This window comes from Mitsuaria sp. WAJ17 (assembly GCF_014174515.1).
Lineage (GTDB): Bacteria > Pseudomonadota > Gammaproteobacteria > Burkholderiales > Burkholderiaceae_C > Roseateles_B.
Map to the genome: position 1 here is coordinate 112,170 of NZ_JACJUG010000008.1, position 55,878 is coordinate 168,047.

At 68.0% G+C, this 55,878-nt stretch carries 52 protein-coding genes, 1 pseudogene and 1 riboswitch (2 of these 54 running past the window's edge); of the genes and pseudogenes, 30 read left to right on the forward strand and 23 right to left on the reverse strand.

Annotated features, from left to right (window positions below):
- The 3 genes from H5407_RS08510 to H5407_RS08520 form a co-directional block, all read left to right on the forward strand.
- On the forward strand, window positions 1-1,315 hold the 3' portion of the coding sequence (locus H5407_RS08510; RefSeq protein ID WP_255501149.1) for an ABC transporter permease subunit. 464 nt of this gene lie to the left of the window's left edge; the window shows 1,315 of its 1,779 coding nt (coding positions 465-1,779); its start codon lies beyond the left edge, outside the window; the stop codon is at window positions 1,313-1,315.
- A 20-nt stretch (window positions 1,316-1,335) separates the two neighbouring features.
- Window positions 1,336-2,067: an ABC transporter ATP-binding protein gene (locus H5407_RS08515; RefSeq protein WP_183104019.1), complete on the forward strand. Its 732-nt coding sequence runs from the start codon at window positions 1,336-1,338 to the stop codon at window positions 2,065-2,067.
- A gap of 137 nt (window positions 2,068-2,204) precedes the next feature.
- Complete coding sequence (locus H5407_RS08520; protein WP_183104020.1) at window positions 2,205-2,753, forward strand: hypothetical protein; 549 nt, start codon at window positions 2,205-2,207, stop codon at window positions 2,751-2,753.
- A gap of 9 nt (window positions 2,754-2,762) precedes the next feature.
- Here the strand turns inward: H5407_RS08520 and H5407_RS08525 are convergent, their stop codons facing one another.
- The 6 genes from H5407_RS08525 to H5407_RS08550 form a co-directional block, all read right to left on the reverse strand.
- Entirely contained in the window at window positions 2,763-4,037 is a 1,275-nt protein-coding gene (locus H5407_RS08525; protein WP_183104021.1) for an FAD/NAD(P)-binding oxidoreductase, read from the reverse strand.
- On the reverse strand, window positions 4,034-4,279 hold the full coding sequence (locus H5407_RS08530) for a (2Fe-2S)-binding protein (protein ID WP_183104022.1): 246 nt from the start codon (window positions 4,277-4,279) through the stop codon (window positions 4,034-4,036). The genes H5407_RS08525 and H5407_RS08530 overlap by 4 nt, the downstream gene beginning before the upstream one ends.
- A complete protein-coding gene (locus H5407_RS08535; RefSeq protein ID WP_183104023.1) occupies window positions 4,276-5,406 on the reverse strand; it encodes an FAD-binding oxidoreductase in 1,131 nt (376 codons plus the stop codon). Before H5407_RS08535 ends, H5407_RS08530 begins: the two co-directional genes overlap by 4 nt.
- Before the next feature lie 10 nt (window positions 5,407-5,416).
- Window positions 5,417-6,373, reverse strand: a complete 957-nt coding sequence (locus H5407_RS08540) for a proline racemase family protein (RefSeq protein ID WP_183104024.1) — start codon at window positions 6,371-6,373, stop codon at window positions 5,417-5,419.
- A gap of 16 nt (window positions 6,374-6,389) precedes the next feature.
- Window positions 6,390-7,076, reverse strand: coding sequence for a GntR family transcriptional regulator (locus H5407_RS08545; protein WP_183104025.1), 687 nt, complete (start codon window positions 7,074-7,076; stop codon window positions 6,390-6,392).
- A 69-nt stretch (window positions 7,077-7,145) separates the two neighbouring features.
- Entirely contained in the window at window positions 7,146-8,066 is a 921-nt protein-coding gene (locus H5407_RS08550) for a dihydrodipicolinate synthase family protein (protein ID WP_183104026.1), read from the reverse strand.
- A gap of 255 nt (window positions 8,067-8,321) precedes the next feature.
- Here H5407_RS08550 and yajC point away from each other — a divergent pair, with 255 nt between their 5' ends.
- From yajC to H5407_RS08570, 4 genes are all read left to right on the forward strand, one after another.
- The gene (gene yajC / locus H5407_RS08555) at window positions 8,322-8,648 is read left to right on the forward strand and encodes a preprotein translocase subunit YajC (RefSeq protein WP_183104027.1); all 327 of its coding nucleotides are present in this window, start codon (window positions 8,322-8,324) and stop codon (window positions 8,646-8,648) included.
- Window positions 8,649-8,788: 140 nt separating this feature from the next.
- A complete protein-coding gene (secD, locus tag H5407_RS08560; RefSeq protein ID WP_183104028.1) occupies window positions 8,789-10,693 on the forward strand; it encodes a protein translocase subunit SecD in 1,905 nt (634 codons plus the stop codon).
- A gap of 20 nt (window positions 10,694-10,713) precedes the next feature.
- Window positions 10,714-11,751: a protein translocase subunit SecF gene (gene secF / locus H5407_RS08565; protein WP_183104029.1), complete on the forward strand. Its 1,038-nt coding sequence runs from the start codon at window positions 10,714-10,716 to the stop codon at window positions 11,749-11,751.
- Window positions 11,752-11,787: 36 nt separating this feature from the next.
- Window positions 11,788-14,235: a DUF1631 family protein gene (locus H5407_RS08570; protein ID WP_183104030.1), complete on the forward strand. Its 2,448-nt coding sequence runs from the start codon at window positions 11,788-11,790 to the stop codon at window positions 14,233-14,235.
- Between the two features lie 79 nt (window positions 14,236-14,314).
- Here H5407_RS08570 and H5407_RS08575 read toward each other — a convergent pair whose 3' ends face one another.
- From H5407_RS08575 to H5407_RS08585, 3 genes are all read right to left on the reverse strand, one after another.
- A complete protein-coding gene (locus tag H5407_RS08575; RefSeq protein WP_183104031.1) occupies window positions 14,315-14,767 on the reverse strand; it encodes a DUF494 domain-containing protein in 453 nt (150 codons plus the stop codon).
- A 96-nt stretch (window positions 14,768-14,863) separates the two neighbouring features.
- Entirely contained in the window at window positions 14,864-15,994 is a 1,131-nt protein-coding gene (gene dprA, locus H5407_RS08580) for a DNA-processing protein DprA (RefSeq protein WP_183104032.1), read from the reverse strand.
- A gap of 31 nt (window positions 15,995-16,025) precedes the next feature.
- A complete protein-coding gene (locus H5407_RS08585; RefSeq protein WP_255501150.1) occupies window positions 16,026-17,186 on the reverse strand; it encodes a LysM peptidoglycan-binding domain-containing protein in 1,161 nt (386 codons plus the stop codon).
- A 290-nt stretch (window positions 17,187-17,476) separates the two neighbouring features.
- Between H5407_RS08585 and def the strand changes: the two genes are divergently transcribed.
- The 11 genes from def to H5407_RS08640 all read left to right on the forward strand — a co-directional run bounded on the left by def (window position 17,477) and on the right by H5407_RS08640 (window position 30,381).
- Window positions 17,477-17,992, forward strand: coding sequence for a peptide deformylase (gene def / locus H5407_RS08590; protein WP_183104033.1), 516 nt, complete (start codon window positions 17,477-17,479; stop codon window positions 17,990-17,992).
- 5 nt (window positions 17,993-17,997) lie between these two features.
- Window positions 17,998-18,966, forward strand: coding sequence for a methionyl-tRNA formyltransferase (gene fmt / locus H5407_RS08595; RefSeq protein WP_183104086.1), 969 nt, complete (start codon window positions 17,998-18,000; stop codon window positions 18,964-18,966).
- 62 nt (window positions 18,967-19,028) lie between these two features.
- Window positions 19,029-19,877, forward strand: a complete 849-nt coding sequence (htpX, locus tag H5407_RS08600) for a zinc metalloprotease HtpX (RefSeq protein WP_183104034.1) — start codon at window positions 19,029-19,031, stop codon at window positions 19,875-19,877.
- A gap of 35 nt (window positions 19,878-19,912) precedes the next feature.
- Entirely contained in the window at window positions 19,913-20,353 is a 441-nt protein-coding gene (locus H5407_RS08605; protein WP_220800523.1) for a hypothetical protein, read from the forward strand.
- A gap of 145 nt (window positions 20,354-20,498) precedes the next feature.
- A complete protein-coding gene (locus H5407_RS08610; protein ID WP_183104035.1) occupies window positions 20,499-21,269 on the forward strand; it encodes a head GIN domain-containing protein in 771 nt (256 codons plus the stop codon).
- Window positions 21,270-21,437: 168 nt separating this feature from the next.
- Window positions 21,438-23,345: a nucleoside-diphosphate sugar epimerase/dehydratase gene (locus tag H5407_RS08615; RefSeq protein ID WP_310737632.1), complete on the forward strand. Its 1,908-nt coding sequence runs from the start codon at window positions 21,438-21,440 to the stop codon at window positions 23,343-23,345.
- Between the two features lie 78 nt (window positions 23,346-23,423).
- Window positions 23,424-23,978, forward strand: a complete 555-nt coding sequence (locus tag H5407_RS08620) for an AzlC family ABC transporter permease (protein WP_183104036.1) — start codon at window positions 23,424-23,426, stop codon at window positions 23,976-23,978.
- Between the two features lie 119 nt (window positions 23,979-24,097).
- Window positions 24,098-25,291 (forward strand): phosphoglycerate kinase, encoded by a 1,194-nt coding sequence (locus H5407_RS08625; protein WP_183104037.1) that lies wholly within the window; start codon window positions 24,098-24,100, stop codon window positions 25,289-25,291.
- A gap of 226 nt (window positions 25,292-25,517) precedes the next feature.
- Entirely contained in the window at window positions 25,518-27,845 is a 2,328-nt protein-coding gene (locus H5407_RS08630) for an NADP-dependent malic enzyme (RefSeq protein ID WP_183104038.1), read from the forward strand.
- A 227-nt stretch (window positions 27,846-28,072) separates the two neighbouring features.
- Window positions 28,073-29,503: a pyruvate kinase gene (gene pyk, locus H5407_RS08635; protein WP_183104039.1), complete on the forward strand. Its 1,431-nt coding sequence runs from the start codon at window positions 28,073-28,075 to the stop codon at window positions 29,501-29,503.
- Between the two features lie 113 nt (window positions 29,504-29,616).
- Window positions 29,617-30,381 (forward strand): ABC transporter substrate-binding protein, encoded by a 765-nt coding sequence (locus H5407_RS08640; RefSeq protein ID WP_183104040.1) that lies wholly within the window; start codon window positions 29,617-29,619, stop codon window positions 30,379-30,381.
- 13 nt (window positions 30,382-30,394) lie between these two features.
- On the opposite strand, the gene H5407_RS08645 is transcribed toward H5407_RS08640, so the two are convergent.
- Complete coding sequence (locus H5407_RS08645; protein WP_183104041.1) at window positions 30,395-31,414, reverse strand: STAS-like domain-containing protein; 1,020 nt, start codon at window positions 31,412-31,414, stop codon at window positions 30,395-30,397.
- Window positions 31,415-31,772: 358 nt separating this feature from the next.
- Between H5407_RS08645 and fba the strand changes: the two genes are divergently transcribed.
- From fba to H5407_RS08660, 3 genes are all read left to right on the forward strand, one after another.
- Window positions 31,773-32,837: a class II fructose-bisphosphate aldolase gene (gene fba / locus H5407_RS08650; protein ID WP_183104042.1), complete on the forward strand. Its 1,065-nt coding sequence runs from the start codon at window positions 31,773-31,775 to the stop codon at window positions 32,835-32,837.
- A gap of 134 nt (window positions 32,838-32,971) precedes the next feature.
- Window positions 32,972-33,868 (forward strand): phosphoribosylaminoimidazolesuccinocarboxamide synthase, encoded by an 897-nt coding sequence (locus H5407_RS08655; RefSeq protein ID WP_183104043.1) that lies wholly within the window; start codon window positions 32,972-32,974, stop codon window positions 33,866-33,868.
- Between the two features lie 123 nt (window positions 33,869-33,991).
- Window positions 33,992-35,104, forward strand: a complete 1,113-nt coding sequence (locus tag H5407_RS08660) for a hypothetical protein (protein ID WP_183104044.1) — start codon at window positions 33,992-33,994, stop codon at window positions 35,102-35,104.
- 16 nt (window positions 35,105-35,120) lie between these two features.
- Here the strand turns inward: H5407_RS08660 and H5407_RS08665 are convergent, their stop codons facing one another.
- The 3 genes from H5407_RS08665 to H5407_RS08675 form a co-directional block, all read right to left on the reverse strand.
- Window positions 35,121-35,804: a glutathione S-transferase family protein gene (locus tag H5407_RS08665; RefSeq protein ID WP_183104045.1), complete on the reverse strand. Its 684-nt coding sequence runs from the start codon at window positions 35,802-35,804 to the stop codon at window positions 35,121-35,123.
- A 150-nt stretch (window positions 35,805-35,954) separates the two neighbouring features.
- Complete coding sequence (locus H5407_RS08670) at window positions 35,955-36,908, reverse strand: complex I NDUFA9 subunit family protein (protein WP_183104046.1); 954 nt, start codon at window positions 36,906-36,908, stop codon at window positions 35,955-35,957.
- A gap of 46 nt (window positions 36,909-36,954) precedes the next feature.
- Window positions 36,955-38,952, reverse strand: coding sequence for a lytic transglycosylase domain-containing protein (locus H5407_RS08675; RefSeq protein WP_183104047.1), 1,998 nt, complete (start codon window positions 38,950-38,952; stop codon window positions 36,955-36,957).
- Window positions 38,953-39,057: 105 nt separating this feature from the next.
- Here H5407_RS08675 and H5407_RS08680 point away from each other — a divergent pair, with 105 nt between their 5' ends.
- Entirely contained in the window at window positions 39,058-39,624 is a 567-nt protein-coding gene (locus H5407_RS08680; RefSeq protein WP_183104048.1) for a 5-formyltetrahydrofolate cyclo-ligase, read from the forward strand.
- Window positions 39,625-39,627: 3 nt separating this feature from the next.
- Here H5407_RS08680 and H5407_RS08685 read toward each other — a convergent pair whose 3' ends face one another.
- Complete coding sequence (locus tag H5407_RS08685; protein WP_183104049.1) at window positions 39,628-40,620, reverse strand: LysR substrate-binding domain-containing protein; 993 nt, start codon at window positions 40,618-40,620, stop codon at window positions 39,628-39,630.
- A 132-nt stretch (window positions 40,621-40,752) separates the two neighbouring features.
- On the opposite strand from H5407_RS08685, the gene H5407_RS08690 reads away from it, so the two are divergent.
- Window positions 40,753-41,112, forward strand: a complete 360-nt coding sequence (locus tag H5407_RS08690) for a DUF2917 domain-containing protein (protein ID WP_183104050.1) — start codon at window positions 40,753-40,755, stop codon at window positions 41,110-41,112.
- A gap of 2 nt (window positions 41,113-41,114) precedes the next feature.
- The gene (locus H5407_RS08695) at window positions 41,115-41,582 is read left to right on the forward strand and encodes a cupin domain-containing protein (RefSeq protein ID WP_183104051.1); all 468 of its coding nucleotides are present in this window, start codon (window positions 41,115-41,117) and stop codon (window positions 41,580-41,582) included.
- A gap of 33 nt (window positions 41,583-41,615) precedes the next feature.
- Here the strand turns inward: H5407_RS08695 and H5407_RS08700 are convergent, their stop codons facing one another.
- Window positions 41,616-42,053 carry a TfoX/Sxy family protein gene (locus H5407_RS08700; protein ID WP_183104052.1) on the reverse strand — a complete coding sequence of 146 codons (438 nt, stop codon included), beginning with the start codon at window positions 42,051-42,053 and terminating at the stop codon, window positions 41,616-41,618.
- A gap of 97 nt (window positions 42,054-42,150) precedes the next feature.
- Here H5407_RS08700 and H5407_RS08705 point away from each other — a divergent pair, with 97 nt between their 5' ends.
- Both H5407_RS08705 and pepQ read left to right on the forward strand, forming a co-directional pair.
- Complete coding sequence (locus tag H5407_RS08705) at window positions 42,151-42,726, forward strand: 5-formyltetrahydrofolate cyclo-ligase (protein WP_255501153.1); 576 nt, start codon at window positions 42,151-42,153, stop codon at window positions 42,724-42,726.
- A 97-nt stretch (window positions 42,727-42,823) separates the two neighbouring features.
- Entirely contained in the window at window positions 42,824-44,173 is a 1,350-nt protein-coding gene (gene pepQ, locus H5407_RS08710; protein ID WP_183104054.1) for a Xaa-Pro dipeptidase, read from the forward strand.
- Between the two features lie 9 nt (window positions 44,174-44,182).
- On the opposite strand, the gene H5407_RS08715 is transcribed toward pepQ, so the two are convergent.
- The 7 genes and pseudogenes from H5407_RS08715 to H5407_RS08740 all read right to left on the reverse strand — a co-directional run bounded on the left by H5407_RS08715 (window position 44,183) and on the right by H5407_RS08740 (window position 51,843).
- Window positions 44,183-45,226: a FemAB family XrtA/PEP-CTERM system-associated protein gene (locus H5407_RS08715; RefSeq protein ID WP_183104055.1), complete on the reverse strand. Its 1,044-nt coding sequence runs from the start codon at window positions 45,224-45,226 to the stop codon at window positions 44,183-44,185.
- Between the two features lie 174 nt (window positions 45,227-45,400).
- Window positions 45,401-46,021 carry an OmpW family protein gene (locus H5407_RS08720; RefSeq protein WP_183104056.1) on the reverse strand — a complete coding sequence of 207 codons (621 nt, stop codon included), beginning with the start codon at window positions 46,019-46,021 and terminating at the stop codon, window positions 45,401-45,403.
- A gap of 149 nt (window positions 46,022-46,170) precedes the next feature.
- Complete coding sequence (metF, locus tag H5407_RS24245) at window positions 46,171-47,028, reverse strand: methylenetetrahydrofolate reductase [NAD(P)H] (RefSeq protein WP_255501157.1); 858 nt, start codon at window positions 47,026-47,028, stop codon at window positions 46,171-46,173.
- Window positions 47,029-47,082: 54 nt separating this feature from the next.
- Window positions 47,083-47,808: pseudogene (locus tag H5407_RS24250) on the reverse strand (TlyA family RNA methyltransferase); the annotation flags it as partial.
- Between the two features lie 126 nt (window positions 47,809-47,934).
- Window positions 47,935-49,356, reverse strand: coding sequence for an adenosylhomocysteinase (gene ahcY, locus H5407_RS08730; RefSeq protein WP_183104058.1), 1,422 nt, complete (start codon window positions 49,354-49,356; stop codon window positions 47,935-47,937).
- 82 nt (window positions 49,357-49,438) lie between these two features.
- Window positions 49,439-49,554, reverse strand: a riboswitch (S-adenosyl-L-homocysteine riboswitch).
- Between the two features lie 63 nt (window positions 49,555-49,617).
- Window positions 49,618-50,736, reverse strand: a complete 1,119-nt coding sequence (locus H5407_RS08735; protein WP_183104059.1) for a DNA glycosylase AlkZ-like family protein — start codon at window positions 50,734-50,736, stop codon at window positions 49,618-49,620.
- Between the two features lie 96 nt (window positions 50,737-50,832).
- On the reverse strand, window positions 50,833-51,843 hold the full coding sequence (locus H5407_RS08740) for a diguanylate cyclase domain-containing protein (protein ID WP_183104060.1): 1,011 nt from the start codon (window positions 51,841-51,843) through the stop codon (window positions 50,833-50,835).
- Window positions 51,844-52,142: 299 nt separating this feature from the next.
- Here H5407_RS08740 and H5407_RS08745 point away from each other — a divergent pair, with 299 nt between their 5' ends.
- Together H5407_RS08745 and H5407_RS08750 are read left to right on the forward strand one after the other, a co-directional pair.
- On the forward strand, window positions 52,143-53,108 hold the full coding sequence (locus tag H5407_RS08745; protein WP_183104061.1) for a chemotaxis protein CheX: 966 nt from the start codon (window positions 52,143-52,145) through the stop codon (window positions 53,106-53,108).
- A 50-nt stretch (window positions 53,109-53,158) separates the two neighbouring features.
- Window positions 53,159-53,530: a response regulator gene (locus H5407_RS08750; protein WP_183104062.1), complete on the forward strand. Its 372-nt coding sequence runs from the start codon at window positions 53,159-53,161 to the stop codon at window positions 53,528-53,530.
- Between the two features lie 78 nt (window positions 53,531-53,608).
- Here H5407_RS08750 and metK read toward each other — a convergent pair whose 3' ends face one another.
- Window positions 53,609-54,790: a methionine adenosyltransferase gene (metK, locus tag H5407_RS08755; RefSeq protein ID WP_183104063.1), complete on the reverse strand. Its 1,182-nt coding sequence runs from the start codon at window positions 54,788-54,790 to the stop codon at window positions 53,609-53,611.
- 179 nt (window positions 54,791-54,969) lie between these two features.
- Here metK and H5407_RS08760 point away from each other — a divergent pair, with 179 nt between their 5' ends.
- Window positions 54,970-55,818, forward strand: coding sequence for a lysophospholipid acyltransferase family protein (locus H5407_RS08760; protein WP_183104064.1), 849 nt, complete (start codon window positions 54,970-54,972; stop codon window positions 55,816-55,818).
- Window positions 55,815-55,878, forward strand: partial view of a lipid A biosynthesis acyltransferase gene (locus H5407_RS08765; protein WP_183104065.1) — the 5' end (the start) only. Its footprint extends 812 nt past the window's final position; the window shows 64 of its 876 coding nt (coding positions 1-64); its start codon is at window positions 55,815-55,817; its stop codon lies beyond the right edge, outside the window. Before H5407_RS08760 ends, H5407_RS08765 begins: the two co-directional genes overlap by 4 nt.

Here is a 55,878-nt window from a genome sequence, read left to right on the forward strand (position 1 = left end):
GATGTATGTGCTGATCTGGCTTTGTGCGCTGGTGGCGGCGCTGGGCGTGAAGCACCTGCTGGATTCACGCCCCGGCCGTGCCATCCGTGCCCTCAATGGGGCCACCACCATGGCCGAGGCCATGGGCGTGTCCACCTTTCGCTACAAGCTGAGCGTTTTCGTGTTGGCGGCTCTGCTGGCGTCGCTGTCGGGCTGGCTGTTCGCCCATTTCCAGCGCACGGTGAATCCCAGTCCTTTTGCGCTGAAGATGGGCATCGAGTACCTCTTCATGGCCGTGGTTGGCGGCATCGCCACCGTGCCGGGCGCCTTCGTGGGCGCTGGCGTGGTCAAGCTGCTGGAGGATCAGCTCAAGGAGCTGCTGCCGCGCCTGCTAGGCAGCAACGGGAACTTCGAGATCATCGTGCTGGGCGTGATCCTGGTGCTGATGCTCAAGTACGCGCCCAAGGGCCTGTGGCCCTTTGTACAGGCGGCCTGGCAGCGCCGCTACCCTGCGCGAGCCCGGCCCCGGGACTGGAACGGTGCAGCGGCTCTGCCGGCACGGGAAAAGCCGCAGCGCGGCGAGCTGCTGCTGGATGTGGATCGCGTCCGCAAGCAGTTCGGTGGCTTGGTGGCAGTCAATGACATCAGCTTCCAGATCCGGGCGGGCGAGATCATCGGCCTGATCGGCCCCAACGGCGCGGGCAAGTCCACCACTTTCAACCTGATCAGCGGTGTGCTGTCGGCCACCAGCGGGCGCGTGCAGTTTCGCGGGCATTCGGTGGCGGGCCTGGGGGCACGCCAGATCGCCGAGAGGGGCATGTCCCGCACCTTCCAGCACGTCAAGATGATCGCGGACATGACGGTGCTGGAGAACGTTGCCCTGGGCGGCTACCTGCGCAGCCGGGCCGGCTTGTTGCGCAGTATGCTGAGGCTCAACGCGGCCGAGGAGCGCCAGCTGTTCGCCGAGGCCGAGGCTCAGCTGCGCCGCATCGGCATGGCGGAGCAGATGCACGAGCTCGCGGGCAACCTGGCCCTGGGGCCGCAGCGCCTGATGGAGATCGCCCGCGCGCTGTGCAGCGACCCATCCCTGCTGCTTCTTGACGAGCCCGCCGCCGGCCTGCGTCACAAGGAGAAGCAGGCCCTGGCCGCCGTGCTGCGCCAGCTGCAGGACGAGGGGCTGAGCATCCTGCTGGTGGAGCACGACATGGAGTTCGTGATGGGCCTGACCGACCGCCTGGTGGTGATGGAGTTCGGTACCAAGCTGACCGAGGGCACGCCGCAGGAGGTGCAGGACAGCCCCATCGTTCGCGCCGCCTATCTGGGCACCGAGCACTGACCCCGCGCAGGAGAAAGACGATGACGCAATTGCTGCAAGTGCGCGGACTGCATGCCGGCTACGGTCGTGCCGAGGTCCTCAGCGGACTGGACCTGGATCTGGCGCAGGGTCAGGTGGTCACGGTGATCGGCCCCAACGGCGCGGGCAAGAGCACCACGCTCAACGCGCTGATGGGCGTGCTGCCCTCGCGCGGCCAGGTGGTCTTCGATGGCGATGATCTGGTGGCCAGCGGCCTGGAGGAGCGGGTGATGAAGGGCCTGGCCCTGGTCCCCGAGAAGCGGGAGCTCTTCACCACCATGAGCGTGCAGGACAACCTGGTGCTGGGCGGCTTCCGACCCATGCGCCTGGGCCAGCGCGACTGGCGCGAGGAGCTGGAGCGGGTCTACCAGATCTTTCCGCGCCTTAAGGAGCGTCGCGAACAACTGGCCGGCACGCTCTCCGGCGGCGAGCGCCAGATGCTGGCCGTGGGCCGTGCTTTGATGTCCCGCCCCAAGCTGTTGATGCTGGACGAGCCCAGCCTGGGCCTGGCGCCGCTGATCGTGAAGGAGATCTTCCGCATCGTGGCCCAGCTGCGCGACGCGGGCGTGAGCATCCTGCTGATCGAGCAGAACGCGCGCGCAGCGCTTGAGGTGGCGGACTTCGGCTATGTGCTGGAAACCGGCGAGATCGCCCTGCAGGGGCCGGCCGCCGAGCTGGCCCGCGATGCCCGCGTGATCGAGACCTATCTGGGCTCGGCGAAGAAGCCGGCCTGAGGCCATCGCCCGCTTTTCATCTGCACATCGTTCCGCTGGGGACCGCGCTCATGCAGCCTGTCGCCAGCCCCTGGCAGGCGCGTGGGGCGGCTGGCTATCCTGGACGCAAGTTTCATCATCTGTCCAGGAGATGCCCCATGAACACGCGCTTCTCGCCTTCTCTTGTCGCCGCGCTGCTGCTGTCCCTGCCTCTGCTGGTGATTGCGTCTGCCGCGCAAGCACAGACCGACAAGGCTGCGCGCACGGCCAGCTCCAACGGTTTCAGCGCCGGCATCGAGTTCAAGCAGCAGGCCTCACCCGCCGACGTGGGCCTGCCGGCTTATCCAGGCGCCCAGCCGCAGTACGACAAAAAGGATGACCTGGCCTCACTGACCATGGGCCTCTGGGGCGGCACCTTCGGTTTCAAGCTGGTGGTGACCAAGTTCTCGAGCGAGGACAGCCTGGAGACCGTCAGTCGCTTCTACAAGGACGCGCTCGCCAAGTACGGCCCGGTGCTGGACTGCAGCCAGAACACCGGCGGTGCGAGGAAGGACGACAAGGTCCTGGGCTGCGATGACGACAAACCCGAGAAGGGCGGCCTGTTGTTCAAGGCAGGCAAGCCCGAGGCCTACCGCATCGTCTCACTGCAGCAGCGCGGCAAGCAGGTGCATTTCCAGCTGGTGCGTATCGAGGCGCCCAAGCGCTGAGCGCCACGGTCAGCGTTCGTCCAGCAGGCTGCCGATCGGCAGCGGCTGAAGCGGGAAGCGCACGCCGCGCTGCGGATGCGCCTCGGGCCAGCCCAGCAACTGCTGGCTGATGGGGCCACAGATCCGGCCCTGGCAGGCGCCCATGCCGCACCGGGTCTGCAGCTTGGCCTCGCGCCAGCCGGGGTGGGCCTGGAGCTCGCGCAGGCGCACGCCCTCGCAGCGGCACACACGGACCTCGGGCGTGCAGCGTGCCCACTGGGCCGTCGTCGGACCGAAGTGCCGCGCCAGGCGCATCGAGAAGCCCAGGACTTGCGCATGCGCCCGCGCCAGGGCCCCTGGGATATCCTGGCCTAGCATGGTCCGCGCGGCCAGTTGGCCTTCGATCCAGGCCTTGCGCATGCCGCCAATGCCCGTGCACTCGCCTGCTGCGTAGACGCCCGGCCGGCTGCTGAGCAGCGTGGCATCGACCATGATTCGACCGTCCTCGCCTGTGGCACAGCCCAGCATGGCGGCGAGTTCGCTGTTGGGGATGAGGCCGAAGCCCAGGCCCAGGGCCTCGCAGGGCTCTTCCCATTCGCGGATCCCGTCACTGAGCCGCACCCCCTCGACCCGGGACTGGCCCAGCACGCGCACGACCTGTACTCCGATTCGGTAGGGCACCCGGCGCAGCTGCCAGCGCAGGGCCACGGCCTGCTGCCATTGCGACGGGTTCAGGCGGCTGGCGAAGAGGGCCAGGTCTTGCCAGGCGCGCAGCTCCATGATGCCGCGCAGTCTGGCGCCGGCCTCCTGCAGAGTCTTGGCCGTGGCCAGGAGCAGGGGGCCGCTGCCGGCGAGCATCACGCATCGGCCCTCTATCGGCCAGCCGCCCTTGACCAGGGCCTGCAGGCCGCCGGCGCCGGTGACGCCGGGCAGGTCCCAGCCTGGCACCGGCACATGCAGTTCGCGGGCACCCAGGGCCAGCAGGGTCTTGCCGCCACGCAACTGCTTGAGGCCGCCGCCGGCCATGTCCTGGGCGAGGATTTCGCCCTCTGCCGTGGCACCGACGGCCATGTGCCCGGGCAGGAAGCGAAGGCGGGGATTCGCCAGCAGCTGCGGAAGATCGATCGCCACGCGCCGCGCCTGGGCATCCTGCGCGGCCGGGCCTCCACGCCAGATCTGGCCGCCGGCCTGGGGCTGGTTGTCCAGCCACAGCACCTCGGCATCGGCCTTCAGCAGGGTCTGCACCGCAGCCAGGCCCGCGGGGCCGCTGCCGATCACGAGATGGGGCGCCTGCAGCGCGCTCATACCTGGGTCTCCACGCGCATGCCCTCGGTCACCAGGCGCATGCAGGCCAGGGCTTCGTCCTGGCCGTCGATGCGTACCCGGCAGGCCTGGCATTGGCCCATGCCGCAGAACACGTCGCGCGCGGTGCCGTAGACAGTCTGGCCGAAAAGGGTGGCATCACAGCGCCGCAGCGCGGCGGCCACGGTGATGCCGGCTGGCACGGCGCGGGCGCTGCCATTGATGTGCAGGGTGATGGTCTTCATGCTGGATGGGCGTTGCCGAATCGCGCCGGGTCGTAGGGGCGGGCATCCAGGCTGGGGGGCTGGGCCAGGCTGAGCTCAGCCAGCAGCTCTGCACTGGCCAGCGATGTCGTGATGCCCAGGCCCTCGTGCCCGCAGGCCACCCAGGTGTTGCGCAAGGAGGGATGGGCGCCGATCAGCGGCTGGCCGTCGGCGCTGGCCGGGCGGATGCCGCTCCAGCAGCGCAGCAGGCTCTGCTGAGGCAGGGCGGGCAAATAGTCCGCCGCGCAGGCCAGCATGCGGCGCAGCATGGGGAGGTCGATCTCGCGCTCCTCTCGGCCGATCTGGCGCGAGGAGCCGATCAGCCATTGGCCGGCCGGGCGGGGTTGGACATTGAAGGACACGGTGTCCTCGTCTACCAGATGCGCCTTCTTGATATAGCCCAACTCGACCAGCTGGTGGCGCAGTGTCTGCTCGCGGGCCTGCGTGATGGCCAGTTGGCCCTTCTTGGGGAGCAGGCATCCTGCGGGCAGGAAACGCCGGCTGGCCAGGCCGCCGCAGAGCACCACCATGGCAGCGCTGAAGAGGCGGCCGTCCTGCAGGCGTACGCGACCAGGGCGCAGGTCGCGAACTTCGCCGCGGATCAGCGTGGCGCGCGATTCGTCCAGCCAGCGCTGCACGACCTTGGGCGGGTAGACGCGCCCGTCTGCCGGCACGCGCAGCGCGCCGACCAGGCGGGGATGCAGCAGAGGCTCGAGCCGGCGCAGGGCCTGGGCATCCAGCAGCTCGGCGCCCATGCCCTGGGACTGCAGCCAGCGCGCCTTGCGTTGGGCAAGCAGCCATTCCTCGTCATCCGCCGCCAGCCACAGCGTGCCGCAGCGCTGGAACTCAGACGCATGCTCGTGCTCGCCCGACTCCGCCAACCACTGGCCCCACAGCTGCATGGAGCGGCGCGAGAGCTGGTACTCGTGGTCGTCGCTGGCGCCCTCGGCATCGACCACCAGCAGATGGCCCATGGATGCCGCCGTGGCACCGCCGCCCGGGGCTGACTGCTCGACCACGGCAACGGACAGCCCGCGCCGCGCGAACTCGCGTGCGCAGGCAGCGCCGACTATGCCGGCGCCGATGATCAGCACATCGGCCTTCAGCATGGCGGGCGGCTCAGCGGGGGATGCCCCAGGCGAAGGGATCGCCGGGCTGGATGATCAGTTGAGCGTCCAGGTTGACATATGCCCGCCCGGTGATGGTGGGCAGGATTCGCGCGCCAGCGCCATCGGGCGCGGGCTGGTAGCGGCCCTCGAAGACGCTGCCGATCACGCTTTCCTGGCGCCACAGCGCGCCGGGCGCCAGCTTGCCTTCAGCGGCCAGGCAGGCCAGCTTGGCGCTGGTCCCGGTGCCGCAGGGCGAGCGGTCATAGGCGCTGCCCGGGCACAGCACGAAGTTGCGGCTGTTGTTGCCGGGATCGGCCGCCGGACCGATCAGCTCGATGTGGTCGATCTCGGCGCCGTCGGCTCCGGTGATGCCCTGGGCCTGCAGGGCCAGGCGGATTTGCTCGGAGAAGGCCGTGAGCATCAGGGCCCGGCCTGGGGTCAGGTCTTGCCCGTGGTCGTCGCAAAGGAAGAACCAGTTGCCGCCCCAGGCGACGTCGCCATGCAGGCGCTGGCTGCCGACCAGTACCGGCACCTGCCTGGCCAGACGATAGGCCGGCACGTTGGCGATGCTCACGCGGCCGTCCTCGTGCAGGGTGGCGGTGATCTGGCCCACAGGGGTCTCAATGCGGTGAGCGCCCGGCTGGATGCGGCCCAGATAGGCCAGGGTGGCGATCAGGCCGATGCTGCCGTGGCCGCACATGCCCAGATAGCCCACGTTGTTGAAGAAGATCACGCCGGCGGTGCAGGCCGGGTCCACGGGCTCGCAGAGCAGGGCACCGACCAGCACGTCCGAGCCGCGCGGCTCGTTCATCAGGGCACGGCGCCAGCCGTCGTGTTCGTCGCGCAGGCGCTGCAGGCGCTCGGCCATGGAGCCGCGGCCGAGGTCCGGGCCGCCGCTGACGATGGTGCGGGTGGGCTCTCCGCCGGTGTGGGAGTCGATGATGCGGGTCGGCGTGATCGGGTTCATGTAGGGGGAGGGAGGCTCAGGCGATCACCTGCTGCGCGAACTGCCGCAGGTAATCCATCAATTGGTCCGCCGCAGCCGCTGCCGCCTCGCTCTGCCCCTGGGCGATGGCCTCGGCCAGCAGTTGGTGGCAGCGCGCGCCTTCGCTCATGTCGCCCTGGTGCTGGTAGGCGGTCCAGAAGCGCCGGCACTGGATCACCATGGGGATCACCGCAGCGACGGCAGCCTGGTTGCGGCAGGCGGCGTGGTTGACATGGTCCAGGGCCTGGTCTGCCTGCAGATAGGCGCTCAGGTCCCCGGCGGCGGCGGCAGTGGTCATTTCGACGGCACAGGCGAGCAGGGCCTCGCGCTGCGGGGGCGTTGCGCGCCGGGCGCTGGTGCTGGCGATCAGCCGCTCCAGCGCCCGGCGCGCCTCCAGCAGGTCCAGGTGCTGGGCCAGCTGAATGTCGCTGACCAGCAGGCCACGGCGCGGCAACTGCACGATCAGGCCGTTGGCGACCAGGCGCATCAGGGCCTCGCGGGTGGGCGTGCGGCCCAGGCCGATGCGTTCGATCAGCTCGGCCTCGACAATGGGCGCCCCGGGCTTCAGGGCCAGCGTGGCGATGAGGTTCTCGATAGCGTCGTAGGCCTGGTCGGCCACGCGGCGCTTATCGACGGCATCGTCGCCCGCCTCGTGCGGGATGGGGGAGGACGTTGTTGCGTTCATGCCCGCATCTTCGCAGCAGATGCCCGTCTGGCTATGCCTGATTACGCGAAATGGTCACAGCTACGGGGCTCAGAAGAATTGGCGCAGGTCCGGGCGGGTGTCCAGGCCCTTCTGGATGATGGCCTGCACGCGCTCGCGCTCGGCGCCCACCAGGGGCAGGCGGGGGCGGCGCACGTGCTCGGTGCCCACGCCCACCATGGCTTCCACCAGCTTGATGTTCTGGACTAGCTTGGTCGAGACGTCCAGGTGCAGCAGGGGGGTGAACCACTGGTAGAGTTTCAGGGCTTCGTCATAGCGCTTGGCCTGCATCAGGCGGTACAGCGCCACGGTCTCGGCCGGGAAGGCCACGCACAGACCGGCCAGCAGGCCGTCGCAGCCCAGGGCCAGGCCCTCGAAGCTGAGGTCGTCCACACCGATGAAGAGCTGGTAGCGCGTGCCCAGGGCATTGCGCAGGTCGGTCAGTCGGCGGATGTTGTCGGTCGATTCCTTGATGGCGACCAGCCATTCGCAGTCAGCCAGCTCGACGAAATTGTCGGGCGTCAGGTCCACGCGGTAGGCCACCGGGTTGTTGTAGACCATGGTGGGCAGCTGGGCGGCGTTGGCGATGGTGCGCACATTGGCCATGGCTTCGCCGGCATCGGCCACGTAGATCACTGCGGGCATGAGCATCAGGCCCTGCACGCCGATCTTGTTGGCGCCGTCCACGTAGCGCAGCGCCTCGCGGGTGCTGGTCTCCGAGACATTGGCCAGCACCGGCACACGGCCGGCGGACACCTTCACGGCGATCTCGGCCACCTGCAGCTTCTCCTCCAGCGTCAGCGTGCTGGCCTCGCCCAGGGAGCCGCCGGTCACGAGCCCGTCAATGCCATTGGCGATGAGGTACTCGAAGTGGCGCTCCATGGCGGGAACGTCCAGATTCTCGTTGGCGTCGAACTTGGTCGTCACGGCGGGGAAGATGCCGCGCCATTGAGGCAGGGTGCGGGAACTCATCGAGCAATCTCCTGTTGAAATATATTTGCAGAATATTCGTTGAGAATCGCCCTGTCAACCCCAGATGGGTGGCGGGGCTGTCCTGGTGGTGGCTCCAGCACCCGATGGGCCTGGGGGGCCCCGCCCGGCTTTTGCCGCCGCAGCGGCAGGGAGGGGCTGGCCCCGAGGCTGGCAGCGCAGGCTGCCGCATACAATCCGCGATCCGTCCATGATGGCGCTGCTGCGCCCATGGGCCATTCCTAGAGGGTTCAGACCGTGTTCATTTCTACTGCTTTTGCCCAGACTGCCGCTCCGGCAAGCCAAGGTCCCGAGTCCAGCCTCATGGGCATGTTGCCCTTGGTGCTGATGTTCGTCGTGCTGTATTTCGTGATGATTCGTCCCCAGATGAAGCGTCAGAAGGAGCACAAGGCCATGATCGAGGCGCTGGCCAAGGGCGATGACGTGGTCACCAGCGGCGGCCTGCTGGGCAAGGTAGCCAAGCTGGACGAGAACTTTGTGAACCTGGAAGTCGCCAGCGGCGTCGAGATCAAGGTGCAGCGCTCGGCCGTGGTCCAGGTCCTGCCCAAGGGCTCGGTCAAGTAAGGTCAAGTAAGACAAGCTCGGCCGCCCTGAAGTCCAGGGGCTGCCCATCACTCATCGAGCCCGGGCCGCAGCCCTGCGGTGCCGGGCCTCATTTCAGGGCAAGAGCCCAGGTCTGGTCCAGACCTCCTGAGGATGCCTCCATGAACCGTTATCCCTTGTGGAAGTACGCGCTGCTGATCGTGGCGCTGCTGATCGGTCTGATCTACACCCTGCCCAATTTCTTCGGCGAAGCGCCCGCGGTGCAGGTCTCCAGTGGCAAGGCCACGGTCAAGCTGGACGCCGCCATGGTGGCCCGCGTCGAGGCGGCCATCCAGGCAGCCGGCGTCAAGGCGAGCACGGTGGCCTTCGAGGGCAATTCCGTCCGTGCCCGCTTCAACGACACCGACACCCAGCTCAAGGCCAAGGACGCCATCAACAAGGCGATCAATGCCGATCTGGCCGACCCATCCTACATCGTGGCGCTGAACCTGGTCTCGCGCTCGCCGGAGTGGCTCAAGAGCCTGCATGCCTTCCCCATGTACCTGGGCCTGGACCTGCGCGGCGGCGTGCACTTCCTAATGCAGGTGGATATGAAGGCGGCCATCGCCAAGAAGGTCGAGTCCCTGGTCGGTGACGCCCGCAGCATGCTGCGCGAGAAGAGCCTGCGCCATGCCGGCATCAGCAAGGATGGCAACGACCTCGTCATCGCCTTCCGCGACGCCGAGACCCGCACGGCCGCACTGGCCCTGCTGTCCGACAAGCTGCCCGACATTCAGTGGCTGGCCCAGGGTGAGGGCAGCGAACTGAGCTTGCGCGGCAGCTTCAAGCCGCAATCCCTGGTCGCGGTGCAGGAAGCCGCGCTCAAGCAGAACATCACCACCCTGCAGAACCGGGTTAACGAGCTGGGCGTGGCCGAGCCCGTGATTCAGCAGCAGGGCCTGGACCGCGTCATCGTGCAGTTGCCTGGTGTGCAGGACACGGCCAAGGCCAAGGACATCATTGGCCGCACGGCCAACCTGGAGTTCCGTTTGGCCGACATGTCGGCCGAGGCCCAGGCCGCGCTGGCAGGCACCGGCCCTGTGCCCTTCGGTCGCGAGCGCTTCGGCGTGGGCCGTGGCGCCCCGGTGATCGTGTACAAGGAGGCCATCGTCACCGGCGACATGCTGACCGATGCCCAGCCCCGCCAGGACGAAAACCACCAGCCCGCCGTGTCCGTCCGACTGGATGCCAAGGGCGGCCGCCAGATGAAGGAGATGTCGCGCGCCAACGTGGGCAACTACATGGCCGCCATCCTGTTCGAGAAGGGCAAGGGCGAGGTGCTCACCGTGGCCCGTATCAACAGTGAGCTGAGCGCCGACTTCCAGATCACTGGCATGGGCTCCACTGAGAACGCCACCGACCTGGCCCTGCTGCTGCGCGCCGGCGGCCTGGCCGCGCCGATGGAAGTCATCGAGGAGCGCACCATCGGCCCGACGCTGGGTGCCGAGAATATCGCCAAGGGCATGCACAGCGTGGCCTGGGGCTTTGCAGCGGTGGCGCTGTTCATGTGCCTCTACTACATGCTCTTCGGCGTGTTCTCCACGCTGGCGCTGGGCTTCAACCTGTTGATGCTGGTGGCCGTGCTGTCCATGCTGCAGGCCACGCTTTCGCTGCCGGGCATGGCCGCCATCGCCCTGGTCTTGGGCATGGCCATCGACTCCAACGTGCTCATCAACGAGCGCGTCCGCGAGGAGCTGCGCAGCGGCGCCTCGCCACAGGCGGCCATTTTCGCGGGCTATGAGCGCGCCTGGGCCACCATTCTGGACTCCAACGTCACCACCCTGATCGCCGGCCTGGCCCTGCTGGCCTTCGGCTCGGGCGCCGTGCGCGGCTTTGCCGTGGTGCACTGCCTGGGCATCATGACCTCCATGTTCTCCTCGGTGATGTTCTCTCGCGCCCTGGTCAACCTCTGGTATGGCCGTCAGAAGAAGCTGAAGTCCCTCTCCGTGGGCCAGGTGTGGAAGCCGGCTGCCGAACCCGGCAGCGTCTCCGCCGATGGTGCCGAAGTGACCGAAGGCAAGGCCTGACCCCCTGACAGGAATCCGACATGGAACTCTTCCGAATCAAGCGGGACATCCCGTTCATGAAGCACGCGTTGGTCTTCAACGCGATCTCCTTTCTCACCTTCGCAGCCGCCGTCTTCTTCCTGATCACACGGGGCCTGCATTACTCCATCGAGTTCACCGGCGGCACCGTCGTCGAGGTCGCGTACGCCCAGAGCGCCGACATCGAGAAAACCCGGACCACGGTCGAGCACATGGGCTTCGGCGAGGTGACGGTGCAGAAGTTCGGCACCTCGCATGACGTGATGATCAAGATGCCGCCCCACAAGGCGATCAAGCAGGACAAGGTCGTCGAGAAGGTCTTCGCCGAGCTCTGCGCCGCAGAACAGGGTCAGGTCTCCAAGCGCCAGACGGTCTCCGACAAGGGGGAGGCCATCGAGAAGGACGTCTGCACCACAGCCGCCAATGCAGAGCCGGTCAAGCTCTCGCGCAGTGAGGTCGTGGGCCCCTCGGTGGGTGCCGAGTTGGCCGCGGATGCGGGCAAGGCCCTGGCCATGACCGTCGTCGGCATCATGGTCTACCTGGCCTTCCGCTTCGAGTGGAAGTTTGCCGTGGCCGGCATCATCGCCAACCTGCACGACGTGGTCATCATCCTGGGCTTCTTCGCCTTCTTCCAGTGGGAGTTCTCGCTCTCCGTGCTGGCCGCCGTGCTGGCAGTGCTGGGCTATTCGGTGAACGAGTCGGTGGTGATCTTCGACCGGGTGCGCGAGGCCTTCCGCAAGTACCGCAAGCTGACGACGCACGAGGTGATCGACCACGCCATCACCTCCACCATGAGCCGCACCTTCATCACCCACGGCTGCACGCAGCTGATGGTGCTGTCTATGCTGCTGTTCGGCGGCCCCACGCTGAAGTACTTTGCGGTGGCGCTGACCATCGGCATCTGCTTCGGTATCTATTCCTCCGTGTTCGTGGCCGCGGCCATCGCCATGTGGCTGGGCGTGAAGCGCGAGGATCTTGTCAAGGTCGGTTCCTCGACCAAGGAAGACCCGGACGATCCGAACGCCGGAGCGGTGGTGTAGAGTCGTCCGCATGGTCGACTCCCTGTTCCCTGGCCCATGAGCGGCACTGATCCGCGCCGGCAAGCCCAGGCGGCCCAGGCACGGCGCGTCTTCAGCGAGGCCGTGGTGCGCGGCATTGCCGCGGCCGGGGCCGCGCTCCATGAGGCGGGCGCTCAGTTGCTGCTGCTGCCGGCGGAACATGCGGTGAGCGTGTCCCGCCGCGACTGCGTGGGCCTCTGGCAGCGCCGCGGCGTGGTCTGGCTGAGCATGCTGCGCGACGCCGTGCGATCGGCCTCGACACAGGGGGTCCCGGATCACGTAACGGTCAGCGGCAGTGCCAGCCTGAGCCTGGTCGATGACGACACCATCGAGCGCCAGATCACCGCCTCCCGCCTGGCCCTGGCCATGATGGACAAGGCCACCTGGGAATTCAACGACCTGCGCACCCGCATGCTCCTGCTCGAGGGGCATGAGGATCTCGCGACGAATGATTTGCTGCGCGCACAGGCACTGGCCCGGCTTGTCCTTGATTGTTGGTACGCCAGTGGCCTCACGCGAACGGAATGGCAGCTATTCCTCTCCAACTTGCACGAGGAGATGTCGCACCTGCTGCTGGAGGCCTACCACGAGACCAATGACTGGCTGATGCAGCAGGGCGTCCTGCCGGAAGTCGATCTGCGGCCTTACATCCGCCGCACGCCTGGCAGCCGCAGCGCGGTTCCCCCTGTGGACGCCTCACAGGATCCCGCCTTTGCCCCGACCACCCTGTATGCCCGAGGCATGGGCGCCATGCCCGAGGGCCTGCCTCTCCCTGGGGGGGGCGCTGCACTGCGCGATGCCCAGGCACCGCCGGCCGGTGGTGCTGGCGCAGGCATGGTGAAGTCTGCCGTGCGCAACTCGGCCGAGCAGGTGATGGCCCAGCTGCAGCGGGTGCTCAATCGCCAGGTGCCGGGCATGGCGTCAGCGGGTGCGGGACCGCAAGGGGGGCAGGGCGCATCACCGCCCCAGCCGCTTGATCCGCGCGGCGAGCGCGCCGGCCCTGTCACCCTGACCGGCCGCCTGCATGCGGCCATCAACCACGCCCAGGAGATGCTGCGCCATCGCGCGCAGCCCCAGGGGGGGGCCGCCGGCATGGGCAGTGCGGGTGGCACGGCCAGCGTGTCGCCCAGCATGGGGGCCTCGGTGCGCGAGGTGCCGCCGCCCCAGCAACTGGAAGAGCTCAAGGCCCGCAACCTGGCCGTCAAGCAGGTGCTCAAGCAGGCCGCGGACACGCCGGCCGAGCGCGCCACCATTGAGGTCGTGGCCCTGCTGTTCCAGTCCATTCTCACCGAGGAGCGCATCCCTGCGACGGTGCGCGTGTGGTTTGCCCGGCTGCAGATGCCGGTGCTGCGCGTGGCCATCAGCGAACCCGACTTCTTTGCCACGACCGACCATCCCGCGCGGCGCTTGATCGATCGCATGGGGGCGTGCGTGATGGGCTTCAACACCTCGTCCGGCGGCGATGTCAGCGAGGCGGTGGAGCGAGAGATCAAGCGCGTGGTGCAGGTGGTGGAGGCCTATCCCGACACCGGTCGCCGCGTTTTCCAGACGGTGCTGACCGAGTTTGAGAAGTTCCTGGCGCACTACTTCGAGCAGGAGAACAGCGCCAGCATCAAGGGCGTTTCCCTGGCTCAGCAGGTGGAGCAGCGGGAGACCCTGGCCATCCAATACACCATCGAGCTTCGCAAGATGCTCAACCAGGTGCCCGTTCAGGACGGCGTTCGGGACTTCCTGTTCCAGACCTGGGCCGATGTACTGGCGGTGACTGCGGTGCGGGCCGGCGCGCAGGCCGAGGTGACCAGGCAGATGAAGCGTGCCGCAGCCGACCTCATCTGGTCCGCTACGGCCAAGGTGTCCCGCGAGGAGCGCGCCGAAGTCATCCGCCGTCTTCCGCCGCTGCTGAAGGTGTTGCGAGAGGGTATGGGCCATGCCGGGCTGTCCACCATGAAGCAGGACGAACAGATCCGGGCCCTCAACAACTCCCTGGCCGCGGCTTTCACCGCCAAGACGGCCACCATCCCGCCGGACAGGCTGGAAGAGCTGATGAGCCAGCTGGAGACGCTGGAGGCCATGCTGCCCGACACCGCGAGCGGGGAGCTGGACGAGACGCTGATGCGCGATCTTTCCTCCCACGAATCCGAAGATCTGGAAGTGGTGGCCGAAGGTGGTACGCCGCCCTCGGCGGCCATGCTGGCGTGGGCGAAGGAGCTACAGGTGGGGTCCTGGTACATGCTGGACTACCGTGGCCGCAACGAGCCAGTGCAACTGGCCTGGCGCGGCCTGCGGCACCACCTGATCCTCTTTGTCACGTCCAAGGGGCGTGGGGTGCTGTTCCAGCAGAGCCGTCTGGCGGCCTTCTTGCAGGCCGGCCTGCTGCTGCCGGCCCAGGACGAGGCGCTGACCGTCAAGGCAACCCGCAATGCGCTGGCCAAGCTGGACGCCGATCCCGAGCGCTTGCTGAGCTAAGCCCTCCGACGCGGCGAATGCTGCCGGTGCCGCTTGCGGCCGCCTGCCGCCATGATGGGCGCGCCGGCCTCGGGCCGCTTCAGTGGATCAGGCGATCCTCGGGGGCGACGAAAAGTTCGTCCAGGATCAGGGCATCAGGCTCTTCGCCCAGGCTCCAGAACACCATCAGCACGATGATCTTGAGGTCTTCCAGGTCCAGCGGCGCACCGGGGATGGCCATGGCGCGGTCCACCACCATCTCGCGCATGGGGGGCGGCAGCACGCCGGCCGACTCGAGGAAGCTGATGAAGCCGACGGACGCCTCGCCCAGGTGCTCCAGTTCGTCCTTGGAGTAGATGCGCAGGCTGAGCGCACCTTGCTCGCCATGGTGGGACTGCGCAGCCACCGCCAAGCCGTCCAGCCAGGACAGGGCTTCCTGGATTTCGTCAGTCTCGAACCCTACGGCCGACAGCTTGCGTGTCAGCTGGGCGTGATCCGGACAGGCATCCGGCCGCCAGTAGGTCTCATAGAGATAGACGAGGACGTCAAACATGGACTGACTATACCCCAGCCGTCCGACGCACCGATGTGCGGAAACGGCGGTGCCTGGCAGGGCTTTTACCGGGCTGCCGGGTGGGGGACTCGGGCCTCAGCCGCGCATTCGGCGTTGTAGCAGGCCGCCCGGGAGGCGGGCGACGAGGCCGTCCAGTTCCAGATCGAGCAGCAGGGCCTGGAGCTGCTCCGTGGGCCAGCCGCCCCGGGCCTGCAGCGCATCCAGGCTGACGGGCTCCTGCGCCATGACAGCGAGCAGACGCTGATGCTCGCTGGCGCCGGCGAGATCCGGCAGGGCGGTGTCTGCGGCGGGCTCGTCGCGAGGCATGCTGCTGTGGCGGGGCAGCTCCTCGATCACGTCGCTGGGAGACTCGACCAGCTTGGCGCCCTGGCGGATGAGCGCGTGGCAGCCCCGACTCAGGGGGGAGTGGATGGAGCCAGGGATGGCAAACACCTCGCGCCCGGCCTCGCCGGCCAGGCGGGCAGTGATCAGCGAGCCGCTCTGCAGCGCGGCCTCGACCACGAGGCAGCCCTCCGAGAGCCCGGCGATGATGCGGTTGCGCACGGGGAAATGCGGCGCCAGGGCGGGGGTGTCCAGGGCGTACTCGCTCATCAGGAGGCCGTGCTCGACGATGCGCATGGCCAGGCCGGCATTGCGCCGGGGATAGAGTTGGTTGAGCCCGGTGCCAAGCACCGCGAGGGTGCCGCCCGCCGCTGAGAGCGCTCCCTCATGGGCGGCCGCATCGATGCCCAGGGCCAGGCCCGAGACCACGCAGTAAGCGCTTTCGCTGAAGCTGCGCGAAAAGGTGAGGGCATTGTCCAGGCCCTGGGGCGAGGCGTTGCGGCTGCCAACGATGGCCAGCATGGGGCGGCGCAGCAGCTCGCGCTGACCCCAGAGATACATCAGCAGCGGTGGGTCGGCAGTCTCGAGGAGGGCGGGTGGGTAATCGGGGTCGCCCAACAGCAGCAGGCTGCGGCGGCGATCTTCCTTGAGCCACAGCCGGGTGCGCTCCAGCAGGGCCTCCAGGTGCTCGGGTGGGCGCCCGAGGGCCAGGGCACCCTGCGTGCCCACCACCTGGGACCAGTCAGCCGGCGAGCGTTGGAAGATGGCCCGGGGCTCGCCGAAAGCGGTCAGCAGACGTCGCAGCGAGGAGCGGCCCAGCCCGGGCGTTTCGACCAGGCGCAACCAGGCCGACAGCTCACCGGGGTCGCGAGGAGGCGCTGGCATGCCGGAAGGCCCGGGCCCTGGACGGACGGCCTCAGGGCTGGCTGAAGCGATCGCCGGCGCTGACAGGTTGCTGCACAGAAAGGATCAGCGCGTAGGACACGCGGCGATAGGCCTGGAACACCAGCAGGCGGCCATGACGCTCATCCGGCAGGCGGATGGTTTCCGGGCGGCCCTGCATGGTGGTGTCGCGGGCTTCCTGGCCGGTGCGCCACAGCGCCAGCACATGGCCGCGCTCCACGCCGTCCTGCGTGCCTTTGTTGATGGAGACGATCTGGTTCTGGCCCGCGTTCAGCGCCTCGCCGTAAATCGCGATCACCCGACCATCGAGCGGCTGCTTCGGGGCATGTGGCACGAAGCTGTCGAAGTTGCGCGGTGGGACCGGTGCCAGGCGGTCGCCGGCGTTGACTTCCTGGCGCGCCTGCTTGACCTGGAAGGTGGCGGGCACCTCCAGGGTCTTGCCATCCGAAGGGGTGCCGGGACGCAGGAACTCGACGGTGCCCACATAGGCGGCCTCGTAGCCCAGCACTTCCTTGGTGATCGGATCACGCAGTGGCTTGGCGCTACGGAACACCCGGTAGTCACCCCGGTTGGGCAGCGCGCCGCGCACATAGGCCAGGTCACCGCGGCTCAGCAGCACGCGCCCTTCCTGTGCGGCTGCCACGCGTGGCGCGCTCGCCAGGCTGTCCTGGTCCAGCACAACGGCCTCGTTGAGGAACGGCTCAATCAGGCTCATGGAGATGGCAGGGATGCCGTCATCACCGGCGGGCTGGATGCGAGCGCGCGGGCTGAGCTTGGCGGTGCCGTCCGGCCCGACGACACGCTGCGCCAGCTCCAGGCGGGCGCGGCCATCGACCTTGACCAGCACCAGATGCTGGCCCGGGTAGATCAGGTGGGGATTGCTGATCTGATCCTGATTCATGCCCCAGAGCTCGGGCCAGCGCCAGGGGCTCTTGAGGAATAGGGTGGAAATGGCCCAGAGCGTGTCGCCCTTCTTGACGGTGTAGCTGTCAGGGGCGTCCGGCGCCAGCTCGGACAGGGGTACGCCACCCTGTGCGACCTTCTGCGCGGTGTCCCGCTGGGACTGGGTGACCGGAAAATCGGTGGCCAGAGCTGGTGTTGCGCCGATGAGGGCGGCCGCAGCCCACAGGGCGGTGGCGAGAGGGGCGGGGCGCAGCATGGGCCATGAAGTCATCGGTCGTTCTCCTGCGGAGTGCCGGGCCGTCTTGCGAGGCGCCGGAGCCGCCATTTATTTGCCTGTCAGTGGTACCTGAGAGAGTGCCTGGGAAGGGCGCCAGCTCGAAGGGCGATCGGCCTGGACGCTGAAGTCCTGCAGCAGATCGGCGAAAATCCCCTCAGCTTGCGATGATTCTGCCCCTAAAGAGGGTGGGTGTTGCAATGATTCCCGCTGGAGCGTCCTCGCTCTTGCAGGCACTTACAAAGCCGCGTTGTGCATTGTCCACAGCACGGCATTGGAATCCCGAGATGGCCAAACTGAATATCCTGCGTTACCCCGACCCGCGACTGCATACTGTGGCCCAGCCCGTGGCCCTTGTGGACGATCGTATCCGCCAGCTGGTGGACGATATGCTCGAGACCATGTACGCCGCCGAAGGCGTGGGCCTGGCGGCGACCCAGGTGGACGTGCACGAGCGCGTGGTGGTGATCGACACCTCGGAGGAGCGCAACGAGCCCCGGGTGCTGATCAACCCCGAGATCATCGAGACCAGTGGCGCCCTGCGCGACGGCGAGGAAGGCTGCCTCAGCGTCCCGACCATCTATGACAAGGTCCCCCGCCACGAGCGCGTGAAGGTCCGAGCCCTGGGGCGTGACGGCCAGCCTTATGAATTCGAGGCCGAGGGCCTGCTCTCGGTGTGCGTGCAGCACGAGCTGGACCACCTGAAGGGCAAGGTCTTCGTCGAGTACCTTAGCTCGCTCAAGCGCGACCGAATCAAGACCAAGCTGGCCAAGAAGGCCCGCGAAGACCAGCAGCGCCGATGATGGGACTGCGCGTCGCCTTCGCCGGTACGCCGGAATTCGCCGCCGTCGCGCTGCAGGCCCTGCTTCAGGCCGGCTTCGAGGTGCCCCTGGTGCTGACCCAGCCGGATCGCCCTGCCGGGCGTGGCATGAAGCTGCAGGCCTCGGCAGTCAAGCAGCTGGCCCAGCAGCACGGCATCGCGCTGAGCCAGCCGATGAGCCTGCGACTGGACGGTCGCTACCCCGACGAGGCTGCCGCGGCGCGCGAGGCCCTGCTGGCCGCCAGGCCCGACCTCATGGTGGTGGCAGCCTATGGACTGATCCTGCCCCAGTGGGTGCTGGACCTGCCGCGCCTGGGCTGCCTCAACATCCACGCCTCCTTGCTGCCGCGCTGGCGTGGCGCGGCCCCCATTCATCGCGCCATCGAGGCCGGCGACGCCGAGACTGGCGTCACCATCATGCAGATGGACGCGGGCCTGGACACCGGCGACATGCTGCTGATCGAGCGCTTGCCGATCGCGGCCGATGACACCACCGCCACCTTGCATGACAAACTGGCCAAGCTGGGCGGGCGGCTGATCGTCGAGGCCCTGGAACTGGCCGCCTGCGGGGGCTTCCATCCCGAGCGCCAGCCCGAGGCAGGCATCTGCTATGCCCACAAGATCGAGAAGTCCGAGAGCGAGATCGACTGGACCCTGCCGGCTGCCACCCTCGAGCGGCGCCTGCGGGCTTTCGACCCCTTTCCTGGCGGTCTCAGTCAGCTGGACGGCGAACCGCTCAAGATCTGGAAATCCCGGCTTGCCGAGGGGCAGGGGCGGCCCGGCGAGGTGCTGGCTGCCAATGCCGACGGCTTGCTCGTGGCCTGTGGCGAGGGGGCCCTGCGCCTGACCGAGCTGCAGCGTGCCGGCGGCAAGCGCCTGCCGGCCGCAGCCTTTCTGCAGTCGTGGCCCGTGGCGACGGGCACGGTCTTGAAACCCGCCGCAACCAACCCCAACTGAGCGGGAGCGGCCCTGTCGAGCCGCGCCCTGCGTGTCTGCCCTTTTCCACCAAGGAGTGAGCGATGTTCAACATGATGAAGACAGCCATCCTGATGGCCGCCATCACCGCGCTGTTCATGGCGATCGGCTCGGTACTGGGTGGGCGCCAGGGCATGATGCTGGCCCTGGTGATCGCGCTGGGCATGAACTTCTTCAGCTACTGGTTCTCGGACAAGATGGTCCTGCGCATGTACAACGCGCAGGAGGTTGACGAGAGCAGTGCGCCACAGTTCTACCGCATGGTGCGCGAGCTGGCTCAGCGGGCGAGCCTGCCCATGCCGCGCGTCTACCTGATCGACGAAGACGCCCCCAACGCCTTCGCCACCGGGCGCAATCCCGAGCATGCAGCTGTGGCTGCGACCACGGGCATCCTGCGCGTGCTCTCCGAACGCGAGCTGCGCGGCGTGATGGCGCACGAGTTGGCACATGTGCAGCACCGGGACATCCTCATCTCCACCATCAGCGCCACCATGGCCGGCGCGATCGGCATGCTGGGCAACTTCGCCATGCTTTTCGGCGGCCGTGACAGCGAGGGCCGCCAGACCAATCCGCTGGTCGGCCTGATCGTGATGATCCTGGCGCCCATCGCGGCCAGCCTGATCCAGATGGCCATCAGCCGCGCACGCGAGTTTGAGGCCGACCGCGGCGGTGCAGAGATCTCCGGCGACCCGGCCGCGCTGGCGTCCGCGCTGGACAAAATCCATCGCTACGCCCAAGGCATGCCCCTTGAGGCCGCGGAGCGCCACCCCGAGACGGCTCAGATGATGATCATGAACCCGCTGTCCGGAGGCGGCATCAAGAGCCTGTTCTCCACCCATCCGCCCACTGAGGAACGCATCGCGCGCCTGATGGAGCTGGCGCGCCAGCGTTGACTCAAGACCGCCGCCGATTGGCCGATATGCCAGGCATGACGCGCATATCTTCTACCCTGCGCTGGCGCCTGGCTGTCGGTCTGCTGCTCCTGCCGCTGGCCGGCTGCGAGTGGCTGGGCATCGACGACCCGGCCAAGCTGGCGGCCGCCAAGGAGGCCGAAGGCAAGGCCGTGGGCAGTGCCTGCCGCCATGCGCAGCGCGCCATCGAGGACTGCTACACGCTCAACCCCAAGGCTCAGAAGGCGGCTGTCTTCGCGGGCTGGAAGGAGATGGACGAGTACATGCGCGAGAACAAGCTGGAAGGCATCGCGCCGGTGGTGCCGCGGCCAGGAACGGCCAAGCCTGCCGAGGAAGAGGCTGCTGTAGACGCCAAGCCCGCCGAGAAGGGGGCGGACAAGTCGGCCGACAAGAGCACCAAGTCCGACAAGCCAGCGGACAAGGCCGCCGACAAGGCGGGCGGCAAAGCCAGCCACTGAGTTCCGCTCCGGGCCTCGGGGCGTGGCGCCCGCTGGCTTGCATCTGGTGCCGCCTTTCCTGCATTTCGTCATCGCCTGCTCGCCAGGGCGCGGCCGGCTTTGCATCATGCATCCATCGTCAACGCATGAGACAAGGATTCCCGCCATGAACAGCAACACGCGCCGCTTCTTCGCCGCCTCTGTCCTCGGAGTCGCCGCCCTGCTCGGCACAGGGGCCGCCCAGGCCTGGTCCTGGCACTGGGGCAGCGGCGAACGCGTCAACGGTGAGGGTGAGGTGACCAGCGAGCGCCGCGATGTCGGTGGTTACGATGCCGTGGCCCTGGAAAACGGCTTCAAGGTGCTGATCCGCCAGGGCAGCGGCCACAAAATGGAAGTGCGCGCCGAGCGCAACCTGTTGCCCTATATCGAGACCCGCGTGGTCGAGGGCAGCAAGGGGCGCACCCTGGACATCCAGACCAAGCGCGGCTACTACCTCAGCACCAAGCAGACGCCAGTCATCGAGATCGAGATGCCGACCCTGCGCGGCGTGTCCATCGCCGGCTCGGGCAGCATCAAGGTGGACTCGATGAGCACGCAGGAGCTCAAGGCCAGCATCAGCGGCTCCGGCGAGATCACGCTGAACGGCGTGAAGAGCGAGCGCATGGCCATGAGCATCTCGGGCAGCGGTGACATCATCGCCAGTGGCAGCGCGAGCACCCTGAGCGTGTCGGTGGCAGGCTCGGGAGACATCAAGGCCCGCGAACTGCAGACCGAGGAAGCCAAGGTCAGCATCGCCGGCAGCGGCGATGTGATGCTGGCGGCCAGCAAGCAGCTCAAGGTCTCCATTGCCGGCTCGGGCGACGTGGCCTACGTGGGCAACCCGGAACTGAGTCTCTCCACCGCCGGCAGCGGCAAGGTGCGCAAGCTCAACAACTAAGCCAGCCCCGTCGCCTTCCTCCGAGCAGAGGGCCGGACCCCAGGGTGCCGGCCCTCTGTGCTGTCCGCGCCTCCCTCGGGATCGACACGCCCGTCGCTCCTTAGAATCACGCCCAGTCCCGGGGCCTGAACGCAGGCTGCCGGCAGCAACAGTCACACGGGGAACGGCTTGGGCCAGGTCAGCCAGGGGAAGGCAGCAAGGAGCGAGGCACGCGGCCTGGGACGCCTGGTGGGCCTGCCGCCCTGGGCCAAGACTGCGCTGCTGGTGGCGGGCGATGCACTCTTCCTGCCGCTGTGCATGTTCACCTCGGTGGTGCTGCGACTGGGCACCCTCGACGAAGCGCTGCAGACCGCCCTGCCGGCCCAGATCCTCTTTGCCTGGCTGGCCATCCCGGTGCTGGCGGCTGCGGGGCTGTACCGCTCCGTCGTCCGCTATCTGGACCTGCGCGTGCTGGCCCGCTGCAGCGCGGCGCTGGCCGTCGAGGTCCTGCTCGTCTACAGCCTGGCCCAACTGGCCGACCTGCGCATGCTGCCGCGCTCGTCCATGCTGATCTTCTGGTTCATCACCTTCGCCTACGTGCTGATCTCGCGCTTCCTGGCGCGGGCCCTGCTGTGGGGGGCCCTGCAGCGGCACGGGCGGCCTCTGGTGCGCACCCTGATCTACGGCGCGGGCGCCGCCGGCGCGCAGTTGGCGCAGAGCATGCAGTTCAGCCCTGAGTACCGCGCCGTCGGCTTTGTCGATGACGACGACTCCCTGCATGGCAAGAAGGTGGCGGGCCTGGACGTACTGCCCGCCGCACGCCTGCGCAGCGTGGCCGACAAACTGGCCGTTGACCTCATCGTGGTGGCCGTGCCGTCCGCGAGTCCGACGGTGCGCCGTCGCATCATCGAGCTCTCCGAGGGAACGGGCCGGCCGGTCAAGACCCTGCCCGGCCTGGTGAATTTGGTGCAGGGGGATGTGCGCGTCTCCGACATCCGCGAGGTCGCGCTGCCGGACCTGCTGGGCCGCGAGGTCGTGCCGCCCGATGCCAGCCTGTTCAGCCGCAACATTCGTGGCAAGGCCGTGCTGGTGACGGGCGCCGGCGGCTCCATCGGCAGCGAGCTGTGCCGCCAGATCATCAGCCAGCGACCCGCCGCGCTGGTGCTGCTGGACCACTCCGAGTTCGCGCTCTACAGCATCGAGCAGGAGCTCCGGCCGCAGGCGCAAGACCTGACCCTCGAGGCCGTGCTGGGCAGCGTGCTGGACGAGGACCTGCTGCTGCAGCTGATGCGTCAGCACCGGGTCGATACCGTCTACCACGCCGCCGCCTACAAGCACGTGCCCCTGGTGGAAGCCAATGTGCTGCGCGGCATCAGCAACAACGTCTTCGGGTCCTTGGCCGTGGCGCGCTGCGCGGCCCGGGCCGGCGTGGCCACCTGCGTGCTGGTGTCCACCGACAAGGCCGTGCGCCCCACCAACATCATGGGCAGCACCAAGCGGGCTGCGGAGCTGATCTTCCAGGCTGCCGCGCAGGAGACCTCCCATCGCACCACTTTTGCGATGGTGCGCTTTGGCAATGTGCTGGGCTCCTCGGGATCCGTGGTGCCGCTGTTCAAGCGGCAGATCCAGGATGGCGGCCCCATCACCATCACCCATCCTGACATCATCCGCTACTTCATGCTGATTCCCGAGGCAGCCCAACTGGTGATCCAGGCCGGCGCCATGGCGAAGGGCGGCGAAGTCTTTGTGCTGGACATGGGTGAGCCCGTGCGCATCGTGGACCTGGCGCGCACACTGATCCGGCTGTCGGGCCTTACCGAGCGCACCGAGCGCCAGCCCGACGGCGACATCGCCATCGAGTTCGTGGGCCTGCGCCCGGGCGAGAAGCTCTACGAGGAGCTGCTGATCGGCGATGGCGTCACCCCCAGCGTCCACCCACGCATCATGTGCGCCCATGAGCGATTGCTCGAGCCGGCGGTGCTGGAGGCGCTGCTGGCCCAGCTGCGCGAGGCCTGCCAGGCCGGCGACCCCGAGGGCGCCGTCACCCGACTGCGCCTGCTGGTGCCGGAATACCAGCCCGCCGCACAGCAGCCTTGAGCTGCCGAGAAGGGCGCGCTGCGGGCTTGCGTGGCCCGAGTGCCAGCGCTGTGAAAGCCGGCTGGCGACATTGCGCGCATGAGCAGTACCTTGCCGGCGTTGCGGCGCCATCCTGATTTCCGCCAGGGCGCCCGCGACATGCTGGGCATCACCCTGGGCATCTCGGCCTGGGACCAGGTCACCGGCGTGGCCATGATCCAGAGCGGCCTGCCGCTCCCCCTGGTCCTGATGACGAACCTCACCGTCTTTGCCGGCAGCTCGCGGCTGGCAGCGCTGCCCCTGCTGGCCGCAGACGCGCCGCTGTGGGTGCTGTGGCTGCTGTGGGCCACGGCTTTCTGCCTGAACCTGCGCTTCGTGATCTTCATCTGGGGCGGCGTGGCACTCAACTGGCGCGCCCGGCAACTCCCGTCCATCGCCGGCATCCTGCTGGCTGCCCGCGTGCTGACCGAATGGGGGCTGCGCGATGCGCCCCTGGCCGCGCGGGTTGTCGTCGTGCTGCCGCTGATCGTGATGACGCCTGATGGCCAGTTGCTGCGCAGCAGGCTGGACGCGCGCCTCTACGCGGCAGCCGTGGGCACCATCCTGAGCGGCACGGCGGTGATGCTCGCGCTGCGCATCGGCCTCGGTTGGTAAGCCCTCTGTCCTCGGGTACGTGCCCGGTACGAAAGGGCCCGCGGAAGGCGGCTTGGTAAGCTAGAGGGCTTGCGCTGCGCTTGGGCAGCCCCGAATTCCAATCAAACTCCGAGAGACTCATGAACGTCCTGCGTTTTTCCGACCTCGTGGCCGCCGGCAAGGTGGCTGGCCAGCGTGTCTTCATCCGTGCCGACCTGAACGTCCCGCAGGATGATGCCGGCAACATCACGGAAGACACCCGCATCCGCGCCTCCATCCCCGCCATCGAGATGGCATTGAAGGCCGGCGCCGCCGTGATGGTGACCTCCCACCTGGGGCGCCCCACCGAGGGCGAGTTCAAGCCCGAGGACTCGCTCGCTCCCATCGCCCGCCGCATGGGCGAGCTCATGGGGCGTGAAGTGGCCGTGGTGGCCAACTGGGTGGATGGCGTGAGCGTCGCCCCGGGCCAGCTGGTGCTGCTGGAGAACTGCCGCGTCAACAAGGGCGAGAAGAAGAATAACGAAGAGCTGGCGCGGAAGATGGCCGCCCTGTGCGACATCTACGTCAACGACGCCTTCGGCACCGCCCACCGCGCTGAGGGCACAACCTACGGCATCGCTCAGTTCGCCAAGATCGCCTGCGCCGGCCCGCTGCTGGCCGCCGAGATCGACGCCATCACGAAGGCTCTGGCCAGCCCGAAGCGCCCGCTGGTGGCCATCGTGGCGGGCTCCAAGGTCTCGACCAAGCTGACCATCCTGCAGTCGCTGTCAAAGAACGTGGACGGGCTGGTGGTGGGGGGCGGCATTGCCAACACCTTCATGCTGGCCGCCGGCCTGAAGATCGGCAAGTCCCTGGCCGAACCCGATCTGGTGGGTGAAGCCACCGCGGTGATCGAGTCCATGAAGGCCCGCGGCGCCGCCGTGCCCATCCCCGTGGACGTGGTAACGGCCAAGACCTTCGCCGCCGACGCCCCGGCCACCGTGAAGGCCGCCACCGATGTGGCGGATGATGATCTGATCCTGGACATCGGCCCCAAGACCGCTGCGATGCTGGCCCAGCAGCTCAAGGCCGCCGGCACCGTCGTCTGGAACGGCCCGGTGGGCGTGTTCGAGTTCGACGCCTTTGCGCACGGCACCGAGACCATCGCCCGCGCCATCGCCGACAGCAGCGCCTTCAGCATTGCCGGCGGTGGCGACACCCTGGCCGCGATCGCCAAGTACGGCATCGAGAAGGACGTGGGCTACATCTCCACCGGCGGCGGCGCCTTCCTGGAGGTGCTGGAAGGCAAGACCCTGCCGGCCTTCGAGATCCTGGCCAAGCGCGCCAACGGCTGATCGCCGGCCTCGCTGCTGAGAAAGCCCGGCTTGTCCGGGCTTTTTCTTTCCCTGCGCCGCACGTCCACGGAAGCTGGCTTGCCGCGTCACGAAGCCCGTCAGCCCAGTGTTTGCGATTTGTGCATGAGGGGCAAAGGACTCGGCATCAGCGGCGCATGAAACCGTCATGTACCCGGGAGTAAGCTGGCCGGCCCTGCAGTCCATACAGCTACAAGAGGAGACCCGGATGGCTGAGAAAGAGCACTTGTCGCCCGCCGAGCGCGCCCTGCGCGACGCCGCGCTGGAATACCACCGCGCGCCGACCCGCGGCAAGATCGCCGTCACGCCTACCAAGGCCCTGTCCAACCAGCGCGACCTCTCGCTGGCCTACTCGCCCGGTGTCGCCTATGCCTGCCTGGCCATCGAGGAGGATCCTAGCCTGGCTGCCGAGTACACCTCGCGTGCCAACCTCGTCGGCGTGATCACCAATGGCACGGCCGTGCTGGGTCTCGGGGACATCGGTCCCCTGGCCGGCAAGCCGGTGATGGAGGGCAAGGGCTGCCTGTTCAAGAAGTTCGCAGGCGTCGATGTCTTCGATATCGAACTGGCCGAGCGCGACCCCGACAAGCTGGTGGACATCATCGCCGCGATGGAACCCACGCTGGGCGGCGTGAACCTCGAGGACATCAAGGCGCCCGAGTGCTTCTACATCGAGAAGAAGCTGTCGGAGCGCATGAACATTCCCGTCTTCCACGATGACCAGCACGGCACGGCCATCATCAGCAGCGCCGCGCTGCTCAATGGCCTGGAGCTGGTGGGCAAGGACATCGGGCAGGTGAAGCTGGCCGTCTCCGGTGCGGGGGCCGCGGCCATCGCCTGCCTGGATGTCATGGTGGGCCTGGGCGTGAAGCGCGAGAACGTCTTCGTCTGCGATTCCAAGGGCCTGATCCAGAGCGAGCGCGCCGATGCGCAGGCTGGCAAGCTGGACGAGTCCAAGCAGCGCTACTGCCAGCTCACGAAGGCCCGCACCCTGGCCGACGTGGTGGCCGGTGCTGACGTGTTCCTCGGTTGCTCGGCCGCCGGCGTGCTGACGCAGGAGATGGTGGCCTCCATGGCTGACAAGCCCATCATCCTGGCCCTGGCCAACCCTGAGCCCGAAATCCGTCCGGAGCTGGCCAAGGCCGTGCGCCCGGACTGCATCATCGCCACCGGCCGCTCGGACTATGCGAACCAGGTCAACAACGTCCTGTGCTTCCCCTATATCTTCCGCGGCGCCCTGGATTGCGGTGCGACTAAGATCACCGAGGCCATGAAGCTGGCCTGCGTGCGCGAGATCGCCGCCCTGGCCAAGGCCGAAATGAGCGACGAGGTTGCGGCGGCCTATGCCGGCCAGGAGCTGGCCTTCGGCCCGGACTACCTGATCCCCAAGCCCTTCGACGCCCGCCTGATCCTGCGCATCGCACCGGCCGTGGCTGAAGCCGCGGCGGCGTCGGGCGTGGCCACGCGCCCCATCGGCGACCTGGCGGCCTACCGCGAGCAGCTCTCGCGTTTTGTCTACCAGACCGGCATGTTCATGCGCCCGGTCTTTGCCGCCGCCAAGGCCGAGTACCTGGAAGGCCGGGCCCGCGTGATCTACGCCGAGGGCGAGGATGAGCGCGTGCTGCGCGCCGTGCAGGTGGCCCTCGACGAGAAGCTCACCCGCCCCACGCTGATCGGCCGCCCCGAGGTCATCGGTATGCGCATCCAGCGTGCCGGCCTGCGCATGAAGCTGGGCGAGGACGTGCAGGTCATCGATCCGGACAACGACGCCCGCTTCCGCCACTACTGGGAGCGCTACCACCAGGTCATGGGCCGCCGTGGCGTGACGCCGGAGATGGCCAAGGCTGCGGTCCGCCGCTCGGCCACCACCATCGGCGCCCTGGCCATCGAGCTGGGCGACGCGGACGCCATGATCTGCGGCATGGTGGGGCGTTTCGACTCGCACCTGGAGCATGTGTCCGACCTCATCGGGCTCAAGGCCGGCGTGCAGAACTTTGCAACGCTCAACGCGCTGATGCTGGAGCAGCACACGCTCTTCATCACGGACACCTTCGTCAACGAGGATCCTAGCGCCGAGCAACTGGCTGAGATCGCCGCCATGGCCTCGGAGGAAATGCGCCGCTTCGGCTTGCCGCCCAAGGTGGCCTTCCTCTCGCACTCGATGTTCGGCTCCAGCAAGCGCGCTTCGGCCCAGAAGATGCGCCGCGCGCGCGAGCTCTTCGTCCAGCACGCACCGGACGTGGAATGCGATGGCGAGATGCATGGCGACGCTGCATTGAGCGAATCCGTGCGCGCCACTTTTCTCCCGGACAGCACGCTCAGGGGCGCGGCCAACTTGCTGGTGCTGCCCAGCCTGGATTCGGCCAACATCCTCTTCAACGTGCTGAAGATCACCAGCGGGCAGGGCGTCACTGTCGGGCCCATGCTGCTGGGCGCAGCCAAGCCCGTGCACATCCTGACGCCTTCGGCGACGGTGCGTCGCATCGTCAACATGACCGCGCTCGCCGTGGCCGAGGTCAGGGCCGGAAAGGCTTGACCACCCCCTGCCGGCTTCGCGCTGGCGCTCGGGGCGAAGCCCGCCGGGGTGTCCCGGCGGGTTTCTTCTTTTTGGGACGAGCTTCGCCGCTGCCGGAGTCAGGATGCTGGAAGCTCCTCGCGGTCGATGCCTTCGTCCCACGCTGCTTGGTAACCTCATGAAATCGACTTCCCGCTCTAAATGCGGCACATAATCGATTCCTGTAACTTAATTTCAGCGAGCTGCCCATGACCCGCGCCACCAAGATCGTTGCCACCCTCGGTCCCGCTTCCTCCACCCCTGAGGTGCTGGAGCGCATGATCCGGGCCGGGGTGGACGTGGTGCGGCTGAATTTCTCCCATGGCAAGGCACAGGACCACATCGACCGCGCCCGCATGGTGCGCGAGGTCGCCGCGTCGGTGGGCAAGGAGGTCGCCATCATGGCCGACCTCCAGGGCCCCAAGATTCGCGTGGGCAAGTTCGAGAACGGCAAGATCGAGCTGGTCAATGGCACCCGCTTCATCCTCGATGCCAACCGCACCGAACTGGGCAATGAAGAGATCGTGGGGCTGGACTACAAGGAGCTGCCGCGCGACGTGAAGCCTGGTGACACCCTCTTGCTCAACGACGGCCTGCTGGTGCTGACGGTCGAGGCGGTGCGAGGCGCGCAGGTGCACACCATCGTCAAGCTGGGCGGTGAGCTGTCCAACAACAAGGGCATCAACAAGCAAGGCGGTGGCCTTACCGCCCCGGCCCTGACGGCCAAGGACATGGAGGACATCAAGACCGCCATGGCCTTCCAGTGTGAGTACCTGGCCGTGAGCTTCCCCAAGAACGCCACCGACATGGAGATGGCGCGCCAACTGGCCAACGTCGCTGGCGAGCCCTGGCGCCACAAGCCCGGCATGATCGCCAAGATCGAGCGCAGCGAGGCCATCCCCCAATTGGAAGCCATCCTGAAGGCCTCCGACGGCATCATGGTCGCCCGCGGTGACCTCGCCGTGGAGGTGGGCAATGCCGCCGTGCCCGCCCTGCAAAAGCGCATGATCCGCATGGCCCGCGAGATGGACAAGGTGGCCATCACCGCGACCCAGATGATGGAGTCCATGATCGTCAACCCGGTGCCCACCCGCGCCGAGGTATCGGATGTGGCCAACGCCGTGCTGGACGGCACCGACGCCGTGATGCTCTCTGCCGAGACCGCCGCCGGCAAGTTCCCCGTCGAGACCATCGAGCAGATGGCCGCCATCGCCCTGGAGGCCGAGGCCGCCGAGTTCGTCACCATCGACACCGACTTCGCCAACCGCCAGTTCGGCCGCATCGACCAGTCCATCGCCATGGGCGCGCTGTTCACCGCCCACCACCTGGGCTGCAAGGCCATTCTCGCGCTGACCGAGTCCGGCTCGACCGCACTGTGGATGAGCCGCCACCGCATCCACGTGCCCATCTTCGGCCTGACCACCACGCCGCAGTCGCAGCGCAAGATGGCGCTGTACCGCAATGTGCGCCCCCTGCTGATGCCTGTGTACGAGGACCGCGACGTGGCCCTCAAGGCCGCCGAGCAACTGCTCGTCGAGCGCGGTGTGCTGATGCCCGGCGACACCTACGCCATCACCTGCGGCGAGCCCATGGGCTACCCCGGCGGCACCAATATGCTGAAGGTCTGCCGCGTCGAATAAAGCCCACGGATGAGGCCCACGGCACCCGGTAGGGCCAGAGCCCGGGCTGTCCACGACTGCACTATGCTTGGACGCAGGAGGCCGGTGTCCCGGCCGCTCGAGGCGCTGCCGGCATGAACCAAACTCAGGAGGCCCCGCTTCCCGATCCGCAGCGCCGCCGCCTGCTGGGCGTCTGCGCGGGCATGGGTCTGGATGGCGCCCCCGCGGTGAGCGATGCCGCTGCGCTGCACATCCCCCTGGCCGTGGGCGAGCACGTGAACCGCGCCTTCGTGGTGCCCCTGCTGCAGGTGCTGGAGCAGGGGGGCGGCTGGACCTGGGACCTGCAGTTCGCGCCCATGGGCCGTGTGCTGGCGCTCGCCGAGCGTGGGCAGAGCCTTGCCTTCGGACTCGGGCGCACGGCGGCCCGCGAGGCGGTGATGGGTTTCAGCGATCCGCTGTTCAGCTCCCGCATCTGGCCGGTCATGCGGCGCGACCGGGGCCTGCGCCTGAGCAGCGTCGAGGACCTCCGCGGGCTGACCGTCTGCCTGGCTCGCTCCATGAGCTACGGGGCTGCCTTGGATGCGGCGAAGGGCCGGGACTTCCAGGTCGAGTATGCCGATGGTGATCCCATGATCCGGCTGCGCATGCTTGCCGCCCAGCGCTGCGACGTGGCGCTGATGAGCCATCGCAGCGCCGACCCCTGGCTGCTGGAGCGACGGCTGCGAACCGCGGCCGGCTATACGTCTCTGATCGAGGTGGGCGCCGTGCCCTTGATCACCGAACCCGTGCACGTGGCCGGCGCCCTGGGCAGCCCGCTGCTGCGGTACCTGCCCCAGATCAACGCGGCGTTGCGGCGCCAGCACCTGGCCATCCAGGCGCTGGTCGATAGCGAGCTGTGAGCCGGCAAACGGCTCAGGACTTCTGCGCGCTGCGTACCAGCGCCTCGATGCGGGGTGTCATGTGGGTGGGCACCAGCTCCACCTCCTGGTGGGCCCGGGCGAAGACGCGGAAGAGTTCGTCCGTAAAGCCATGCCCGACGTCCTCCACGCCCTCGAAGCTCACTTCTGCGCGCTTGAACTGCGGTAGCCGTGCGGCCACGCGCCGGGCCTGGGCGCGCGAGTCTAGGGCCTGGCCCGGCCCGGCCACCAGGCGCAGGTAGATCTTGGTCTGGTCGAACTCGATGCCCGTGCCGTCCGTACTCCAGGCCTCAAGGACCTGGTCCAGGGTGCGGGTGCTGTCCAGCGCGATGGACATGTAAATGGAGCTGCCCTGGCGCGGCAGCGGCCTGCCGGGCTGCCAGCCGGTGGACTCCCAAGCGCGGCGCTGGAAGGCCGTGCCATTGGCATGGATGTCGAACACGTCGGCCAGCTGCGAGCTGAAGAACAGCCCGCGGCCGGTGTGCATCTGCGGCTGGCTGGTCAGGCGGCCCTTGGACAGTTCCAGCATCGCATGTTGCGGATCGGCGATGTCGAATGACTCGCAGATCCGGTTGAAGACGCCGCAGCCGTCGTCCGAGACCAGCAGCTGCACATGGCTGGGCGTCTGGCGCAGCGAGACCGTGACACTGCTGCCGCCGCTGTGGTCTACGGCGTTGTTGACCAGCTCGGTGAACCCGTGCTGGACCATGCGCGCCACGTGCCTGGGCAGGCTGAAGTTGGGCGCGAAGTCGCGCTGCCAGGGCAGGTCTTCCTGAAGGCCGTGCAGGCTGTAGGTACGCACGACCTGACGCAGCACGCCGGGGCCATACACCGGCCGGCGCATGCTGCCCTCGCGCGTGAGCCACTGGGCATCGACCAGGCGGCGCAGGGCCGACAGCACGGCGCGGTGGCTGGCGCCTGTGCGCTCCTCCACGTGCGCGGGCAGGTCCAGCGAATGCTCCCGGGCGGCAGCGGTGATCCACAGCGTCAGGTGGTCGATGGACAGTCGGGTCATGAACGCTCCATGAGGGGGCTGCCAGTGTCGCCGCAAGCGCCCGCCGGGCAGCGGCGCAACAGCGCGGGGAAGGCGGTCCAGCCCGACGCATGGGGTGGGTGCAACACACCAATGGCGGACCAGTTGCGAGCCTAGCCGCAGCCCGGCCCCCCTGCAAGCGACCCAACCCGGGCCTGCTGCACCCGAATCGCGGGGGCGGGTGCCCAGCTTGCCGGAGCGGCTTGCCGGTTTTCGGCCCCCCCACCGCTAGAATCCCGGGCAGTTACGGCGCGGTTACGGAGGTGGACTCGGGGGGCAAGCCCGCGAGGCTGGCTGTCCGCCGCGCCCTCAGGATTCTTCACTTCCTCGGAGCTTCATCATGGCCCTCGTTTCCATGCGCCAGCTGCTGGACCATGCCGCCGAGCACGGCTACGGCATCCCGGCCTTCAACGTCAACAACCTGGAGCAGGTGCAGGCCGTCATGGCCGCGGCTGACGAGGTCGGCGCGCCCGTGATCCTGCAGGCCAGCGCAGGTGCCCGCAAGTACGCTGGCGAGAGCTTCATCAAGCACCTGATCCAGGCCGCCGTCGAAGCCTACCCTCACATTCCCCTTGTGATGCACCAGGACCACGGCACCAGCCCCAAGGTCTGCGCCGGCGCCATCGATCTGGGCTTTGGCTCCGTGATGATGGACGGCTCGCTGATGGAGGACGGCAAGACGCCCTCGTCCTTCGACTACAACGTGGACGTCACCCGCAAGGTCGTCGAGATGGCCCACAAGGTCGGCGTAACCGTGGAAGGCGAGCTGGGCTGCCTGGGTAATCTGGAGACCGGCGATGCCGGTGAGGAGGACGGCATCGGTGCCGCCGGCAAGCTGGACCACAGCCAGATGCTGACCGATCCTGAAGAGGCCGCCACCTTCGTGAAGGCCACGCAGCTGGATGCCCTGGCCATTGCCATTGGCACCAGCCACGGCGCCTACAAGTTCTCGCGCAAGCCCACGGGCGACATCCTGGCCATCAGCCGCGTCAAGGAAATTCACAAGCGCATCCCCAACACCCACCTCGTGATGCACGGCTCCTCCTCGGTGCCTGCCGAGCTGCTGGCCATCATCAACCAGTACGGCGGCAAGATGAAGGAAACCTACGGCGTGCCCGTCGAGGAGATCCAGGAAGCCATCAAGCATGGCGTGCGCAAGATCAACATCGACACCGACATTCGCCTGGCCATGACCGGCGCGGTGCGCAAGTTCCTGTTCGAGAACCCGGACAAGTTCGATGCCCGCGAATGGCTCAAGCCCGCCCGCGAAGCTGCCAAGCTGGTCTGCAAGGCCCGCTACCTGGAGTTCGGCTGCGAAGGCCAGGCCGGCAAGATCAAGCCCCTGAGCCTGGTCCAGGTGGCCGAGGCCTATGCCCGCGGCGAGCTGGCGCAAGTCGTGCAGTGACGAAGGGGTGACGCCGGGCCGAATCAGCAGCTGCGCCCGGTACTCCCGCCACAGACCCGCAGGTCCTCTGGCCCGCGGGTCTTTTTTTGCCTTGGGCAACCGTAAAATCGGCGCCTCTTCGACGGATGCCCATCATGACCGCTGCCCTGCTGAATTCTTCTCTTACCTCGCTCCCCCTCCTGGCCCGTGGCAAGGTGCGCGAGAACTATGCAGTCGGTGAAGACCGCATCCTGATGATCGCCAGCGACCGCATCTCGGCCTATGACGTGATCATGGGCGAGCCCATCCCGGGCAAGGGCGCGCTGCTGACGAAGATGGCGCTGTTCTGGTTCGACAAGCTGCAGGGCATCGTGCCCAACCACCTGACGGGCGAGGACCCGCTGTCGGTCGTCACCGAGGCCGAGCGCGAGCAGGTGCGGGACCGCGCCATGCTGGTCAAGCGCCTGAAGCCTCTGCCCATCGAGGCCGTGGTGCGCGGCTACCTGGCAGGCAGCGGCTGGGCCGAGTACAAGGACAGCGGCAAGGTCTGTGGCGTCGAGCTGCCGGCGGGCTTGCAGAACGCCTCCAAGCTGCCCCAGCCCATTTTCACGCCCGCCACCAAGGCCGAGATGGGCGACCACGACGAGAACATCGACTTCGAGCGCTGCGCCGCCATCATCGGTCGCGAGATGGCCGAGAAGGTGCGTGACATCGCCATCCAGCTCTACCAGCGCGCCGCCGACTATGCCCTTACCAAGGGCATCATCATTGCCGACACCAAGTTCGAGTTCGGTCTGGACGCAGACGGCACCCTGACCCTCATGGACGAGGTGCTGACTCCCGACTCCTCCCGCTACTGGCCCGCCGAAAGCTATGCCGTGGGCAGCAACCCGCCCAGCTACGACAAGCAGTTCCTGCGCGACTGGCTGGAGCAGGCCCTGGTGGACGGCAAGCCCTGGGGCAAGGTTGCCCCCGCGCCTCGGCTGCCTGCCGAGGTGATCGAAAAGACCGCCGCCAAGTACCAGGAAGCCCTGGAACGCCTGACGCGCTGAGTTTGATCCAGGCTGGGCCCTGGCCGGCCCATCGTCTGGCAAGCTGTACCCTGATGGAATCAACCGGCGGACCCAGGGGTGCGCCAGGCGCCCTGATGGCGCGCCGAAGCGAGGGAGTCTTGCATGGAGATCAAGTCGCGCCTGCTCAAGCAGCTTGACAAGGACATCGCGGCGGCGAAGAGCCCGGTATCGGCGGCCTGCCTCAGGGCCCGGCGCGCCATCCTGCTGGCCCGCCACGGGGCCCTCAACGAGGCCCGCGAGCAGCTGACCGTGCTTCACCAACTGGCCTTCCAGCATCCGCACCCTGAGGTGGGGGCCTGGCTGCATCTGGCCGAAGGGCTGATGAGCTACTACACCGACTTCGGCAGCAGCGCCCAGGAGAAAATCCAGCGCGCGCTGAGCATCTCCCGCAGCATCGGGCAGACCGAGGTCGAGGCCCTGGCCCATGCCTGGCTCACGCAGCTGGCCTATGTGCGGCACGACCTGCCGGCGGTGCTCAGTCATGCGGCCGAATGCCTGCGCGTGGCCGCACCGGAGCATCGCGTGGCCCGCGGTCGCGTGCACATGGTCATGGGCGTGTGCTGGCAGTACGCCGGCCAACTGGAGCAGGCGCTGCCCTGGTTCCAGCGCGCGCGTGCCTATGCGGCGGCCGACGGCGATGACGCCACCATCTCGGCCCTCATGTACAACATGGCGGTGATGCGCACGGCCCAGGTGCGCTGGAAGGCGTTGTCCAGCACAGCCGCCCAGGCGCCCGAGCTGCTGCTTGGGGTGGACTCGGTCAAGCACTACGACACCGCCGTCGGTGCCGCGGTGCTGGCCGAGCTGACGCCGTTGCTGCGGGCGCAGATCCTCGCCATCCAGGGCGAGTTCCAGCAGGCCAAGGCGCTTTACGAGGAGCACCTGCCCTTGGCCATCTCGCGCGGCCTGGCCCGTCTGGGCAGCAGCCTGCTGTCCGACCTGGCCTGGTGTCGCCTGAACTGCGATGAAACCGAGGCGGCGATCCAGCAGGCCCGCGAGGCCGCCGTCGAGCTGGACCCCTTGTGCGATGTCGATGATCGTGCCGCTACTCACACCCGCCTGGCGCAGATCTTTGCCGCCGTGGGCGAAACGGCCACGGCGGCCCATCACCAGGAATGCGCGACCGCCGAATGGGCGGAGTTTGCGCGCCAGCAAGGCCAATGGGGCGCGGCGCTTGCCGCCTCGGGGCTCACGGCGGATCCACTGCGGCGCTGAGCCTCGGCGGCGGGGCTCACGCCCGTGCCGTGCGGTAGGGTTCGTCGTCCGCAATGAAGTCGTGTTCGGCCAGGGCGTCGGCGATCCATTCGCGCACGCCGGGTGCCGCTGCCAGCCGGTCGATGTAGGCGCCCACCGCCTGCGGCACCGGTAGCCCGTAGCTGCGGATGCGCATGGCCACCGGGGCATAGAAGGCGTCGGCGGCGCAGAAGCTCCCGAAGAGGAAGGGGCCGCCGCTCTCGGCCAGCGCGTTTTCCAGCAGCTCGCAGACGCGGGCGAGGTCCTTGCGCAGACCGGCCTCACCGGCCAGCAGCTCGGCGCCCTTGGTCTGAAGGTCGGCCTCGATGTTCATGGGGCAGTGCGAACGCAGCTGGCCGAAGCCGGAGTGCATCTCGGCGCAGAGGCTGCGGGCCCGCGCGCGCTGGCGGGCGTCACGGGGCCATACACCGGCCTCAGGGTGCCGCTCAGCCAGGTACTCCGCGATGGCCAGGGTGTCCCAAACGGCGAAGCCATCGTCCTCCACCACCACGGGCACCTTGCCGGCGGGCGTGTGCCTGGCCAGGGCCTGGTAGAAAGGCGAGCCGGCGCTGAAGTCGAAGCGCAGCTTGACCTCCTCGAAGGGAATGCCCAGGCCCTTGGCCAGCACCCACGGCCGCATGGACCAGGACGAGTAGTTCTTGTTGCCGATGACCAGCTTCATGGGAGGGCTCCTCAGTGTTCAGGGGTTCAGGGAATCAGGACGCCGAAGCTTAGCGGCATGCCCTGCGCGGCACTGCTGAGAAATCGGCATGGGATTGATGCGCGCAGCGTATGGGCGGGGCCGGTCGGCGGCTGGCGCGAGCAGGCAGGATCAGCCCCGCACGCGCCGGCGCCAGTCGTCCAGGCGCAGTGCCCGCGGCTGGACGTCCAGCACGCCGGCCACACTGCGCGGCTGGATGCCCAGCGCCTTCAACCCCGGCAGCCGGCCGCCGGCGATGTTGGGCACCTGCATCGAGGCCAGGTTGTCGCGAGACATCAATGGCTCGCCCGGCAGGCATTCCATGAACAGGGCCTGCAGCCAGGCCAGCGCCGCCGGCAGCGGCACGACGGGGCGCTCACGGCTCAGCAGCCGCCCGGAAAGCTGCACCAGCTCGCGCAGGCTCAGCACCTGCGGGCCGGTCGCCTCGAAGACCTGGCCCGCCGCGCCTGGCGCCTCGATCAGGCGGCACAGGGCCGTGGCCACGTCCTCCACCCAGACGGGCTGGAACTGCGCCTTCGCTCCGGCCAGGGGCAGGACCGGAAAACTCTGCTGCAGTTCGGCGAAGAGGTTCAGGAAGCGGTCCTCGGCGCCGAAGATCACCGAGGGTCGCAGCAGCCGCCAGTCCAGGCCGCTGGCGCGGATCACCGCTTCCCCGCGAGCCTTGGAACGCAGGTAGCGCGAGGGCGCATCCTCGGCCACGCCCAGTGCGCTGACATGGACCAGGCGTCGCCCGCCCGCGGCCTCGCAGGCCTGCACCAGGCGCCGAGGCCAGTGCACATGGGCGGCCTCGAAGGCGGTCTCGCTGCCCTGGAGGATGGCGATCAGGTTCAGCACGACATCGGCCTGCGACACGAGCGTCCGCAGGCCGGCGTCGTCCTGGATGGAGGCTTCCAGCACCGTGACGCCGGGCAGCACGTTCAGGGCTCGGGCGTGGGCGCGGCGGCGCGTGGGAACGATGATGCGATCAAAGCCCGCGGCCACCAGCTGGCGGCACAGGGCGCGGCCGACGAAGCCGCTGCCTCCGAAGATGAGCAGGCGGGTGTCCGGGTCTGGCGTGGTCTTCATGGCGGGGCAGGTATCGGTTGTGGGTCGATGGGCCTTCGCGCGATCGTCAGGGCAGCTCCTGGTTGGCCTGCGGGGCCGTGGCATCGCGCGGGCCAATGGTGGCGCCCAGGCGCTCGCGCAGCGTGCTGCGGGGCGAGCCCATCAACCGCGCATAGACGGTGGCATTGGCCAGCACCTTCTTGACGTAGTCACGGGTCTCGTTGAAGGGGACGTTCTCAGTCCACAGCGATGCATCCAGCACCTGGCCCTCGCGCCAGCGGCGCGGGCGGTTGGGGCCGGCGTTGTAGGCCGCGGCCGCCAGGGGCATGGCACCGCCGAAGTCGTCCAGCACCAGCTTGAGGTAGCCGGTGCCGATGCGCAGGTTGAAGTCGCGGTCCGTCAGGAATTCGGGGCGGTAGTCCACCCCGAGCTTCTTCGCCGTCCACTTGGCCGTGGCGGGCATCACCTGCATCAGGCCGCTGGCGCCCACATGCGAGCGCGCGTCCTGGATGAAGCGGGATTCCTGCCGGATGAGACCGTAGACATAGGGCAGGTCCAGGCCGGCCTCGGCCGCCTTGGTGCCGAGCTCCTTGAAGAGGGGCTGGGGGAAGCGCTGGGTGAGGTCGATCTCGGTGCGGGTGCGCTCGCTGCTGTTGATGCAGCGGTCCCAGACCTCGCGATCGCAGGCCAGTTGGGCCGCGGCCAGCAGCTCGCGATCGCCCATGCCGCGCAGGCTGAAGTTCCATTCCCTGACGCCTTCGTTGCGCAACCCCAGGCCGATGAGGGCCAAGGCGCGGTTCAGACCGCCGTGGGCGAAGGCGATGCCGCGCTCATGCGGGCTGAGCGGCGCCGGAGCCGGTGGCAGTGGGAGTGTCAGGCCCAGGTCTTCGGCGGCCAACTGGCCGTAGAAATGCAGGGGATTGGCGATGGCCTGCAGGGCTGCGCGCGCCTGCTGGCGCTGCGCCTCGCCGGCGGGGCCGGCGGGGGCCTGGCTCAGCTGCAGGCGGGCACGCCAGTAGGCCCAGACGGGCTCCTTGGCCTCGAAGGCCTGCAGGGCCTCATGAGCCGGGTTGAAGAGGGCAGGGCGGCCACGGCCCTGGTCGGCGCGCAGGGCGGCACGGGCGATCCAGGCCCAGCAGTCCTCGCTCCAGTCGCGGGCCGGGTTGCGCCCCTGCAGCTTGAGCGCCTGCTCGGCGTGGTCGGCCGCCTCCGGCTGGAGGCGAAAGGCCGATTGCTTGGCGACCTGCGCCCAGGCCCAGGCGGCCAGCTCGGGCGGCAGGGCCTGGGCCCAGCGCTGCTGCAGGGCCTCGGCGGCTTGGGCCGGGTCGTTGCCAGCCAGCTTGATCAGGCCCAGCGTGGCCAGCTCGGCCTGCGGCCGGCCCAGACCGGACACCTTGCGGGCCATGAAGCGGGCATTGTTCTCCAGCGCGTCCTGGATGCCTTGCTGGACGGGCTTGGGCAGCAGCTCCGTGGCCTGGCGGATGGCGCGCGGGCGGGCGTACTCGACCGACAGGCGCAGCTTGGTCCAGACATCGGCCACGCTGAACTTGCGGGCTTCGAACAGGGCGCCGGCCAGGGCCGCGCAGCCATCGTCGCCATCCTTCTGCGCGAGCCAGGCTGCACGGGCGCGCTCGCGGACGTCGCGGCCCTGGGCATGCTCGGCCAGCAGGCCATAGCAGACCACCTCGCGGTCGTCCGCCATCTTGAAGCGGGGCTGCTCGCGCTGGAAGTTGGGCCAGTCGCGGCGGCGCCCCAGCTCCAGCAGCCAGTCGTTGCGCAGCCGGTCCTCCACGTAGGTGCCGGGGAAGCGGGCGTAGAAGTCCTCGAGATCGGCCTGGTTGAGTTCGCCCAGGCGCAGGCCGTAGTCCCAGTAGGCCATCCAGGAGGCCAGGGGATGCTGGCTGGCATAGGCCTGCTGCGCGGCAGCCTGCAGGCGCTTTCTGTCCCGGGCCTTGAGGGCTTCGCGGGCTTCGCTGAGCAGCTCGGCCTGCGGCCCGCCCAGGGGCAGGGGGATGGCTTGCGTGCGTGCCTCTGCGCCGGCCAGGGCCAGCAGGCCGGCAAGCATCCATGAAACCAGGCGGCCGGTGCCCTTGCCTTGGCCCCTGCGCGCCGGCGCGGTGCCGGGCGCTCCATATACTGCGTTCAACGTGTGTCCTTGATGGGGTGTCCTGTGACGACCAGTTCCGCGCCCGATCGGGCAAGCCTGCGCAAAGAGCTGCTGCGGCAGCGCCGCGAATTCGTCGCCTCGCCGGCTCATGCCGGCGCCCAGGCTCAGCTGGGCCGGAGCCTGCTGCGCCTGCTGGCGCAGCTGGAGCCGCAGTGCCTGGGGCTTTACTGGCCTCTCGAAGGCGAATTTAACGCAGCCGCGCTGCTCGGGGCGGCAGATGGCCTTGGGGACTGCTCCCTGGCCCTGCCTTTTGCGCGCAAGGCGAACCGCCAGATGGACTTCCGCCACTGGGACGGTCAGGCGCCGGCCGTCAAGGACGAATGCGGCATCCCCAGCAGCGACGGCCCCGTCGTGCTGCCGGATGTGCTGCTGGTGCCCTGCGTGGGCTTCAGCCCGGCCGGCTACCGCCTGGGCTATGGCGGCGGCTACTACGACCGCTGGCTGGCCGCGCATCCGGGCGTGACCACCGTGGGTCTGGCCTGGCAGCTGGGCGAGATCGAGCTGGACGTTCAGCCTCATGACCAGGCGCTGACCGTCATCCTGACTGAGTCGGCGCTGCTGGCGCCCTGAGCCTCAGTCGCCGCCCAGGCCTTCCTCTGTCTCGTCCACCGGAACGTCGCCGATGGCCTGGCGGGTGAGGGCGGCCTGCTCCTGGATCCATCGCGCAAACTCCAGCGCTTCGGGCCGCTGCCGGCCCTGGCGGGACATCACCAGCCAATAGGCCGAGGGGGCGTCGATCCGGGCCGTGGGGCCGAAGGGCTCCACCAGCTCCTTGCGTTGCAGGGACTCGCTCACCAGGGCCAGCCGCGCCAGCGCCACGGCCTGGCCGGACAGCGCCGCCTGCACCTGCTGGTAGGTGAAGTTGAGGTACATCCAGCGTCTCGGCTGGAGGTCCTTCTGCCCTTGCTGCGCCAGCCAGCGGCGCCAGCTGACGTAGACGCCGGAGGGGCGCTGGTCGTCCTCCTCGGCCAGGGTGTGCAGGGCCAGGTCGCTGGCCTGGCGCAGGGGCGGCAGTTGCCCTTGCTGTGCCTGCTGCAGCAGCCAGGGGCTGACCACGGGGGTCAGGATCTCGCCAAAGAGGCGCTGGGCATCGACGGGCATCTCGCTGGTGGTGTCGTAGCGCAGCGCCAGGTCCATCTCGCTGTCGTCGAGCTCGATGATCTGGTCATGGGCCGAGACCCGGATGTCCATGTCCGGATGCAGCCGGTGGAAGGCCTCCAGGCGCGGCAGCAGCCACAGCGAGGCGAAAGAGGCGAAGGTGGTGACGTTGACCACCTTGCGGCCCTGGCTCTGGCGGATCTGCCGCACCGTCGTGTCCAGCCGGTCCAGCACCCCACGCACCGTGCCCAGCAGCAGCGAGCCGTGGCTGCTCAGCTCCACATGCCGGGTGCCGCGCAGCAGCAGCTGGCAGCCGACCTCCTCTTCCAGCGAGCGGATCTGCCGGCTGATGGCGGATTGCGTCAGGTGCAGCTCCTCGGCCGCAGCGCGGAAGCTCAGATGGCGCGCAACCGCCTCGAAGGCTCGAAGCGGGCCGATGGCAAGGGGGCGTTGGCGACTTGGATTCATGACTGAAACGCATCAATATGGCGCAATGATCTCATTGGACGCTGATCGGTGGAGACCCTAGTATCCCTCCACGTTCCCGATTTTTAAGGCCCTCAAGCAAGCGACGGGCCTGCGGGAGCAAAGGGAAGAAACATGTTCAGCCGTATCACTGCCGCAGAATCCGCATCAATCCATCGCGCCGCCGACCACGGCGCGGACTGGCGCCTGGTCCAGGGCGAAGCCCTGACGTTGCCCATCGGTCCGGGCCCGCGCGAGCTGCAGGTGTTGGAAGGCCGGGTCTGGCTGACCCGAGACGGCCGCCTGAACCGCCCGGCCCTGGACGTTTGGCTGGAAGCCGGGGACAGCCTGACCGTGCCCTCGGGCGCCGAGCTGGTTCTGGAGGCCTGGCCGCAGGCCCGCTTCCAGCTGCTGGTGCCGCCCCTGGCCTGCCCGGAAGTGCAGCGGCGCCCGGTGGCAGTCAGCCAGCGCAGCCACGGCCTGGTGATTGCGTGAGCATGAAAGGGCCACGCGCACTGCTGAGCCGCGCGGCCATCGAGGCCCTGCCGGTGCAGGACAAGGCGCACCTGTTGGATCCCAATGCCGTGCGCCAGGCCCGATTCCTGTCTGAGGTCACCGGCATGCAGCAGCTGGGCTGCCAGCTGATGAGCCTGGCACCCGGCCGCGCCTCGGCCGAGTACCACCGCCATCTCTACGAGGAGCAGTGCTTCTACGTGCTCAGCGGCGAGGGCCGCGTGCTGATCGAGGACCGCTGGCACCCGCTGCGCGCCGGCGACTTCCTGGGCTTCTCGGCCCGGGGTGAGGCGCACAGCATCTACAACAGCGGCAGCGAGCCGCTGCTGATGTTCGCCGCCCGCGTCAACCTGGAGCAGGATGTCTGCGACTACCCACACCAGGGCAAGCGCCTCTACATGAATGGCGAGGAAGAGGTGCTGGTGGATCTGGCCGAGGTACGGCGCGCCTAGGGGCGGCGCCGTTGACCGCCATCGCCACGCAGCTCATCGTTTGCGGCTGGCCGTGGAGGTCTTGGCGGGCGCAGCCGTGCCGCCCTTGGGCTTCGCCTGGGCGGGCTTCACCTTGGCGGATGTTGGTGCCTTGCGGGACGCAGGCTTGAGCCGCGCCCGCAGCGCCGCCTCCAATGCCAACTGCGCCCAGGGCCGCATGAGGGCCGGTGACTCCATGGCATCCTCGGGCGGGCTGAAATAGCGCAGGCCTGCCATCTTGCCCTCACGCTCGTACTCGAACCGCCGGCAGCCGGCTGCCTCGAAACGTGGGAGGGTCAGGTCGTCAGCCTTCAGGAAGAGCTGGTCGAAGGCGATGATGGCGATGAAGAGATCGTCCGCATAGATACCGAAGCCGCCGAACATGCGCCGGCTGCGCAGGGCTCCCACCGGGGCCAGAAGCTCCAGGGCATGGTCAAGCAGTTCCTTGGACATCGGCCCATGATAGGCGCAAGTGCAGCAGCCCTGACGCAGAGGCTGGCAGCAAGGCCTGACCCCGGCTAGGATGCAGGCTTCCCGCTATGCAAGGGTCTTGCCTGTGGATTTGTACGACAAGGTCGCGCTGCGCCGCAAGCTCATCCAGGACCGCCTGGACCTGCCCCAACGCCTCGAGCTCGCCGCGGATCTGCAGGAGGTTCTGCGGGTCTGGCTGGTGACGCGTCGTGAGCAGACCATCGGCGCCTATTGGCCCATCAAGGGAGAGTTCGATCCCTTGCCGGCGCTCTACCGCTGGAGCGAGGCCCACGACGACCGCCGCATCGGCCTGCCGGTGGTGGACAAGGAACATGGCACCCTGCGCTTCCATGTCTGGTACCCGGGCTGTCCCATGGAAGAGGACGCCTACGGCATCCCCAAGCCCAAGGACACCGAGGTCTTCGAGCCCCAGTTGCTGGTGGTGCCCTGCGTGGGTTTCGGACCCTGCGGCCTGCGCCTGGGCTATGGCGGCGGCTTCATGGACCGCACGCTCGCGGCCCTGCAGCCGCGCCCTGCCACGGTGGGCGTGGGCTATGCCCATGGCTTCTTGCCCCTGCTGAAGGCCGAACCGCACGACGTGCCCTTGCAGGCCATGATCACCGAGGAAGGTGTGGTCTGGGACGAGCGAGGCTGAAGCGCTCGCGCCCTCGGGCATGACCGGGGTCAAGCGGGCGCCTCCTGACCGAGAATGGGGGCTTCACACGATCGCCACCGCGCCTCTTCCTGTCGCCATGAGCCACGCCGCCCAAGACCCCCGCATCGCCTCGCTCTACGCCGAGCACATCCAGACCTGCCAGGCCCGCGCCGAGCGTGCGCTGAGCCTCAGCGGCCACGAGGCCCTGCTGATCGCTTCGGGCGTCGAGAAGTACGCCTTCCTGGACGACCGCCCCTACCTCTTCCAGCCCAATCCGCACTTCAAGGCCTGGCTGCCCCTGGTCGCCCATCCCTACAGCTGGCTGCTGGTGCGCCCCGGCGCGAAACCTTTGCTGGTGTACTACCAGCCGGACGACTACTGGCACGTGCCACCCGCGCCGCCTGCCGGCCACTGGGTGGACCAGGTCGAGCTGCGCGTGATCAGTGAGCCTGAGCAGGCGCTGCAGCACCTCCCGACGGACCTCAGCCGCCTGGCCATCGTTGGCGAGCCTGATGCCGCCCTGCAGCACCTGGTGCCCAACAATCCCGAGGCCCTCGTCCACAGCTTGCACTGGGCCCGCGCCTGCAAGACGCCTTATGAGCTGCAGTGCCTTCGCGAGGCCTCGCGCCATGGCGCCCGCGCACATCTGGCTGCGCGCGACGCCTTCCTAGCGGGCGGCTCCGAGGCCGAGATCCACCGCGCCTATCTGATCGCCGCAGGCCACACCGACCGCGACCTGCCCTACAGCAATATCGTGGCCCTCAATGAGCATGCCGCCGTGCTGCACTACCAGTATCAGGACACCGCTCGCCCCGCGAAGCATCGCTCTCTGCTGGTGGATGCGGGCGCGCAGGTGGCGGGTTATGCCTCGGACATCACTCGAACCTGGACCCTCGGCGATGCCGACAGCGCCGAGTTCGACGCCCTGCTGGCGGCCATGGAGTCGGCACAGCTGGCCCTGGTCGATGGGGTCCGACAGGGCGTGGACTACCGCGACATCCACCTCAGCACCCACCGCCACATCGCCCGCATCCTGCGCGAGCAGCAGCTGGTGTCCATGAGCGAGGAAGCGATGCTGGCCGAGCGCGTGACCAGCATCTTCTTCCCGCATGGCATCGGCCACTTCCTGGGACTGCAGGTGCATGACGTGGGCGGCTTCATGGCGAGCGAGGCGGGTGGTACGCGCAGCAAGCCCGAGGGGCATCCCTATCTGCGACTGACCCGCGACCTGGCCGCCGGCATGTGCGTGACCATCGAGCCGGGCCTCTACTTCATCCCCACGCTGCTGAACCAGCTGCGAGGCGCGCCGGCCGCCCAGGCCGTGGATTGGGCGAAGGTGGAGCGTCTGGCCCGCTTCGGCGGCATCCGCATCGAGGACGACGTGGTGTGCCGCGCCGACGGTGCGCCGGAGAACCTCACGCGCGACGCCTTCGCCGCGCTGGCCTGAATCCGGTCGTCAGGGAATGCCGCGAACGATGTGCGGCCCCAGCAGGCTGCTGAACCACACGGGCAGCTTCTGCCAGGCCCGCACCAGCAGGGCGAACTTGCCGTTGCTGGGGCGGGCGTCGCCCACGGAGCCCTTGAAGGAGTGGTACTGCCAGAAGGCCGGATGGGCCACGGCGCCCCATTGCTGCTTGAACTTGTAGGTGCCGCTGTCCACGGTGCTGCGGCCGAAGTCGAACAGGGGCTGGCCGCGCTGGATGCTGCGTTCCAGCACGCGCCAGTACATCAGCACATTGACACTGAGGTGGTTGTACTCGCGTAGCGCGCTGGCACTGGGGATCAGGGTGCAGCCCGGTGCATGCAGCAGGAAGCCCGCCGCCACCGCGCGACCCTCGTGGCGCAGTACAGCGACCTCGGCCTCTGCGGGGAACTGGGCCAGCATGTGCGCGAAGAGGGCGCGGCCGTAGGGCGGCGTGCCCAGGTCGCGCATATTGCGCGCGAAGACCCGGTAGAACTCGTCCAGCAGATCCTCGCGGCCGAAGGCCACGCTGAAGCGTGCATCGGACAGTGGCTTGCGGATCTGGCTGCGCAGCTTGGACTTGATGCCCTTCTCCCACAGTAGCTCCGGCGTGGCAGGCAGGGGCAGGCGCATGTGGACCTTCTCGGTCACCAGGGCATTGAAGGCCGGGTGCTGGAGCTGGCGCTCATGGCGCAGCTCCAGGTGCTTGACGTCCAGGCGCTTCGCCAGCTCGACGGCCGCCTCGACCAGCCTTGCCTCGTCTTGCGGGCGGTCGGCCAGCACGCCTCCCGTGTTGAGGTAGGGTTGACTCACCAGGTAGCGGCCGAAGATGGGGCCGCTGACCAGCTGCAGGGGCAAGGCACCGACGATGGCCTCGCCGCGGGTCAGCCACAGGAAGTGCGGCTCGTGGCGCAGTGCGCGCTGCAGGACTGTCGACCACTCTTGGCGCAGGTGGAAACCGTCATAGCCGAAACGCTGCAGGTATGCGTTCCAGCCGGCGGGCGGCTGCTGGGCCTGGTGCAGGGTCGTGTCGGGCATGCGTGTGGGGGCGGCGGGTGCGGTGAATGGCCCCGCATCCTATGCGATCGCCCCCCTGCGCTGCACCGCCCGACTCAGTGTCTGCGGTGTGCAGACGTAAAAAGGCCGCCGGGCCCAGCCGGGCACGGCGGCACAAAACAAAGAGGATTGCTCAGAACAAGGCGGGGGACTCGCTCAGAAGCGGAAGCCCAGGCCCACGCCCACCAGCAGCGGATCAACCTTGAACTTGCCGACTTCGGTACCCTTGGCGTAGACCTTGGTGCCGATCTGCACCTTCTTGACGTCCACGTTCAGGTACAGGTTCTTGCTGATCTCGTAGTCGAAACCGAGCTGGAAGGACAGGCCCAGGCTGGTGTGCTTGACGCTGGGCGACAGGGCGGTGTCCACGGCCGGGGCGAATTCCACGTTCGAGAAGATCGTGTAGTTCAGGCCGGCGCCCACGTAGGGGCGGAAAGTGGCGTTGGGGGCGAAGTGGTACTGCAGGCTCAGGGTGGGCGGCAGGTGCTTCAGGGTGCCGATCTCCTTGCCGCCGGCTGACAGGGTGTGCTTCTGCGGATAGGTCAGGATCAGCTCAGCGGCCAGGTTGGGGCTGAAGAAGTAGCTGAAGTCGACTTCGGGGATGACCTTGTTGTTGACACTCAGGTCCAGGCCGGTCGTGTCCTTGTTGGCCGAGTCGAGGTTCACGGCACGCACGCGCATCATCCACGGGCTTTCAGCGCCCGGGGCGGCCTGGGCGGCAAAGGCGCCAGCGGCCAGGGTGGTGGCGATCAGGGTGCGTGCAACAAGCTTGCTCATCTCAATAGCTCCTTCAATGAATGGGAACGTTTCCCGATGAAGCTATTGGAGAGGTGGCGCCAGGGTTATCCCTTGATGTGACACAAATGCGAGGGCGCCATGCCCCCGCGATTCATGTGGACTCTAGGGCGACTTGATCCGCCGCAAGGTCATGCGCCCAGACCGAGGCGTTTGCACAACTCCAGCACCAGGGCGCTCTGGTTGAGCGTATAGAAGTGGATGCCCGGTGCGCCGCCGGCGATCAGGCGTTCGCACACACGGGTGACCACGTCCAGGCCGAAGGCGCGGATGGAGGCCGTATCGTCCATGAAGCCTTCCATCTTCAGCGCGACCCAGCGGGGGATCTCGATGCCGTCGCGAGCCGCGAACTGCGCGATGCGGCCGTAGTTGTGGAAGGGCATGATGCCCGGCACGATGGGCGCCGTGACGCCCAGCTTGCGGGCCTCGTCCACGAAGTGGAAGTAGGCGTCCGGATTGAAGAAGAACTGTGTGATGGCTCCGCTGGCGCCGGCCTTCATCTTGTCGGCGAAGTGCTGCAGGTCGCGGGCGGCATACCGCTGCTGTGGGTGGTATTCGGGGTAGGCGGCGACCTCGATCTGCCAGTCGGCGCCCTGCGTCTCGCGGATGAACTGCACCAATTCCGCGGCATAGCGGAATTCACCGGCGGTGGCCGTGCCGCTGGGCAGGTCGCCGCGCAGGGCGACGACACGGCGGATGTCCTGCGCCCGGTACGTGGCCAGGATCTCGGCGATGTTCTCGCGGGTCGAGCCTACGCAGGAGAGGTGTGGCGCGGCCTCGTGGCCGGCGGCGGCGATCTCGCTCACGGTGGCCAGGGTCTTCTCGCGCGTGGAGCCGCCGGCGCCGTAGGTGACGCTGAAGTAGTGCGGACGCACGGCACTCAGTTCCTGCACGACGGTGCGCAGCTTTTCGGTGCCCACGGGCGTGTTGGGGGGGAAGAACTCGAAGCTGACCGGCGGCCTGGCCGCGGGGATGTTTGCTTGGCTCATGGCGATGCCTTTCCTGTGGCTGCGGGGGGGGCCGCTGGTCTTGCGGGCCCACAGAAAGAATTCCGTGTTGCCATCACCGCCGGTGATGGCGCTGCTGAAGTAGCCCTGCACGTGCCAGCCCAATCCTTGAGCGGTCGTGCGGACCTGTTGTTCCAGTTGAGGGAATAGGGCCGGGTCCTTGACCAGGCCGCCCCTGGAGAGGGCCTTGGGGCCCAACTCGAACTGCGGCTTGATCAGGAGCAAGACCTGACCCTCCGGGGCCAGCCAGGGGTCTAGCTGGGCGAAGGCGCCGATCATGGAGATGAAGCTCAGGTCCCCCACGATCAGCGGGAAGCCGCCCGGCGGCGCGTGGGCAGGCAGGGCGGATCCGGCCAGCTCGCGCACATGCAGGCCTTCGAGCGCGGTGACGCGCACATCGGCCTGCAAGGCGGCATGCAGCTGCCCATGCCCCACGTCCACGCCCACGATGCGGGCGGCGCCGTGCTTGAGGAGGCAGTCGGTGAAGCCGCCGGTGCTCTGGCCCATGTCCAGCACCGTGAGGCCTTGCACCGCGATGCCGCTGGCCTGCAGCGCGCCTTCCAGCTTCAAGCCCCCGCGCGAGACATAGCGCAGCTCCGCGTCGTCCGTCACTGCCAGCACCTCGTGCTCGCCCACGTCCTCGCCCGCTTTCCTCACCTTCGCTCCGGATGCCCGCAGCACAGCGCCCCGCTCGATCAGCCGCTGGGCGGCCGAGCGCGTGGGCGCGAGTTGCAGGGTCATGAGGCGTTGATCGGCGCGCATCGAGAAAGTGCGGGGCTTGGGGTGTCGTCAGAGGGCTCGGTGGTGCCGGGCGTAGCGAGCGGACTTCAGACTAGGCGCGGGAGGACCCGCAACGACGCATGAAGTTCGCGCAGTAGCCCGCAGAGATCAGTAGCGGTAGGTGTCGGGTTTATAGGGGCCCTGCTTGGGCACGCCGATGTACGCCGCCTGCTCCTCGGTCAGCTCGGTCAGCTGCGCATTCAGCGTGGTCAGCTGCAGGCGCGCGACCTTCTCGTCCAGGTGCTTGGGCAGCACATAGACCTTGCCGATGTCGTAGGCGTCGCGGTGGGCGAAGAGCTCGATCTGGGCAATGGTCTGGTTGGCGAAGGAGGAGCTCATCACATAGCTCGGGTGGCCCGTGCCGCAGCCCAGGTTCACCAGGCGGCCCTTGGCCAGCAGGATGATGCGCTTGCCGTCCGGGAAGATCACGTGGTCCACCTGCGGCTTGATCTCCTCCCACTGGTATTGCTCCAGCGAGGCAACGTCGATCTCGTTGTCGAAGTGGCCGATGTTGCAGACGATGGCGTTGTTCTTCATCGCTGCCATGTGCTCATGGCGGATCACGCTCTTGTTGCCGGTGGTGGTCACGAAGATGTCGGCCTTGTCGGCGGCGTACTCCATGGTCACCACGCGGTAGCCTTCCATCGCGGCCTGCAGGGCGCAGATGGGGTCGATTTCGGTCACCCAGACCTGCGCCGACAGCGCGCGCAGTGCCTGGGCCGAACCCTTGCCCACGTCGCCATAGCCGGCCACCACGGCGATCTTGCCGGCTACCATCACGTCAGTCGCGCGCTTGATGCCATCCACCAGGGACTCGCGGCAGCCGTAGAGGTTGTCGAACTTGCTCTTGGTGACGGAGTCGTTGACGTTGATGGCGCGGAACAGCAACGTGCCCTTGGCGCTCATTTCCTTCAGGCGGTGCACGCCGGTGGTCGTCTCCTCGGTCACGCCGATGATCTCGGCGCTCTTGCGGGTGTACCAGGTGGGGTCCTGGGCGACCTTGGCCCTGATGGCGGCGAAGAGGATGCGCTCTTCCTCGCTGCCCGGGTTGGCCAGCACGGAGAGGTCCTTCTCGGCCTTCTGGCCCAGGTGCATCAGCAGGGTGGCGTCGCCGCCATCGTCCAGGATCATGTTGGGGCCTTCGCCCGCTTCACCCTTGGCACCGAATTCGAAGATGCGGTGCGTGTAGTCCCAGTAGTCCTCCAGGGTCTCGCCCTTGTAGGCGAAGACGGGCGTGCCGCGGGCCGCCAGTGCGGCGGCGGCGTGGTCCTGCGTGGAGAAGATGTTGCAGGATGCCCAGCGCACTTCGGCGCCCAGGGCTTGCAGGGTCTCGACCAGCACGCCGGTCTGGATGGTCATGTGCAGCGAGCCGGCGATGCGTGCGCCCTTGAGGGGCTGGCTGGCGGCGTATTCCTTGCGGATGGCCATCAGCGCGGGCATCTCGTGCTCGGCGATATTGAGTTCCTTGCGACCCCAGTCAGCGAGGGACAGGTCAGCAATCTTGTAGTTGTCAGTGGCAGCGGCGTTCATGGGCAGGCTCCTTCATGGTCTGAAGCCGCGGACGCCAGGGGAGGGGAGTCGACGAGGACACGATCACCCCAGGCCTGACGGCAGCGGGTGAGCGCGGTTGCAAGGGGTCAGCTCCAGGGTGTGGAGCTTCGACCGGTTCCGAGCCTGGCCTTCTGCCGCCCATTGCAGGCGATGAAGGTTGCAACGCTCCTCGGATCAGCGCGGATTGTAGAGGCTGCGCGCGGTGAGGTGCGTGAATTTGGGCCAGGACGATGCGGTAATTCAGCCTTCGCCCGCGCCGTCTTCCAGGCCCAGGAAGCGCGACAGATGCGTCAGGGCCTCGCCCAACGCCTCCTCGAAGCGCGCATCGCGCGGGCGTTCGCCGATGAAGCCGGTCTCGCACTGCAGCCGGCCATCAAGCACCTTGAGGTTGGCCCAGCCGGGGATCTCCTCGCCCCAGAGAAGGGGCAGGGCGTAGTGCCCCATCTTGCGCCGGGCGGCCGGCGTGTACGCCTCGAAGCGGTAGGGCCAGCCCCAGAACAGCTCGAAGCGGTGGCGGTCCCACACGACCGGGTCGAAGGGGGCCAGCAGTCGCAGCGACGCATGGGGCCGGTGGCGGCGCGAACGGGGGTCTTCGTCGGCCGGCCAGAACCAGATCTGCCCCTGGACCTCGGCATGCGGAAAGCGCTGCCGGGCCATCTTGAGCAGGTGGCGGATCTCGGGCTGCAGCTGTGGGGCTCCGTAGCGCAGCAGGGTGCCCAGGTAGCCGAAGCTGCGCGCGGGCAGCGGGGCGTAGAGCTTCAGCACCATGTCCAGCAGCGTATCGGCACGGGCGAGGCGGGCGCTGGGGCTGTCGTCTTGGGGCGGGTGCTGCACGGCCTCGTAGACACGCGTGCCGCTGTCGCGCCGGTGCACGCGCAGCATGCCGCGGTAGTGCATGCCGTCCAGCAGGTGGGTCACGGCATTGGACTGGCCGCCCCAGTAGCCGCGCACCTGGCCGTGGTCGAACACCGCCTGGACCTGGGCCGGATGCTGCGGCCCGGCCTCGGCGATATGGGCCAGCAGCTCCCCGGCGCGCGCCTGCGTCGGGCGGTCCCAGGGCTTGCGAGCCGTGCGGGGGTGCATCAGCGCCAGGTGCTCGCGGGGCAGGAAACCATAGTTGACGAAGCAGTCCTCCTCGATGCCCAGACGGCGGTAGCGGGCCTCGAGTTCGCCGGCACGGTAGTCCTTGACCCGCCAGGCGAGGATCAGGTCCTGGGCCCGCGCAGGCGCTCGCATGGGGTCAGCCTGCACAAAGCCCAGGCGGCGAATGGCCTGGGGCAGCGTGGTGGGCGTGAAGAGGCTGCGCGCGATGGCGTAACGGCGGAGCTGCTCAAGGCTGGGCGGTCGGGTACGGCTCACGATGGGCGTCGGTCAGGATGCCGCGCAGCTTGCCTGGCGGCTGTGGTTTTGTACAGTGCTATTTCCCCGGCTTGCCCGATCCGCGGCGGCCCGGACTCAGCGGCCGCCGCGCAGGGTCTGGCGCTGCTCGTCGGTGTCCATCTGCATCTCGTAGCTGAAGAAGCGGTTCCTGCCGTAGGCCTTGGCGTTGTACAGCGCGTCGTCGGCGCGCATCAGCAGGCCTTCGGCCGTGGTGGTCTCGTCGGGGATGCAGGTGGTGATGCCGCCAGAGAGCGTGATGTGGCTGGCAATCGGCGAGTCCGGATGCGGCAGATGGCCCTGCGCCAGGGTGCGCAGCAGGGCGCGGGCGTAGGTCATGGCGCCGGAGCGCGGGGTGTTGGGCAGCAGCAGGGCGAACTCCTCGCCGCCATAGCGGGCCGCGCAGTCGGCAGGGCGGCGGCAGAGGTCCTTCAGCAGCCGGGCCACATGGCGCAGGCACTGGTCGCCCTCGACATGGCCGAGGGCATCGTTGTAGCGCTTGAAATGATCGACATCGCACAGCATGAGCGTGAGCGGTTGGCCACTGCGCCGGGCGGCTGCAAGCTCCTGCTGCAGCCGGGCGTCGAGGCCGCGGCGGTTCATCAGGCCCGTCAGCGAATCGACCTGGCTGAGCTCGTGCAGCTGGGCATTGGCCTGGCGCAGCTCCTCGGAGACCGACACCAGGCGCTGGCGCATGTGCGAAAGCCGCTGCATTGCCCGCAGCTTGGCGTGCAGGATCATGGGCGTGACGGGCTTGACGAGGTAGTCGTCCCCGCCGGCCTCGATGCCCTTCCAGACGTCGGCGTCCTGGCTGCGCTGCGAGAGGAAGATGATGGGCGTCCAGCCGCCGGGTTCGGCGCCACGCATGGCGCGGGCGGCCCAGTAGCCGTCCTTATCGGGCATCTCCACGTCCAGCAGGACCAGGTCCGGCCGGTAGCGCTCGAAGAGCTGCAAGCCCCAGTCGGCACTGTCGGCTTCCAGGACACGGTGCCCGGCACGGTCCAGCTCCGCGGCCAGGGCGACCCGGGTGGCGTTCTGGTCATCGACGATCAGGACGGTCAGAGGGGCGGCTTGGAAGTGCGTGCTCATGGGGCAAGTGCCGGCGAAAGGCAGGCGTGTAGGGTAGCGTCAGTGTGACCCAGCATCCATGGGGTGCCGGCAAGGCAGTTGCAGTCGCCGCGAAGGGCGGACCAAAGCCGTGAATCCTGCACGAGGCAGCCCCTGTTCATTCGCCGCTGCAGGCGTAGCATGGGCCGAGGTCCGTGGGGCGCCTGCCGGCGCCGCTCGGGCCCCGGGCATGCCCCTGGCTGCACCAGGCCGGCATGCCCGCCGTACAAGCCCGATCGCCCCGGCGGTCTTTGCGGACAGGGCCCGACCCTGCTGAGCCCATGACGGAAACAACGCAACTGGAAGCCAAGGTGCTGCTGCTGGAGCATGAGCCTGAGCAGTACCGGCGGCTGTCCGACTTCTGTGCCCAGGTGGGTCTGGTCGCCCTGCCTCGCTCCGCAGGGGATGCGTTGCCGACGCTGTCCCAGCACAAGGACCTCGGCGGCGTGCTGCTGGCCGAGAACCTGCCCTGCGAGGGACCTGACGGACTGACCCTGGCCCGCGCCATCCACAAGCTGCGGCCCGAGCTGCCCATCTTCCTGCGCCGCACCAGCGAGCGCCCGCTGAGCCCTGAGGAGCAGGCCACGCTGCGCCACGAATGGCGCTCCGGCGAGATGGAGCCGCTGCGCGAGGCCGTGGAACGCGCCATCTTCAGCCTGCGCTACCCGACCAGCCTGGTCAACGGCATCGTGCAGCTGACCTGCTCGGCGCTGGGCTCCATGTTTCCCAATGCGCTGGTGATGGCGGAATCGCCCTACGTGGTGCATGACCGCATCATCCATGGCGAGGTGTCCACGCTGATCGCCATCGAGAGCACCTGGTGCCGCGGCTACATGATGCTGCAGACCGAGGAGAGCGCCCTTCGCCAGGGCCTGATCCAGGGCTTCGGCTACGAGGGCGTGGGCGGTGACCTGAACTTCCGCGAGCTCAACAACATGCTGGGCGAGACCACCAACCTGATCTGGGGCGCTTTCAAGAACCGCTACATCCCGCCCAAGGCCTTTGCCAACCAGCAGACGCAGGTGCCTATCGTGATCAACCACGAGCACAAGTACATCTCGTTTGGCTCGCAGGATCCGCAGCTGTGCATCCGCTACCAGCTCTCCGACCCCAAGCGGCCGGGCCTGCCGCCCCTGATGATCGTGCAGCGCTTCATCTTCAACCTGCACTGGTCTCCCGAGGAGTTTGCCGAGTTCGACAGCGCGCCGCCCGATGTGGCGCCGACAGGCGAGCTGGAACTCTTCTGAAGACCCTTCCCAACACGCGACTGAACGAAGTTCCCGAGGAGATCCGCGATATGGCCCATATTCTCGTGGTGGACGATTCCAGCACCATGCGAGAGATCGTCGCCAGCTTCCTGAGCAAGAACGGCTTCGAGGTGGCTGTGGCTACGGACGGCCGCGATGGCCTGCACCAGCTGCAGAAGGACCCCGGCATCAAGCTGGTGGTCAGCGACGTCAACATGCCCAATATGGATGGCCTGACCATGGCCGAGAAGATACGCACCGAGCTGGGCAACAAGCAGGTCCGCATCGTGATGCTGACCACGGAAGACAACCAGAACATGCGCGAACGCGGCAAGGCCATCGGCGTGACCGGCTGGATCGTCAAGCCCTTCAAGGGCGAGGCGGTGCTGGGGCCGTTCAGGAAGCTGTGCGGGATGGCGTGAGGGCGCTTCCCGCCCACGAAAAAAGCCGCCAGAGGGCGGCTTTGTCTTTGGTCGATGCCTCGCTGAATCGGGGCGGGCTTACAGCCCGGCTGCAGCGCGAAGTGCTGCGGCCTTATCGGTCCGCTCCCAGGTGAACTCGGGTTCCTCGCGGCCGAAGTGGCCGTAGGCCGCGGTCTTGGAGTAGATCGGGCGCAGCAGGTCCAGCATCTGGATGATGCCCTTGGGGCGCAGGTCGAAGTGGTCCTGCACCAGCTTGGCGATCTGCTCGTCGGGGATGACGCCGGTGCCTTCGGTGTAGACCGTCACGTTCATCGGGCGGGCCACGCCGATGGCATAGGCGACCTGGATCTGGCATTGGCGGGCCAGGCCGGCGGCCACGATGTTTTTGGCCACGTAGCGGGCGGCGTAAGCGGCCGAGCGGTCCACCTTCGTCGGATCCTTGCCCGAGAAGGCGCCACCGCCGTGCGGGCAGGCGCCGCCGTAGGTATCGACGATGATCTTGCGGCCGGTGAGGCCGCAGTCACCCTGCGGGCCACCGATGACGAAGCGGCCGGTCGGGTTGACCAGGTACTTGGTGTCCTGCAGCCACTCCTTGGGCAGCACGGGCTTGATGATCTCCTCGATGACGGCCTCGTAGAACTCGGGCTTCATCTTGTCGCCCAGGCTCATCTCGGGGGCATGTTGTGTGGAGAGCACCACGGTGTCGATGCTGTGGGGCTTGCCGTCCACGTAGCGCATGGTGACCTGGCTCTTGGCGTCCGGGCGCAGGAAGGGCAGGCGGCCGTCCTTGCGCAGCTGGGCCTGACGCTCCACGAGGCGGTGGGCGTAGTAGATGGGCGCGGGCATCAGCTCGGGCGTCTCGTCGCAGGCGTAGCCGAACATGAGGCCCTGGTCACCTGCACCGGTGTTCAGGTGATCGTCGCTGGCGTGGTCCACGCCCTGGGCGATGTCGTTGGACTGCTTGTCGTAGGCGACCAGCACGGCGCAACCCTTGTAGTCGATGCCGTACTCGGTGTTGTCGTAGCCGATGCGCTTGATGGTGTCGCGCGCGACCTGGATGTAATCGACGTGAGCGTTCGTGGTGATCTCACCGGCCAGCACCACGAGGCCGGTGTTGCAGAGGGTCTCTGCGGCAACGCGGGAGCGGGGATCCTGGGTGAAGATGGCGTCGAGGATCGCGTCGGAGATCTGGTCCGCGACCTTGTCGGGGTGGCCTTCCGAGACCGACTCGGAAGTGAAGAGAAAATCGCTGTTCGCCACGTTTTTAAACTCCAGTGTGTTAGTCCATCGGCGTTGCCGTGCTGGTGGAGTCAGGCGGCGAACGCTTTAGCGGCATTTGTGGAGCTTCTCAGCCCGGCGGTTCAGGCGATCTCTCGATCTGCACCGCATCGCCCCGCAAGTTGTCCAAGTTAACTCGGCGATCCTTTCATTATAGAAACATGCTTCTGCTGCGCCTGCTGTCTCGCTGTCCCCTGTGGTTTTTGCACGGCCTGGGCACCTGCGTGGGCTGGCTCAGCTGGCTGGCCAGCCCGTCGTACCGCCGCCGCGTCCGCGAACACAGGGCCCTGGCGGGTCTGCGCGGCTGGCAGGGCATGGGTGCCGTGGCACAGGCAGGCCGCATGATCGTCGAGCTGCCCTGGCTGTGGCTGCGGCCCGCCGGCCGCCCCCTGGGGACCCGGGTGCGCTGGGAGGGCGAGGAGCACATCCGCGCGCTGCCGCCGGGCCGCGGCCTCGTCTTCCTCACGCCGCACATGGGCTGCTTCGAGGTCACGGCCCAGGCCTATGCCGAGCGGTTTGCCGCGAGCCATGGCGCCATCACCGTGCTTTACCGGCCCGCGCGCAAGGCCTGGATGCGCAGCATCGTCGCGGTCTCGCGCCAACGGCCAGGGCTGGAGACGGCGCCCGCCACGCTGTCCGGCGTACGCCAGATGCTGCGCGCCCTGCGCCAGGGCCAGGCCGTGGGCCTGCTGCCTGACCAGGTGCCGCCGCTGGGGCAAGGCGTCTGGGCGCCCTTCTTCGGCAAGCCGGCCTACACGATGACCCTGGCCCAGCGCCTGGCCCAGCAGACCGGTGCCAGCGTGTTGCTGGTCTGGGGTGAGCGACTCTCCTGGGGCCGCGGCTATGTGGTGCATGTGCGACCCGGTCCGCAAATCCCGGGCGATTCCAGTCCAGAATGCGCGGCCGAGCTCATCAACCAGTCCATGCAAGCCTTGATCCTGGAAGCGCCCGACCAGTACCTCTGGGGCTACAACCGCTACAAATCGCCCCGTGAGGGCGGGCTCGAATGAGCGCGCGCCTGCTGATCGGCCTGCTGTGGCTGCTGCATTTCCTGCCGCTGGGCCTGCTGG

Bases quoted from the DNA above. Each gene is read 5' to 3' on its own strand.
- H5407_RS08660 (WP_183104044.1), top strand. From the start codon at position 33,992: ATGGAGATCAAGTCGCGCCTGCTCAAGCAGCTTGACAAGGACATCGCG.
- H5407_RS08535 (WP_183104023.1), bottom strand. From the start codon at position 5,406: ATGCTGAAGGCCGATGTGCTGATCATCGGCGCCGGCATAGTCGGCGCT.
- secD (WP_183104028.1), top strand. From the start codon at position 8,789: ATGAACCGTTATCCCTTGTGGAAGTACGCGCTGCTGATCGTGGCGCTG.
- H5407_RS08690 (WP_183104050.1), top strand. From the start codon at position 40,753: ATGTTCAGCCGTATCACTGCCGCAGAATCCGCATCAATCCATCGCGCC.
- fba (WP_183104042.1), top strand. From the start codon at position 31,773: ATGGCCCTCGTTTCCATGCGCCAGCTGCTGGACCATGCCGCCGAGCAC.
- H5407_RS08645 (WP_183104041.1), bottom strand. From the start codon at position 31,414: ATGACCCGACTGTCCATCGACCACCTGACGCTGTGGATCACCGCTGCC.
- H5407_RS08620 (WP_183104036.1), top strand. From the start codon at position 23,424: ATGAGCAGTACCTTGCCGGCGTTGCGGCGCCATCCTGATTTCCGCCAG.
- H5407_RS08715 (WP_183104055.1), bottom strand. From the start codon at position 45,226: ATGCCCGACACGACCCTGCACCAGGCCCAGCAGCCGCCCGCCGGCTGG.
- H5407_RS08675 (WP_183104047.1), bottom strand. From the start codon at position 38,952: ATGCTTGCCGGCCTGCTGGCCCTGGCCGGCGCAGAGGCACGCACGCAA.
- H5407_RS08640 (WP_183104040.1), top strand. From the start codon at position 29,617: ATGAACCAAACTCAGGAGGCCCCGCTTCCCGATCCGCAGCGCCGCCGC.
- H5407_RS08720 (WP_183104056.1), bottom strand. From the start codon at position 46,021: ATGAGCAAGCTTGTTGCACGCACCCTGATCGCCACCACCCTGGCCGCT.
- H5407_RS08530 (WP_183104022.1), bottom strand. From the start codon at position 4,279: ATGAAGACCATCACCCTGCACATCAATGGCAGCGCCCGCGCCGTGCCA.
- H5407_RS08760 (WP_183104064.1), top strand. From the start codon at position 54,970: ATGCTTCTGCTGCGCCTGCTGTCTCGCTGTCCCCTGTGGTTTTTGCAC.
- H5407_RS08605 (WP_220800523.1), top strand. From the start codon at position 19,913: ATGACGCGCATATCTTCTACCCTGCGCTGGCGCCTGGCTGTCGGTCTG.
- H5407_RS08585 (WP_255501150.1), bottom strand. From the start codon at position 17,186: ATGACTTCATGGCCCATGCTGCGCCCCGCCCCTCTCGCCACCGCCCTG.
- def (WP_183104033.1), top strand. From the start codon at position 17,477: ATGGCCAAACTGAATATCCTGCGTTACCCCGACCCGCGACTGCATACT.
- H5407_RS08685 (WP_183104049.1), bottom strand. From the start codon at position 40,620: ATGAATCCAAGTCGCCAACGCCCCCTTGCCATCGGCCCGCTTCGAGCC.
- H5407_RS08550 (WP_183104026.1), bottom strand. From the start codon at position 8,066: ATGAGTTCCCGCACCCTGCCTCAATGGCGCGGCATCTTCCCCGCCGTG.
- H5407_RS08665 (WP_183104045.1), bottom strand. From the start codon at position 35,804: ATGAAGCTGGTCATCGGCAACAAGAACTACTCGTCCTGGTCCATGCGG.
- H5407_RS08695 (WP_183104051.1), top strand. From the start codon at position 41,115: ATGAAAGGGCCACGCGCACTGCTGAGCCGCGCGGCCATCGAGGCCCTG.
- H5407_RS08700 (WP_183104052.1), bottom strand. From the start codon at position 42,053: ATGTCCAAGGAACTGCTTGACCATGCCCTGGAGCTTCTGGCCCCGGTG.
- H5407_RS08540 (WP_183104024.1), bottom strand. From the start codon at position 6,373: ATGAACCCGATCACGCCGACCCGCATCATCGACTCCCACACCGGCGGA.
- H5407_RS08575 (WP_183104031.1), bottom strand. From the start codon at position 14,767: ATGTTTGACGTCCTCGTCTATCTCTATGAGACCTACTGGCGGCCGGAT.
- H5407_RS08570 (WP_183104030.1), top strand. From the start codon at position 11,788: ATGAGCGGCACTGATCCGCGCCGGCAAGCCCAGGCGGCCCAGGCACGG.
- H5407_RS08515 (WP_183104019.1), top strand. From the start codon at position 1,336: ATGACGCAATTGCTGCAAGTGCGCGGACTGCATGCCGGCTACGGTCGT.
- H5407_RS08625 (WP_183104037.1), top strand. From the start codon at position 24,098: ATGAACGTCCTGCGTTTTTCCGACCTCGTGGCCGCCGGCAAGGTGGCT.
- metF (WP_255501157.1), bottom strand. From the start codon at position 47,028: ATGAGCCAAGCAAACATCCCCGCGGCCAGGCCGCCGGTCAGCTTCGAG.
- H5407_RS08610 (WP_183104035.1), top strand. From the start codon at position 20,499: ATGAACAGCAACACGCGCCGCTTCTTCGCCGCCTCTGTCCTCGGAGTC.
- H5407_RS08655 (WP_183104043.1), top strand. From the start codon at position 32,972: ATGACCGCTGCCCTGCTGAATTCTTCTCTTACCTCGCTCCCCCTCCTG.
- secF (WP_183104029.1), top strand. From the start codon at position 10,714: ATGGAACTCTTCCGAATCAAGCGGGACATCCCGTTCATGAAGCACGCG.
- H5407_RS08750 (WP_183104062.1), top strand. From the start codon at position 53,159: ATGGCCCATATTCTCGTGGTGGACGATTCCAGCACCATGCGAGAGATC.
- H5407_RS08545 (WP_183104025.1), bottom strand. From the start codon at position 7,076: ATGAACGCAACAACGTCCTCCCCCATCCCGCACGAGGCGGGCGACGAT.
- H5407_RS08520 (WP_183104020.1), top strand. From the start codon at position 2,205: ATGAACACGCGCTTCTCGCCTTCTCTTGTCGCCGCGCTGCTGCTGTCC.
- pepQ (WP_183104054.1), top strand. From the start codon at position 42,824: ATGAGCCACGCCGCCCAAGACCCCCGCATCGCCTCGCTCTACGCCGAG.
- H5407_RS08740 (WP_183104060.1), bottom strand. From the start codon at position 51,843: ATGAGCACGCACTTCCAAGCCGCCCCTCTGACCGTCCTGATCGTCGAT.
- H5407_RS08525 (WP_183104021.1), bottom strand. From the start codon at position 4,037: ATGAGCGCGCTGCAGGCGCCCCATCTCGTGATCGGCAGCGGCCCCGCG.
- pyk (WP_183104039.1), top strand. From the start codon at position 28,073: ATGACCCGCGCCACCAAGATCGTTGCCACCCTCGGTCCCGCTTCCTCC.
- ahcY (WP_183104058.1), bottom strand. From the start codon at position 49,356: ATGAACGCCGCTGCCACTGACAACTACAAGATTGCTGACCTGTCCCTC.
- H5407_RS08745 (WP_183104061.1), top strand. From the start codon at position 52,143: ATGACGGAAACAACGCAACTGGAAGCCAAGGTGCTGCTGCTGGAGCAT.
- dprA (WP_183104032.1), bottom strand. From the start codon at position 15,994: ATGCCAGCGCCTCCTCGCGACCCCGGTGAGCTGTCGGCCTGGTTGCGC.
- H5407_RS08630 (WP_183104038.1), top strand. From the start codon at position 25,518: ATGGCTGAGAAAGAGCACTTGTCGCCCGCCGAGCGCGCCCTGCGCGAC.
- H5407_RS08670 (WP_183104046.1), bottom strand. From the start codon at position 36,908: ATGAAGACCACGCCAGACCCGGACACCCGCCTGCTCATCTTCGGAGGC.
- htpX (WP_183104034.1), top strand. From the start codon at position 19,029: ATGTTCAACATGATGAAGACAGCCATCCTGATGGCCGCCATCACCGCG.